A 43,677-nucleotide genomic window follows, 5' to 3' on the forward strand; every position below is an offset into this window, starting at 1 on the left:
ATTAATTTCATAGAAACAAGTAATCTGTGTTTTATTATGGTCTTTGAATAAAAAAACTCTTCATTTAAAAATGAACTACGCCTATAAATTCAATATCAATAGTAAGTAATACTGAAATTAATATAGTAGTTTATTTAAAAGAAGAGTAATTTAAAATGGTAGTCCGTGTAATAGAGTGAACGGAAATGATTATTTATTATTTTTAACGGTATCTTTTTGTTTAATTGCTTCTAACATTAATTTTGTCATACTCGCTAAATCATATTTTGGATCAAAGCCCCATTCGCCACGTGAACAACTTGTATCGATAGAATCTGGCCAGCTATCAGCAATACTTTGTCTAATAGGATCAACATCATATTCTAATTTAAATTCTGGATAATATTCTTGAATTGCTTCTTTTACCATTTCAGGATCAAAGCTCATTGCACTTAAATTATAACCATTCCTTGTTTCCAGTTTAGCATCGTCAGCTTCCATAAGTTTAATAATTGCATCAATCGCATCATCCATATACATCATATCCATATATGTTCCTTTATCAATGAAACTTGTATAGTGGCCATCTCTAACTGCTTTAAAGTAAATTTCAACTGCATAGTCAGTTGTACCGCCTCCTGGTTCTTTAACATGGGAAATTAAACCTGGAAATCTTACACTTCTTGTATCGACACCAAAACGTTTAAAGTAATATTGGCATAGCAATTCTCCAGCCACTTTATTAACTCCATACATAGTTGTAGGTTGCTGAATTGTAACTTGTGGCGTATTTACTTTAGGAGTTGATTCTCCAAATGCACCAATTGAGCTTGGCGTAAAGAAATGTAAGTCATATGTTCTTGCAGCTTCTAATGCATTCATCAAGCCACCCATGTTTAAATCCCATGCAAGAATTGGATTTTTTTCTGCAGTCGCGGATAATAACGCTGCCATATGCATTAAACTATCAGCTTCAAAGTCCCTAACCAACTCAAACATGCGGTCGCGATCTGTAACATCTAATATTTCAAATGGTCCATTTTGAACTGGTGAATCTGCTTCAGGTTCTCTAATATCCGTAGCAAGAACATTGTCTGTACCATAAATTTCTCTACATTTAACAACTAATTCTGTACCAATTTGTCCTAACGCACCAGTTATCATAATTTTTTTCATAGAAATATCTCCTTTGTCTCTTCTATATAGCCTTAGTCCATCACAAACGGACATAACATTCATTTTCACTATAATTATAATATAAAAGCGCTTACTTGTATATATGGCATGTACATATAGATTAGTTCGCATATATTAAAATTAATATTGATTTACAAATCATAAAAGCTCTTATTTGCAACTTCATGACAGATTCTTTTATTATTACGCTATACTTTATTAAACATGTGTTCACATATTTCTTAGCTGTTGAACTTCTTTTATGATATGTGCTTTTTTATAACCATGGATATCATGTAATGATTTATATGCTTTGAATAATTTTTCATATCGTTGTACTTTCTCAGCTTCCGGCTCAATTTCATATAGTATTGGCTCTTTCATCGCATCAATAGCCTCGTGTATAGAGTTGTGTGCTCCACCGCATACAGCTCCTAGTATAGCAGCACCTATTGCTGGTGCATATTCACTATCCATTACGACTAATTTTTTATTTAAAACATTGGCATATATATCCATCATAATTGCATTCTTTTTAGGTATCCCACCACAAGCGAATACTTTCTCTACTTCCATATGCCAATCTTGATATTGTTGCATAATCATCTTTGTTCCAAATGCAGTTGCTTCCAAATAAGCTCTATAAACTTCCTCATGTTTAGTTTGTAAAGTTAATCCAAAGAGACATCCTGTTAAATTGGTATCGCTTAATACACTTCTATTTCCATTATGCCAATCAAGAGCAACGAGTCCACTTTCTCCAGGAAGCTGATGTTCTATTTTCTCATTCATCAATTCAAAAACTGTGATGCCTCTTTTTTCAGCTTCATCAACATATGATTTTGGTGATTGTTTAGCAACATATTCAAACAAGTCACCTACTGCTGATTGACCAGCTTCATATGCATATAATTCAGGGATAATAGCTCCTTTAACAGAGCCTGAAATACCAGGAACTTGATGTTGTTTTTCATTTAACATCAGATGACATGTACTCGTACCAATTACCATTGTCATTTCTTTGTCTTTTTCGGATCCTATACCTAATAAGCTAGCATGTGCATCGATGATAAATGGACTTACCCTAGTTTCTTTTGACAGTCCTAATTTTCGAGCCATATTTTCAGATATTTTACCTACTGATTCCCCAATATTTACAATAGGTGCAGATACTTTTTCTTTAATAACTTCAGACAATTTAGGGTCAATTTTATCAAATAAATCATAATGAAATCCTGCAGTTTCTTCCCAAAATGATTTATATCCTAGCCCACAATTTGAGCGTATATTTTTATTAGTTAACTTATTAACAATCCAATCTCCTGCTTCCATGATATAAGCTGTTTTCTCTATAATTTCCGGTGCTTGGTTCATAACTTCCATAATTTTGGGAATCATCCATTCACTACTCACATTATACCCATAATGTCCTAACCACTCATTTTTGTTTTCTAAAGCTGTTTGATATAATTTTTCTGCTTCTTTATGTGCGCCATGGTGTTTCCATAATTTTACATAAGCATGTGGATTATTTTTAAATTGCTTTAAATTATGAATAGGATTAAGATATTTATCAGTAAATATAACAGTAGATGAGGTGAAATCTATACCAATACCAACAATCATAGCTGGATCTATTTTGGAATCAGTTATTAAGTGTGCTATACCTTCATCTATGATTTCTAGATAATCATTACTATTTTGCAATGCATATGTATGTGGTATTTTTAAACCATTGAGTTCATTTTCAATCACACCATGTGTATAATCTTTTACAAATTTTGAAACAACTTGACCGTTTGCTGTATTAATTAAAAATACACGCCCTGATGCAGTTCCAAAATCTATTCCAATACTATAAGACATTTTCTTTCCCCCGAATCTCTTTTAACTGCTTCTACTCTAGTAAGCGTTTTCTTAAATCATACTCGTAATAGACACTATTTTACAAGTCTTGCCTTAAAAATCGTTATAAAAAAGATCCCTCATAAAAATGAGAGACCCTTTTAGTTGATAATCAATTATTAGTCTTGAATAACCTTTAACATTTCATTAACTGCTAATTTACCTAACTCATTTGAAGCAAGTGGACTATCACCTGTAAGTAGCTTGCGATCTTTTAAAGTTTTACCTGTCATATCGTCATTAACAACTTTTAATCCTTGTTTAGTTAATAAATCAGCAACTAACCATTTCAAACGACCAGGTAAATATCCTATTTCAATATTAGCACCTTCATCTAGTGAATCAGGGAATACACAAACAGAGTATCCTTCTAATGGAGATTTATCTCTGTTAAGTCCTGCTGAAAGTAGTGCGGCTGGTCCATGACATAATGTAATTATAAATCGTTCATTTTCCAATGCCCAATCTAATGTTTGTTGAACATCTTCACTTTCTGAAATACCGACAACTGCAGCATGTCCACCTGGAATAAATACTGATAAATAGTCTGAATCTGGCCCTAGTTCATTTTTGATTACGTCAGATAATTTTTTAGGTTGCTTTAATTTTTCTTTTAATTTGTTATAAGTGCTCAGTACTACTTCGTCTTCAGTCGGCATAGCCCATAGTTCCAATTTAGCAGGGTAACCTGATAAAGTTGCAACATCAACATCAAAACCAGCTTCCATCAAATGATGTAAAGGTAATAACATTTCAACTGGATGATTACCAGTTGAGAACATTTTGCCGTTTTCTAACAATACATATCTTTCTTCTGCAGCAATCATCAATACTTTCCATTTACCTTCTTTATATGCATCTTTATGTTCTACACCATCAAAATCAGTTTTAGGTGCAGTATATTGACTTAATGAATATGGTGAGGGGAAAAACGCGTTATCTTCAGCTTTATCTGGAGTTGGTTGCTTACTTAAATTATTTACATCTTGTGACATAGCTAATTCCTACTTTCTCTCTATATTTAATATAACTATAGACAAATAATACGCTCATTAAACATTTATGGCAATGAATTAGCTGTCAGCCAAAAACATGTGTTTACTTAAACTTTCGCTATAAATTCTCGATTTTTTATCTTCTAACGATTTATTTTAAGTGGTAAAAGTCTTTTGAAAATTAAATTAGTTTCCAAATTTCTATTCAATATAATAAAAAGAAACCCACGCTATATTTTATCGTGAGTTTCTTAAGATATAACATTAAATTAAATTCATTTGTTTTCCAACTTTTTCATAAGCTGCAATTGCTTCATCTAACATTTCTTTTGAATGTGCAGCTGTAGGCATATTTCTAACGCGTCCAGTACCTCTTGGTACAGTTGGAAATACGATAGACTTAACATAGACGCCTTCATCTTTTAATCGTTTACTAAATTCTTGTGTTGTTTTTTCATCGCCAATAATCACTGGTGTAATAGGTGTTTCAGACTCACCGGTATTATATCCTAATTTCGACAAGCCATTTTTTAAATACTTGGCATTTTCCCATAACTTGTCATGTAATTCAGTTGAAGCCATTAACTTTTTAACTGCTTCTGTAATTGCTTTAGTATCTCCAGGTGCTAATGATGTTGAAAATAAAAATGGTCGAGACTGAACTTTCAACCAATCGATTAATTCTTTTGTACCTGCAACATAACCACCAACGACTCCAATCGCTTTAGATAAAGTACCTATTTGGAAATCAATTTTATCTTGTAAGCCAAAATGTTTAACTGTTCCAGCACCTTTACCCATTACACCTGAACCATGAGCATCATCAACATAAGTTAATAAACCATACTCTTCAGCAATTTCAACAATTTCGGGTAATTTAGCCACATCACCATCCATACTAAATACGCCATCAGTGATATACATCACTTTATTGTATTGACCTGATTCAACAGCTTCCTTTGCTTTAGCACGTAAATCATCCATATCTGAATGGTTAACTCGAATAATTTTAGCTTTAGATAAACGACAACCATCGATAATCGATGCATGATTAAGTTCATCTGATAAAATTGCATCATTTTTATTCATTACAGCAGAAATAGCAGCCATATTACAATTAAAACCTGATTGATACGCAATTGCTGCCTCAGTACCTTTAAATTTTGCTAATGTTTCTTCTAATTCATCGTGTAAATCCAAAGTACCATTGATTGTGCGCACAGCACCGGCACCTACACCATGTGAATCGATTGCAGCTTTAGCAGCATTTTTTAAATCTTCATTTGTTGCTAGTCCTAAATAATTGTTTGAAGATAAGTTAATATATAATTTCCCATTGATTTTAATTTTTGGTCCGTTCGCACCTTCAATTGTATCAATTTCATTGTACAAACCATTATCTTTTAGATAATTTATATTTTCTTCTAAAAATTCATGTAATGATTGAACCACAGTATATAATCCCCCTTTAGTATTGTTATGTAATACCCTAATCATACAGGAATTTTAAAAAACTTGAAAGCCTTATCAATTAATATGAAATATACTAAAGCAATCATTTGGAATGATAAATTCATTAAATGTTATACTATAATCAATATTTCAAGAAAGTAGTGATTAAGGTGTTAGATTGGTTTCAATTAGCTAATAGTAAAGAAAATAAAACAATTCAACTTAGAAGGTATTTACACCAATATCCTGAATTGTCATTTGAAGAATTCCAAACACATGATTATATTGTTAACCAATTAAGCCAACTATCATGTGATATTGAAACACCTATAGGCAGAAACGGTATTAAGGCAACATTTAAAGGTAATGGAAATGGTCCTACAATTGCATTGAGAGCAGATTTTGATGCATTGCCTGTCGAAGAATTAAACGATGTTCCTTATAAATCTAAAAATCCTGGATGTATGCATGCTTGTGGTCATGATGGTCATACAGCAATTTTATTGACTGTCGCTGAAATATTAGATGAACATAAACAATTATTGAATGGTAATGTAGTATTAATATTCCAATATGGAGAAGAAATAATGCCGGGTGGTTCACAAGAAATGATTGATTCTGGATGTTTAGAAAATGTAGACAAAATATACGGGACACATCTATGGAGCGGTTATCCTACGGGTACAATTCATTCACGTGCTGGCGCTATTATGGCATCACCTGATGAATTTAGTGTCACAATTAAAGGTCGTGGTGGACATGGCGCTAAACCGCACGAAACAATTGATCCGATTGTAATCATGGCTGAATTCATCTTGAGTGCACAAAAAATCATATCTCGTACCATTGATCCAGTAAAACAAGCAGTACTCTCATTTGGAATGATTCAATCTGGTACATCAGATAGTGTTATTCCAGATCAAGCATATTGCAAAGGGACCGTTCGTACATTTGATTCAAATATTCAAGACCATGTGATGCATAAAATAGATAAATTACTTCAAGGTTTAGCAATTGCAAATGATATTGAATATGACTTGAATTACATTAAAGGTTATTTACCAGTACATAATAATGAAATGGCGTATCAAGTTATTAAATCAGCAACAAATGACTTGCACTTAAGGTTTAATGAATCAGATTTAATGATGATTGGTGAGGACTTTTCACATTATTTAAAGGTTAGACCTGGTGCTTTCTTTTTAACTGGCTGTGGCAATGAAAATAAAGGTATTACTGCACCACATCATAATCCAAAATTTGATATCGATGAAAAGTCATTGAAATATGGTGTTTCAGTTTTCTTAAAAATATTAGAACTAGAACGCGTATTTAAAAGTTAACCAAATATAAATGATTATAAAGGTTTGGTAAATAAATCAATGAAATGCACCCTTCAAAGTAGACATTGAAAAAATGAAAACTTTGAAGGGTGCATTTCACAATGTCCTATGTTCTACAATGTTATATTGGCAATAGTTGACTGAATGAAAATGCGCTTGTAACAAGCTTTTTTCAACTCTAGTCAACCTTGCCGGCGGGGCCCCAACACAGAGAATTTCGAAATGAAATTCTACAGGCAATGCAAGTTGGGGTGCGAGGCCACAACAATGAGAAATTGGATTTCCAATTTCTACAGGCACTGTAAGTTGGGGTGACGGGGCCCAACAAAGAAGGTGATGGAAAGTCAGCTTACAATAATGTGCAAGTTCGGAGGGACAACATAATAAATACTTTTTCTTTAGAAATTAGTATTTATTATGTATGAGTTTTACTCATGTATTCCTTTTTTAAGTACACTTAGATGAGCTAATGTGTACGAACCACTAATGCTTTATTTTGAAGTGGTTCTTTATCATTTCGTTACCCCGCCTCTTATTTTTATTTAGTTAATTAATTTATCAGTTACATTTAAAAAGGCACTATGCCTTGCACTTGATCATGTACACATATTCTAAAAAGCAAAAAAAGATCCCTCAATCGAGGGATCTTCTTTTATATAAATTCTAAGAAATTAGAAATTATTTAATGATTTCAGTAACAACGCCTGATCCAACAGTACGTCCACCTTCACGGATTGAGAAACGAGTACCGTCTTCAATCGCGATAGGAGCGATTAATTCTACTTTCATTTCAACGTTATCACCAGGCATTACCATTTCAGTACCTTCTGGTAAGTGTACAACACCAGTTACGTCAGTAGTACGGAAATAGAATTGTGGACGATAGTTTGAGAAGAATGGAGTGTGACGTCCACCTTCGTCTTTTGATAATACATAAACTTCTGCTTTGAATTCAGTATGTGGTGTAATTGAACCAGGAGCAGCTAATACTTGACCACGTTGTACGTCTTCACGAGCAACACCACGTAATAATGCACCGATGTTGTCACCAGCTTCAGCGTAGTCTAATAATTTACGGAACATTTCAACACCTGTAACAGTTGTTTTAGATGTGTCATGTAAACCGATGATTTCAACTTCTTCACCAACTTTGATTTGACCACGTTCAACACGGCCTGTAGCAACAGTACCACGACCAGTGATTGAGAATACGTCCTCAACTGGCATCATGAATGGTTTGTCAGAATCACGTTCTGGAGTTGGAATGTAAGTATCTACAGCTTCCATTAATTCTAAGATTTTTTCTTCGTATTTAGCATCGCCTTCTAAAGCTTTTAAAGCTGAACCAGCGATTACAGGTACGTCGTCACCTGGGAAGTCATATTCGCTTAATAAGTCACGAACTTCCATTTCTACTAATTCTAATAATTCTTCATCGTCAACCATGTCAACTTTGTTTAAGAATACTACTAATGCTGGTACACCAACGTTACGTGATAAAAGAATGTGTTCACGAGTTTGTGGCATTGGACCGTCAGCAGCAGATACTACTAAGATACCACCGTCCATTTGAGCAGCACCAGTGATCATGTTTTTAACGTAGTCAGCGTGTCCTGGGCAGTCAACGTGAGCATAGTGACGTTTGTCAGTTTGGTACTCAATGTGAGAAGTATTGATTGTGATACCACGTTCTTTTTCTTCTGGAGCATTGTCAATCATGTCGTATGATTGTGCAACTGAGTCACCATTTTTAGCTAATACAGTAGCGATAGCTGCTGTTAAAGTAGTTTTACCATGGTCAACGTGACCGATAGTACCGATATTGGCATGTTCTTTAGAACGATCGAATTTTTCTTTTGCCATTATAAAATCTCTCCTATTCTGATTAAAAATAATATTTAAATTTATCTCTCATGATAGTTTCTCACCATCATGAGAAGATTATTTATAGCGATTGCAAAAAGAATTTTACAATTCTTTTATAATGCATTCATCCCAAAAAATCAAACTATAAAGATGATAGCTTAGAATTAAGCTCATCTAGTATTTTAACCTAGGCTAGCTAGTCAAAACAAGTTATATTATTCACCTTTATTTTTCTTGATAATATCTTCAGCGATTGATTTTGGAACTTCAGCGTAGTGATCGAAGTACATAGTGTAAGTACCACGACCTTGAGTGTTAGAACGTAATGATGTTGCATAACCGAACATTTCTGAAAGTGGTACATAAGCGTTAACAACTTGTGCATTACCACGTGGTTCCATACCATCAACACGTCCACGACGAGATGTTACGTCACCCATGATGTCACCCATGTATTCTTCAGGCATTTCGATTGTCACTTTCATCATTGGTTCTAAGATAACAGGATCACATTTTTTAGCAGCTTCTTTAAGTGCTAATGATGCAGCAACTTTGAAGGCCATTTCAGATGAATCGACATCATGGTATGAACCATCATATAATTTAGCTTTAACATCAATTAATGGATAACCTGCTAAGACACCATTTTCCATAGCATCTTTAAGACCAGCTTCAACTGATGGGATGTATTCACGAGGAACTACACCACCAACGATAGCGTTTTCGAATTCGAATCCTGCGCCAGTTTCATTTGGTGTGAATTCAATATGAACATCACCGTATTGACCACGACCACCTGATTGACGAGAGAATTTACCTTGAACTTGCGCAGATGATTTGAAAGTTTCACGATATGAAACCATTGGTGCACCTACGTTACATTCAACGTTGAATTCTTTCTTCATACGGTCTACTAAGATATCTAAGTGAAGCTCACCCATACCACCGATGATAACTTGTCCAGTTTCTTCGTCAGTGTGTGCATGGAATGTTGGGTCTTCTTCTTGTAATTTAACTAAAGCTTGAGTCATTTTATCTTGGTCAGCTTTAGATTTTGGTTCTACTGATAAGTGAATAACTGGCTCTGGGAATTCCATTGATTCCAAGATAATGTCATTTTTCTCACCACATAAAGTATCACCAGTACCTGTATCTTTAAGACCTACCGCAGCAGCGATATCTCCTGAGTATACAGTATCGATTTCTTGACGTGAGTTAGCGTGCATTTGTAATAAACGACCTACACGTTCACGTTTATCTTTAGTTGAGTTCTTAACGTATGAACCAGATGTCATTGTACCTGAGTACACACGGAAGAATGTTAACTTACCAACATAAGGGTCAGTCATAACTTTGAACGCTAACGCAGCGAATTCAGCTGAATCGTCTGCTTTTGCGATTACTTCTTCTTCAGGGTTGCTAGCACGGTGACCAATGATTGGTTTAACGTCTAGTGGTGAAGGTAAGTAATCAATTACAGCGTCAAGCATTAATTGAACACCTTTATTTTTGAAAGCTGTTCCACAAAGTACTGGGTAGAATTCTACGTTAGTAGTAGCTTGGCGGATAGCTTCTTTTAATTCAGCAACTGAAATTTCTTCGTCACCTAGATATTTTTCCATTAATTCGTCGCTAGTTTCTGCAACTGCTTCGATTAAGCTAGCACGAGCTTCTTCAGCTCTATCTAAGTGTTCTTCAGGAATTTCAATTTCTTCAATTTCAGTACCTAAATCATTTGTATATTTGAAACATTTCATTTCAACTAAGTCAATGATTGCTTCGAATTCGTCTTCTGCACCAATTGGTAATTGGATTGGCGCTGCATTTGCTTGTAAACGATCGTGTAATGTACTTACAGAATATTCGAAGTTAGCACCTAATTTGTCCATTTTGTTTACAAATACGATACGTGGAACACCGTAAGTTGTAGCCTGACGCCAAACTGTTTCAGTTTGAGGTTCAACACCTGATTGTGCATCAAGTACTGTAACTGCTCCGTCAAGTACACGTAATGAACGTTCAACTTCTACAGTGAAGTCTACGTGTCCAGGTGTATCGATAATGTTTACACGGTGACCTTCCCAAGCTGCTGTCGTTGCAGCAGATGTGATAGTAATACCACGGTCTTGTTCTTGTTCCATCCAGTCCATTTGTGAAGCACCTTCATGTGTTTCACCAATTTTGTGGATACGGCCAGTGTAATAAAGAATACGTTCAGTCGTAGTCGTTTTACCAGCATCGATGTGAGCCATGATACCGATATTACGAGTTTTTTCTAATGAAAATTCTCTAGCCATGTATTTTTTCTCCTTCCAGTTTATATTACTGAATAAATACGATAGATATGGCGATGCCCTAAGCATGAACGCTTAATGAAAAATCATTAATATAGAACACACTCAGGGTAAAAGCTTTTATCTTACCAACGGTAGTGAGCAAATGCTTTGTTTGCTTCAGCCATTTTGTGAGTATCCTCACGTTTCTTAACGGCACCACCTGTATTATTTGCTGCATCTAAAATTTCGTTAGCTAAACGATCTTCCATCGTTTTTTCACCACGAAGACGTGCATAGTTAACTAACCAACGTAATCCTAAAGTAGTACGACGTTCTGGACGAACTTCTACAGGTACTTGATAGTTAGAACCACCTACACGACGAGCTTTAACTTCTAATACTGGCATAATGTTGTTGATTGCTTCTTCGAAAACTTCTAATGCATCACGACCACTGCGTTGTTCAACTAAGTCGAATGCTGAATAAAGAATTCTTTGTGCTGTTCCACGTTTACCATCTAACATAATTTTGTTAATTAATTTAGTTACTAACTTTGAGTTATGAATTGGATCTGGTAATACGTCTCTTTTAGGTACTGATCCTTTACGAGGCATAATGTAAATCCTCCCTTCCTTATATTAAATATTTTAATTTTAAGATTTAGCTATGAACTAAATGCTTAGTTTTTAGGTTTTTTAGTTCCGTATAATGAACGACCTTGTCTACGTCCGTCAACACCTGAAGTATCAAGTGCACCACGTACGATATGGTAACGCACACCTGGTAAGTCTTTTACACGTCCACCACGTACAAGTACAACACTGTGTTCTTGTAAGTTATGTCCGATACCAGGAATGTACGCGTTGATTTCAATGTTATTTGATAAACGCACACGTGCATATTTACGTAACGCTGAGTTAGGTTTTTTAGGTGTCATTGTACCTACACGAGTACAAACACCACGTTTTTGTGGTGAGTTCAAGTCAGTAAATTTCTTCTTTTTACTATTGAAACCTTTATTTAAAGCTGGAGAATCTGATTTTTTGATTTTGCTTTGTCTTGGTTTACGTACTAATTGGTTAATAGTTGGCATGTGATATGTCCTCCTCTCTTCACTTTTTAATCCCACACATCCAGGTGGTTCATTTTTAAGTTAAATAAAATTTAGTAAGTACAAATACTTACTAATTCTCATTTAAGCAATGCTACAATTGTCGCATTGACATTAATACCTACATATTTACCTAAAGCATACTTGCTCTCGAAAAATGATACAGGTATATTTTTCTGATTGATTTGGCTTAACACGCGAGTCATTAAATATACTTCTACGTCTTTAGCAATAATCAAAGATGTAACTTGATCTTTCTTTAACGCTTTGAGCGTTTCTTTAAGACCAACTACAAAATGTTGTTTGTTAAAGCGTGCAACTTTTTCCTTAGACAATAATTTATCCTCCAAAGTTCTGCTTGCATCAACCTTTAATATATTAACATTGAACAACAGAATTCGTCAACATCAAATCAAATAATTTACATAAAAATAACAAGAGGCTAACGAATTAGCCTCTGTTATATAAATGTTATTCAGTCACTTCTGTTTGAGCTTCTACTTCAGCAACTGGTTTAGCAGTCTTTTCGTATTTAACGTCACTATAACGTCTCATACCTGTACCTGCTGGAATTAATTTACCAATAATTACGTTTTCTTTAAGTCCTAGTAAGTCATCACGTTTACCTTTTATTGCTGCATCTGTAAGTACTCTTGTTGTTTCTTGGAATGATGCTGCAGATAAGAAACTTTCTGTTTCAAGTGATGCTTTCGTAATACCTAGTAATACTGGTTTAGCTGTTGCAGGACGTTTACGGTGTTTAAATGCTTCTCTGTTCGCATCTGTAAAGTTATGAATATCAACTAATGAACCTGGTAATAACTTCGTATCACCTGCTTCAATAATTCTTACTTTACGTAACATTTGTCTAACCATAACCTCAACGTGTTTATCGTCGATTTCTACCCCTTGCATACGGTAAACTTTTTGTACTTCTTTTAGTAAGTAGCTTTCTGTCGCATTTAATCCAGCAACTGACAAGTAATTCTTAGGCTCAATAGAACCTTCAGTTAACACTTCACCACGTTGTACTGGTTGACCGATTTCTACAATAATTCTTGAAGTACCTGAAGCAAGGTATGATCTTGTTTCATTAGCGCCTTTTACAACAATTTCTTGTTGTCTATCTTTCGCTAATTTAATATCTTCAACAACACCTTCGATTTCCGTAATCACTGCTTGACCTTTAGGGTTACGTGCTTCGAAAATCTCTTGGATACGAGGAAGACCTTGTGTGATATCGCTACCGGCTACCCCACCTGTATGGAATGTACGCATTGTAAGCTGCGTACCTGGTTCACCAATTGATTGAGCAGCGATTGTACCAACTGCTTCACCAACTTCAACTTTTTCACCAGTCGCAAGGTTTTTACCGTAACATTTTTCACAAACACCGTGTCTCGCATTACATGTGAAGGCTGAACGAATATACATTTGTTCGATACCAGCGTCTGTAATTTTCTTAGCGATTTCAGGCGTAATTAATTCATCAGGGCGAATGATTACTTCATCTGTTTCAGGATGACGAATTGTTTCTTTAGAATAACGACCTTCAATACGTTCGATAAATGGTTCAATCATTTCTGTACCTTCTTTAATATCAGAAACTAATAAACCTCTATCAGTACCACAGTCTTCTTCACGAACAATAACATCTTGTGCCACGTCAACAAGACGACGAGTAAGATATCCTGAGTCAGCTGTTTTAAGTGCTGTATCGGCAAGACCTTTACGTGCACCGTGAGTTGAGATGAAGTATTCAAGTACTGTTAAACCTTCACGGAATGAAGATGTGATTGGTAATTCGATAATCTTACCAGATGGTGCGGCCATCAATCCACGCATACCTGCTAACTGTGTAAAGTTAGATGCGTTACCACGGGCACCTGAATCACTCATCATGAAGATTGGGTTAGTTTTATCAAGTGATTGCATCAATTCACCTTGAATTTGATCTTTTGCATCTGTCCAAATTTCAACAACTGCATTATATCTTTCTTCTTCAGTGATTAAACCACGATTGAATTGTTTTGTAATTCTGTCGACTAATTTTTCATGCTCATCAAGTATTTGTTGCTTATCTGGTAATACTACGATATCAGCAACACCTACTGTAATACCAGCTTTAGATGAGAATTTGAATCCTAAGTCTTTCATACGGTCTAACATCATTGATGTATCAGTGATGCTAAATCTGTTAAATACTTCTGCAATAATATTACCTAAGAATTTTTTATTGAATGGTTCAATTAATTCTTCATTTTCAAAGTATTCTTTTAAGCCACCTTCACCTAAAGTTGTAGGATCGATGAAATATCTGTTTGGTGTCTTTCTTTCTAAGTTTTCTTGCGTAGGTTCATTAATATAAGCAAATGAATCTGGAATGATTTCATTGAATATAATTTTACCTACTGACGTAGCAAGAATCTTTTTGTTTTGTTCTTCAGTAAATGTTGGATTGTTGAATGAACTTGCATGTACACCAATTCTTGTGTGTAAATGTACAAAGCCATTTGCATATGCTTTTAATACTTCATTTGTATTATTAAAGATTGCGCCTGTATTTACTGCATCTTTTCTTTCTAAAGTTAGGTAATAGTTACCCAGTACCATATCTTGTGATGGTGTAACTACTGGTTTACCATCTTTAGGGTTCAAGATGTTTTGTGCTGCTAACATCAACATTCTTGCTTCAGCTTGTGCCTCTTTTGATAAAGGAACGTGAACCGCCATTTGGTCACCATCAAAGTCAGCGTTATAAGCTGTTGTTACAAGTGGATGTAGACGAATCGCACGACCTTCAACTAAAGTTGGTTCAAATGCTTGAATACCAAGTCTATGAAGTGTTGGTGCACGGTTAAGTAATACAGGATGTTCTCTAATTACTTCTTCCAATACATCCCAAACTTCATCATCCATGCGTTCGATTTTACTTTTCGCATTTTTAATGTTAGTTGCAATTTCACGTTGAACTAATTCTTTCATTACGAATGGTTTAAATAGTTCAAGTGCCATTTCTTTTGGTAAACCACATTGGTACATTTTCAAGCTTGGACCTACCGCGATAACTGAACGTCCTGAATAGTCAACACGTTTACCAAGTAAGTTTTGACGGAAACGACCTTGTTTACCTTTTAACATATGAGATAAAGATTTTAATGGACGGTTACCTGGACCAGTAACTGGACGACCACGACGACCATTATCAATTAAAGCGTCAACGGCTTCTTGTAACATACGTTTTTCATTTTGAACAATAATACCAGGTGCACCTAAATCTAATAAACGTTTCAAACGATTATTACGGTTTATTACACGACGGTATAAATCATTCAAGTCACTTGTTGCGAAACGTCCACCATCTAATTGAACCATTGGACGAATTTCAGGTGGGATAATTGGAAGTACGTCTAGAATCATCCATGAAGGTTTATTACCTGAGTTACGGAATGATTCAACAACTTCTAAACGTTTAATTGCACGTGTAAGTCTTTGTCCAGTAGCTGATTCTAACTCATCACGCAATAATTTAAGCTCTTCGTCTAAATCAATCTCTTCAAGTAAATCTTTGATACCTTCTGCACCCATTTTAGCAACGAATTGACCAGGGTATTTATCATAATATTCTCTGAATTCAGCTTCAGATAGTAATGTTTTCTTTTCTAAGCCAGTTGGACCTGGATCTACAACAACATAAGAAGCAAAGTAAATAACTTCTTCTAATGCTCTTGGTGACATATCAAGTAATAATCCCATACGACTTGGAATTCCTTTGAAATACCAAATATGTGAAACTGGAGCAGCAAGTTCAATGTGTCCCATTCTTTCACGACGTACTTTAGATTTAGTTACTTCAACACCACATCTGTCACAGACCATGCCTTTGTAGCGAACACGTTTGTATTTACCACAACTACATTCCCAGTCTTTTGTAGGTCCAAAAATTCTTTCACAGAATAGACCATCTTTTTCAGGTTTTAATGTACGGTAGTTGATTGTTTCAGGTTTTTTAACTTCACCAAATGACCATGAGCGGATTTTTTCAGGTGAAGCTAAGCCTATTTTCATATAATGGAAATTATTTACATCAATCAAGGAGCCTACCTCCTTCAATTTAGATTAGCTGTGCTATTTGATTGATTTGCATTTATTTAAAATGGCTTAAAGTACTAAACTGAATAATTTAAATGATTCAGTTTAGTATCTTTATTGCCTAATTTTGTAAATTGCGTATTAATCAGTAACTTCTTTTTGTGTTTCAGGAGCATCGTTTTGTTGTAAATCTACTTTACGTTCTACAACATCATCGTCGTCAACGTCTGTCATTTCGATTTCATTATCTTGCTCATCCATAACTTTTACATCTAATCCTAAACTTTGTAATTCTTTCATCAATACTCGGAATGACTCTGGAACACTTGGTCTAGAAATGTTTTCACCTTTAACAATAGCTTCGTATGTTTTCACACGTCCTACTGTATCATCGGATTTATAAGTTAAGATTTCTTGTAATGTGTACGCAGCACCATATGCTTCAAGTGCCCATACCTCCATCTCGCCAAAACGTTGTCCACCAAATTGTGCTTTACCACCAAGTGGTTGTTGTGTAACAAGTGAGTATGGCCCTGTTGAACGTGCGTGTAGTTTATCATCAACCATGTGCGCAAGTTTCAACATGTACATTACACCAACTGAAATACGGTTATCGAAAGGTTCACCTGTACGTCCATCGTAAAGTACAGTCTTACCATCACGAGCCATACCAGCTTCTTCAATTGTTGACCATACATCGTCGTCATTTGCACCATCAAATACAGGTGATGCAACGTGAATACCAAGATTCTTAGCAGCCATACCTAAGTGTAACTCTAATACTTGTCCGATATTCATACGAGATGGTACACCAAGTGGGTTTAACATGATATCAATCGGACGCCCATCTGGTAAGTAAGGCATATCTTCTTCAGGAACAATCTTAGAGATTACACCTTTGTTACCATGTCGACCACACATTTTGTCACCAACATGAATTTTACGTTTTTGAACGATGTATACACGTACTAATTGGTTTACACCAGGTGATAACGTATCATCACCCTCTTCACGATTAAACACTTTTACATCAAGAACGATACCACCAGCACCGTGAGGAACACGTAATGAAGTATCTCTAACTTCACGTGCTTTTTCACCAAAGATTGCATGTAGTAATCTTTCTTCAGCAGTTAATTCAGTCACACCTTTTGGCGTTACTTTACCAACTAAAATATCTCCATCTTTAACTTCTGCACCAACATAAACGATACCACGATCATCTAAATTTTTAAGTGCACTTTCAGAAACATTAGGAATATCTCTTGTAATTTCTTCAGGTCCTAACTTAGTGTCACGAGCTTCTGATTCATATTCTTCAATATGAATTGATGTATAAACATCATCTTTTACAAGTCTTTCACTCATGATTACGGCATCCTCATAGTTATAACCATCCCAAGTCATGAATCCGACAACAACGTTTCTACCTAATGCCATTTCACCTAATTCCATAGATGGACCATCTGCCAAGATTTCGTTGTACTCAACAACATCCCCAACCGCAACGATTGGTCGTTGGTTGTAACATGTACCTGAGTTTGAACGTTTAAATTTAGCTAATGGATAACGATCTAATTCTCCTTCATGTTCAACGCCATTTTCTTCAACAAGACGACGTACAAGGATTTCATTAGATTCAACATGTTCAACACGGCCTCTATGCTTAGCTGTAATAGCTGCACCAGAGTCACGTGCTGCAACGTGTTCCATACCAGTACCAACAAATGGTGCTTCTGGATTCATTAAAGGTACTGCTTGACGTTGCATGTTCGCACCCATCAATGCACGGTTAGAGTCATCGTTTTCTAAGAATGGAATACATGCAGTCGCAGCTGAAACTACCTGTTTAGGTGATACATCCATGTAATCCATTTTTTCTTTGGCCATAACTGTATTGTTACCACGGAAACGACATACTACTTCATCATCCATGAAACGACCATTTTCATCTAATTTAGAGTTTGCTTGTGCTACTACATAACTATCCTCTTCATCAGCTGTTAAATAGTCAATTTGATCTGTGATTGCATGTGTATCTAGGTCTACTTTACGGTAAGGTGTTTCAATGAATCCAAATTCATTTACTCGTGCATAACTAGACAATGAGTTAATTAAACCGATGTTTGGTCCCTCAGGTGTTTCGATTGGACACATACGACCATAGTGAGAGTAGTGAACGTCACGTACTTCCATTTGAGCACGTTCACGTGTTAATCCACCCGGTCCTAAAGCTGATAGACGACGTTTATGCGTTAACTCAGCTAATGGGTTAGCTTGGTCCATGAATTGTGATAATTGTGAGCTACCAAAGAACTCTTTAATAGATGCAATTACAGGACGAATATTAATTAATTGTTGAGGTGTGATAGACTCTGTGTCTTGAATTGACATTCTCTCACGTACAACTCTTTCCATTCTTGATAAACCGATACGGAATTGGTTTTGCAATAATTCACCAACCGAACGTAATCTACGGTTACCTAAATGGTCGATATCATCTGTATATCCAATACCACTTAATAAGTTAAAGAAATAACTCATTGAAGCAATAATATCTGCTGGCGTAATACATTTAACTTCCGAATCAGGGAATGCATTACCAATTACTGTTGTAGTGCGCTCTTCATCATCATTAGGTACATAAACTTTGATAGATTGAATTTCAACTGGTTCATCAATAACACTACCATGTAATTCAAACACTTCACTGTTAGCGTTTGTTTCAAGAACGTCCATGATTTCATCAAGTTTGCGACGATCAAGTACCGTACCTTCTTCAACAACGATTTCTCCAGTTTCAGTATTAACGATTGGCTCAGCTAATTTTTGATTGAACAAACGATGTTTTAAATGTAATTTTTTGTTTGTTTTATAACGACCTACACTTGCTAGATCATAACGTTTTGGATCGAAGAAACGTGAATACAATAGACTCTTAGCATTTTCAACCGTTGGTGGTTCACCTGGACGCAAACGTTCATAGATTTCTAGTAACGCTTGTTCTGTGTTTTCAGTGCTATCTTTCTCTAAAGTATTACGTAAATATTCATTGTCACCTAAAAGGTCAACAATTTCTTGATCACTTGAAAAACCTAATGCACGTAATAATACTGTTAAAGGTAATTTACGTGTTCTATCGATACGAACATAAACCACATCTTTTGCGTCTGTTTCATATTCTAACCATGCACCACGGTTAGGAATAATTGTTGCATCATAGTTTTCGCGACCATTTTTGTCGATTTTTTCATTAAAATAAACGGATGGTGAACGAACTAATTGAGATACGATTACACGTTCAGCACCATTGATTACGAACGTACCAGTATCAGTCATTAATGGGAAATCACCCATGAAAACTTCTTGTTCTTTAACTTCACCAGTTTCTTTAATTATTAGACGCACTTTTACACGAAGAGGTGCAGCATAAGTAGCGTCACGGTTTTTAGATTCTTCTAAATCATATTTTGGTTCTCCTAAACGGTAATCCACAAATTCTAATGATAAATTACCAGTAAAGTCTTCAATTGGCGAAATGTCTCTAAACATTTCGATTAAACCTTCTCTAAGGAACCACTCGTAAGATTTAGTTTGAATTTCTATTAAGTTTGGTAATTCTAATACTTCTGAAATTCTCGCGTAGTTTCTACGTTTACGATGTCTTCCATATTGGACAACTTGACCTGCCAAACAGATTCACCCCTCAAAAATTATGTGATCCGCTTTTAGCTAAATAATATAAGCATATTAATAAAAAGACAAAAAGAAAACGGCAACACTAATGATGACACCATTTTCGATTCTATATTTATTCCTAATTAACTTATCTATTTAACGTAAAAGTACACACTTATTGAACATAAATTTTTACATTATATAACTATAACAGAATATCGGATTCTTTTCAAGCTTTTATGCTTCTTAGAATATAATATCCTTTATCTTTATTCAGTACCTCTACATTTCCAAAAAGTGCTTCCATTTTTTTCTTTGCAGATGGCATTCCTTGCTTTTTCTGTATAACAACAAATAGTTCTCCCTTTGCATCCAATTTATCAAACGCTTGTTCGAAAATACGATGTACGGTTTCTTTACCTGCCCTTATAGGTGGATTAGTCAATACAAAGTCTAAACTTTCATTTTCTACTGCAGTTAAAGCATTGCTTTCTTTTACAATCACATTGTCGACATCATTTAATTTTTTGTTTTTTTCAACTAAAGTAAGTGCTCTGTGATTTACATCAAGCATAGTAATCGTATGATGTGGAGATACTTTTGCAATCATCAAACCTATAGGACCATATCCACATCCAACATCAGCTATTCTTTTACTTGGTCCAGGAGGATGTGCTTTTAAAAAAGTTTTAATGAGAACGTCTGATCCGTAATCCACTCTATCTTTTGAAAAAACGCCATTGTCTGTAATTAAATGGATAAGATGCTGATTCACTTGATATTGGATTCGTTGTTCATCGCTACTTACACTTGGATCTTCATCATAGTAATGACTCACTATTCCACCTCATCTTCATTTTGTAACTCGTCATTATTATAACATTACATTATGTGTTTACATGAATAAAACCCCGTTATCAAAATAACGGGGTTTTAACTTCTCAAAGAATCATTTCATTATGAGCCTGAGACATAAATCAATGTTCTATGCTCTAAAAAGTTATATTGGCAGTAGTTGACTGAACGAAAATGCGCTTGTAACAAGCTTTTTTCAATTCTAGTCAACCTTGCCGGGGTGGGACGACGAAATAAATTTTGCGAAAATATCATTTCTGTCCCACTCCCATAAAACTTTGACTATTAAGTTTAAGATACTAGAATTATTTTAATTCTACAGTAGCTCCAACTTCTTCTAATTGTTCTTTAAGTTTTTCAGCTTCTTCTTTAGGTAAAGCTTCTTTGATTACTTTAGGAGCTCCGTCTACTAATTCTTTAGCATCTTTTAATCCTAAACCAGTTGCTTCTTTTACAGCTTTAACAACTTTGATTTTAGATGAACCAGCTGAAGTTAACTCAACGTCAAATTCAGTTTTTTCTGCTGCAGCGTCAGCGCCACCAGCTGCACCTGCTACTGCTACTGGAGCAGCTGCAGTTACACCAAATTCTTCTTCAATTGCTTTTACTAAGTCGTTTAATTCTAATACTGACATTTCTTTAATCGCTTCAATGATTTGTTCATGATTAGCCATTTATAATTCCTCCATTAATTTTAAGTTTTTTACGCTAAAAATTATTCAGCGTTTTCTTCTTTTTGTTCTCCAATAGCTTTAACCGCATAAGCGAAGTTGCGTACAGGAGCTTGTAATACTGATAAAAGCATAGATACAAGACCATCGTGTGAAGGTAATGAACCAACAGTTTTAACTTCTTCTGCTGTAATAACATTGCCTTCCATAACGCCTGATTTAATTTCTAATGCTTCATGATCTTTAGCAAATCCAGAAATTACTTTCGCTGCAGCTACAGCATCTTCATTAGAAGTTGCAATAGCAGTAGGACCTGTTAAGAATTCATCTAAGCCTTCGATACCAGCTTTTTCAGCTGCACGACGTACCATAGTGTTTTTGTATACTTTATACTCAACACCGGCTTCACGTAATTGTGAACGTAAGTCAGTAACTTCAGCTACTGTTAACCCACGATAGTCAACGATTACTGTTGAAACTGAATTTGATAGTACCTCAGCAATTTCATCAACTAATTGTTTTTTAGCTTCAATGATAGCAGACATTCAGACACCTCCATTTAAATTTTTGGTGCTTTTTTTAAAATTAATAAAAAAAGCACTTTCTACCCACGGCAAAAAGTGCTTGAAAGATCATTAATCATCACGTTCAAGTCAATTTTAGCCTCGGTAGGATAAATTTTAAGTTATAAATAACTCCTACTGTCTTAGGTAAAATAATCACAATAAGTAATATAACTTGTAAACCACTCATTGTCAATATATTTTTACAGACTGAAAGTAAATTCTTTCAGCCTGTAATCATTTATCTCATTTATTATTTAAAACTTGCAGTATCAATTTTAACTCCAGGACCCATTGTTGTAGTTACAGCAACAGATTTGAAGTAAGTACCTTTAGCAGATGATGGTTTAGCTTTAGCTAATACATCTTGTAAAGTATTGAAGTTTTCGATTAATTGTTCATCAGTGAATGAAACTTTACCGATAGATGCGTGTACGATACCAGCTTTTTCAGCACGGTATTCTACTTTACCAGCTTTGATTTCTTCAACAGCTTTTTTAACATCCATTGTTACAGTTCCAGTCTTAGGGTTTGGCATTAAACCTTTAGGTCCTAATACACGACCTAATTTACCAACTTCACCCATCATGTCTGGTGTAGCAACTACTACATCGAAGTCAAACCAACCTTGTTGGATTTTTTGAACGTATTCTGCTTCACCTACATAGTCAGCACCTGCTGCCTCAGCTTCAGCAATTTTATCGCCTTTAGCGAATACTAATACACTTTGTGATTTACCAGTTCCGTTTGGTAATACTACTGCGCCACGGATTTGTTGGTCATTTTTACGTGTATCAATTCCTAAACGGAATGCAACTTCAACTGAAGCGTCAAAGTTAGCAATACTTGTTTCTTTAGCTAATTTAATTGCTTCTTCAACACTGTAGTGCTGAGTACGATCAACTTTACTAGCTGCTTCTTGATACTTTTTACCTTTTTTAGCCATTTATAGTTCCTCCTTTAGTGGTTTTAGCGGAATTTCCTCCCACATTACTTGCTTGATGCAAGTTAAGAGCAGACAACAGAAGAACTAATCTTATGAATAAATCAATCATTAATCTAGTCATACAGATTATATTTATAATTCATCATTATTATCTCTGTTATCTGCTTCATCGTTTAAATCTTTTAATCAAATTTAATATTCGAATTATTATTCTACAACGATACCCATACTACGTGCAGTACCTTCGATAATACGCATAGCCGCTTCTTCGTCTGCAGCGTTTAAGTCTTGCATTTTGCTGTTAGCAATTTCGCGTACTTGATCTTTAGTTACTGTAGCAACTTTAGTTTTGTTTGGTTCACCAGAACCTTTTTCAATACCAGCTGCTTTTTTAAGTAATACTGGAGCCGGTGGAGTTTTTGTAATGAATGTAAATGAACGATCTTCATAAACACTGATTTCTACCGGAATAATTAAACCTGCTTGATCTTGAGTACGTGCATTGAACTCTTTACAGAATCCCATGATATTCACACCTGCTTGACCTAATGCTGGACCAACTGGTGGTGCTGGATTCGCTTTACCTGCAGGAATTTGTAATTTAACAACTTTATCTACTTTTTTAGCCACGATGTGCACCTCCTTGATATCGTGATGTGGTCACAGGGCTCAGTTTTGCCCTCCCACTCTTAACATTTCGTGACGAAATGGGCGCTCTAAAAGCGCGACCACATAATTTTAACACTTTTCTAATTAAAAAATCAATACTCTTTTTTATCTTTTGGTTAGTTTAATTGCTTTAATATAAAATTAAAGCTTTTCAATTTGGTCAAATTCAACTTCAACTGGTGTTTCACGTCCAAACATATCTACTAAAACAGTTAACTTAAACTTATCTGTTTCAATTTCTTGAACTTCACCAACTTGATTTGCAAATGGACCAGATTTAATGCGGACTTGTTCACCAATTTCTAGTTCTACATCGATTGTTTTTTCTTTAAGTCCCATTTGTTTTAGGATAAAGCGGACTTCATCCGGCAATAATGGATTGGGCTTTGATCCTGCACCAGCAGATCCAACAAATCCAGTTACACCTGGCGTATTTCTAACTACATACCAAGATTCGTCCGTCATAATTAATTCCACTAAAACATAGCCAGGAAATGTTTTCTTAACAGTTGTTTTAGCTTTACCATCTTTTACTTGAGTTTCTTCTTCTTCCGGTATGACTACTCTAAAGATTTGTTCAGTCATATTCATAGATTCTACTCTTTTTTCTAAATTCTTTTTAACTTTGTTTTCATATCCAGAATATGTATGCACTGCATACCAACGCTTTGCGCCAACTTCTTCAGACATGTCTTCACTCCTCTAACCAAATAATAAATTTTTCAATGCTGTAATTCCTAAATCTAAGGCATAGAAAAAGACTAAGAAGAATATAACAGTAGAGACTACAATTACAGTATATTTAAATAGCTCTTCTTTCGTCGGCCAACTTGTTTTTTCCATTTCAGACTTAACGCCTTTAAAGAAACTTTCTTTTTTAGCCATCTGTTCAACCTCCAAATCCTTTGAACATATTTTCAAAGTATTATTTTGAATGTATTTATTTCGATTCTTTATGAATTGTGTGCGCGTTACATTTTGGACAATATTTCTTTAAAGTTAATCTTGTTGCCGAGCCTTCTTGCTTTGGAACATTGTAATTTCTATTGCCACAAACCTCACAATTTAAAGGTATTTTCCTCACAATACTTCACCTTTATTCATTATAATACCAGTATACTATACATAAAATTTATAACAAATGTCAAACTATCCAAGAAGTATCACGTGCTCATTTAACCCTTTTACTGTACTGAATCTTAATTCATTTTAAAATGCTGTCTTATTTTACTTTTACAACGTTGAATTGCATTATAAATAGTTTTTTCTTTAACATTCATCAATCGAGCAATCTCTCTTGGCTTATATTGTTCACATATAAAATACATTACTTCCTTTTCAAATGCACTTAAACGTTTAAACTGACAAATTAACTCTGTGACAGTTAGTTTATTTAAATAGTTTCTTTCAATGTCATGATGCTTTAATGCACATGGATATATAACTTTATATTCATTTACTAAATTATCCATTCTTTTAGAAGATGCTAAACACTTCCTTAAATAATCGTATTTAACAGAAGTGATTAAACATTGAACATAATTAACAAATGGTTGTTCCCCATTAAAATCAAATGTTTTAGTTGCCCTATATATCTTTATAAGTATCTCTTGATATAAGTCTTCCAAATCATGAAATTTAAAGCCAAACCTTTTCATACGTCGAACAATTAATGGTTTCAAATCCGTTATTAACTTTTCAAATTCATTCTCGTCAACTATATTGCTGACTTTTTTAACATTATTGTGCGGTGATATATATCTTTCCAAAAATTAAACTAACCCCTTCTACCTAAGATTATGGTTAGTTTAATACTGTTACATTTAGATTTTCAAGGTGGCAATAAGCTTACTTTTTATGATGTCCTCGTCTAATTTTTTCGAATTCTGCAAGTGTCTCAGAAGAAAGCGGAATTCTAGTTCTTGGTTTATTTTCACTAATATCATCTAACGATTTACTTACGTCAATTTCATTTTCTTTCAAATCTCTCCACATTTCTCTTGAAGAAATCCGATATGCCCCTGATCCAAAAATTGCATGTTGCTCACTCATATCACTAGTAACTACTGTAATATGTTTTGTATGCTTGTCGTAGAGTTCATATACATATCGTTCAATAAAACTATCTGCAGTCTCTTTCTCTTTTGTAAAAATCGTTTTAACACCATGGTACATATATTCTCTCTCAATACCAGATTGCTCATAAGCATCGAAAACACAAATAATTTCATCTGAAATAACTGCATTATAGTTTGCAATTGCATCAATTAATTGTAACCGTGCTTCTTCCAAATTTTCTTTCGCTATGGCGCTCAACGTTGGTGATTGACCAATCATATTGTACCCATCAATGATTAAGTAACGTTCCTTCATTATAATTCTCCAACGTCATGTCTTTTACGAAATACTTCGTACATCATTAAACTGGCTGCAACTGATGCGTTCAAGCTGTTTACATGTCCTACCATTGGTATTTTAATGTAGAAGTCGCATTTATCACTTACTAAGCGACTCAAGCCTTGCCCTTCGCTTCCAATGACAATTGCTAATGACATATCCGCTTCAAGATTTCTATAGTCCGTAGCATTATTTGCTTCTGTACCTGCTACCCAAAAACCATTTTCTTTAAGTTCATCAATTGTCTTAGCTAAATTTGTTACCCGTATTACAGGAATATGTTCTATCGCGCCAGTTGATGCTTTAGCAACAGTTTGCGTTAAAGTAACTGATCGTCGTTTAGGAATAATCACACCATCAACACCCGTTGCATCTGCAGTCCTTAAAATTGATCCTAAATTGTGCGGATCTTCTAATCCATCTAATATAAGTACTGTCGATAAAGCACCTTTCTCTTTTTGCTGTTTTAAAAATTGTCCGAAATCTGTATATTCATATGGTGCAATGAGCGCTGCTACACCTTGATGAGGCGCATTTGCTAAAAAATCTAATTTAGATTTTGGTACTGTTTGAACAATGATTTTTTGATCTTTTGCATTTTTTAAAATTTCATTGATTTGTTGTTTCTTTATACCTTCTTGAATCAATATTTTATTTATAGGATGCCCAGTAATAATTGCTTCTCTGACAGCATGCCTACCAACAATAACTGTATCTTCCATGTCGCCACTACCTTTCATTAACTATGGTTATAATTTTATTTAATAATACCTCTAATCGTTCTTCTCTCTTATCCAAATAAAGGAAGCCGATAACAGCTTCCAATGCAGAACTTTTACGATAAGTTTGAACATCGGTATTTTTTGCTTTAGTATGACTTTTTGCATTACGTCCTCGCTTCAAAATTGCCATTTCTTCTTCAGTAAACCATTCATATTCAATTAGATATTCTAGCGTTTGAGCTTGGCTTTTTGCAGATACATATTTTTTTGACATTTGATGTAATTTATTTGGCTTACTTTTAAGTTTCATAACAATATAATTACGTACATATTGATCTAAAACTGCGTCACCCATATATGCTAAAGTTAATGGATTTAATAACTTTATTTGATAATCTTGTTGGTTATCCACGTTTAAATCTAACCCCTTGAGGTGTGTCTTCTAAAATAATATTTTGCTCTTTCAACATGTCTCTAATCTCATCAGCTCTTGCAAAATCTTTGTTTCTTCTAGCTTCATTACGTTCTTCGATTAATTTTTCAACATCTTCATCTAATAATTCATCTGCATTCTTAGATTTTAAAGGTACACCTAACACATCACTAAAAATTTGATAAACCTCTTTGAATTTATCGATGACTGCTGTGGAAGTCGTATTCTCAAGTACATATTTATTAGCTAATTTTGCTAAATCGTACCATGCTGTAATTGCATTAGCTGTATTAAAATCATCATTCATAACTGTTTCAAAACGATTTAAAATTGTATCAATTTGTTCAATATATGATTGTTGATTTTCAATATTAGTAGCAATTTCGGCACGCTCTTCGATTAACTGATAACTATTTCGAATGCGCTCAAGTCCGCTACGAGCTGATTCTACTAATTCTAAATTGTAATTAATTGGACTTCTATAATGTACACTTATCATAAAGAATCTTAGTACGTCTGGATCTACTTCTTTAATAATGTCGTGTACTAAAATAAAGTTACCTAATGATTTACTCATTTTTTCATTATCAATATTTATAAAACCATTATGCATCCAATAATTAGCAAATGGTGCATGATTGTGTGCTTCAGATTGTGCAATTTCATTTTCATGATGGGGAAACTGTAAATCCGAACCACCTGCATGAATATCTATCGTTGCACCTAATTCATGAAATGCCATAACTGAACATTCAATGTGCCACCCTGGGCGACCTTCACCGAATGGGCTATCCCAGCTTATTTCCCCTGGCTTCGCTTTTTTCCATAATGTAAAATCTAATGCATCTTCTTTATACTCACCTGCATCTATACGCGCACCAACTTTTAAATCATCAATTGATTGATGACTTAATTTGCCATACCCTTCAAACTTACGTGTTCTAAAGTAAACATCGCCACCGCTTTCATATGCATACCTTTGATCAACTAGTTCTTTAATAAACTTAATAATATCGTCCATGTGATCCATTACGCGTGGATTTGATGTTGCCTTCTTTACATTTAAAGCACCAACATCCTCGTGAAATGCGGCAATATATTTTTCCGCTATTTCTGGAACTGATTGGTTTAATTCTTGAGAACGTTTAATTAATTTATCGTCTACATCAGTAAAGTTAGATACATATTCTACATCGTAACCTTGATATTCAAAATAGCGTCTTACTACGTCATAGTTAATAGCTGGTCTCGCATTCCCTATGTGAATATAGTTATATACGGTTGGACCACATACATACATTTTTACTTTCCCTGGTTCTATTGGCTTGAACACTTCCTTTTGACGTGTAAGTGTATTATATAATGTAATCATCTTGAATCTCTCCATTCCTAGTCTTTTCAAGTTGTCGTTCTAAATGCTTAATTTGTTCATAAATTGGATCTGGTAAGTTACGGTGGTCGAATGTTTTGCCAACTCTGACACCATCTTGCTTAACAATATGTCCAGGTATGCCAACGACTGTTGAATAACTTGGTACCGATTGTAAAACAACTGAATTTGCACCAATATTTACATTTGAATTTATTTTTATATTACCTAAAACTTTAGCACCTGCTGCGATTAAAACGTTATCTCCGATATCCGGATGTCTTTTTCCTTTTTCTTTCCCTGTACCACCAAGTGTAACGCCTTGATAAATTGTCACATTATCACCGATTGTGCACGTTTCACCAATTACTACGCCCATACCGTGATCAATAAATAGACGCTTACCAATTTTAGCACCTGGATGAATTTCTATACCTGTAAAAAATCTTGAAATTTGAGATATTGCACGTGCTGCAACATATTTTTTTTGATTGTATAATTTATGTGCAATCAAATGACTCCATACTGCATGTAACCCGGCATATGTTGTAATGATTTCTAATGTTGAACGTGCCGCTGGATCCTGCTCAAATACCATTTTTATGTCGTCTCTCATTCTTTTTAACAAGATCATTTCCTCCTCAACGATTGAACTACATAAATATATAACTAAAGTACCCTTAATTTAATGTAAAAAAGCACCACTAACATTTAATTTGTAATGTTAGAGGCGCTTCCGCACGGTTCCACTCTGAATTCAGTATAGAGTATCTAAAAAGGTTATCATTGTTGTAATGTTTACAAACGACCTCTTTTTAATCCCTACTACTCTCATTATATATTTAATTAAGTATACGAAGGTGCATTCATTAATTTTTACGTTGTACTTACAGCAACCGTACACTCTCTGAATCGTATAAATTTAATTACTAATCCTTCGACTTTATAAATTTTAATTCGTTATATTTTAATTTAATAATACAACTTTATCATAGGCGCTTACGTCTTAAAATTCAAGTATATACTTCAATAATTTAAGTTAATCATTAAATGTACTGTTTTAGGCGACTTAACACTTTATCTTTACCAAGGACTTCAATAGTATTTGGTAATTCAGGTCCATGCATTTGACCTGTTACAGCAACTCGAATTGGCATAAATAGTTGTTTACCTTTAATACCTGTTTCTTTTTGTACTTCTTTAATTGTCTTTTTAATTTCTGTTGCCTCAAATGGTTCAAGTGCTTCTAGTTTACTATATAAATGAGTCATTAATTCTGGTACTTGTTCACCATCAATCACTTGCTGCTCTTCTTCACCTAAGGCTGGCATCTCTTTAAAGAACATTTCTGATAAAGGAACGATTTCACCTGCATAACTCATTTCTTTTTGATAAAGTCCAATAAGTTTACGTCCCCATTCCAAATCTTCTTCCGACGGATTCTCAGGTATTAAATTCGCTTTAACTAAATGTGGTAATGCTAATTGGAATACTGTTTCAGTATCTTTTTGCTTCATATATTGGTTATTAACCCAAGCTAATTTTTGCTTATCGAAAAATGCCGGTGATTTTGATAAACGCTTTTCATCAAATATTTTGATAAATTCATCTTTTGAAAAGATTTCTTCTTCACCTTCAGGAGACCATCCTAATAACGCAATAAAATTGAACAATGCTTCTGGTAAGTAGCCTAAATCACGATATTGCTCAATAAATTGTAAGATTTGTCCATCACGCTTACTTAACTTTTTACGTTCTTCATTTACAATCAGTGACATATGACCAAAACGGGGTGGTTCCCAGCCAAACGCTTCATAAATCATGATTTGTTTAGGCGTATTTGAAATATGATCATCACCGCGAATAACATCTGAAATTTCCATGTAGTGATCATCAATAGCTACTGCAAAGTTATATGTTGGAATACCATCTTTTTTAACGATTACCCAGTCTCCAATACCGTTTGAATCAAATGAGATATTTCCTTTTACCATATCATCAAATGTGTATGTTTGATTTTGAGGTACTCGGAAGCGTATAGCTGGCTGACGTCCTTCAGCTTCAAATTGTTGACGTTGTTCTTCAGTCAAATGCGCATGTTGACCACCATAGCGAGGCATTTCACCACGTGCAATTTGAGCTTCACGTTCAGCTTCCAACTCCTCTTCAGTCATATAGCATTTATAAGCTTTGTCTTCCGCCAATAATTGATCTATTAGTGGTTGATAGATATGTTGACGCTCAGATTGACGGTATGGTCCGAATCCTTTATCTTTATCTACCGACTCATCCCAATCTAAACCCAACCATTTTAAATTATCAAATTGTGATGCTTCACCATCTTCAAGGTTACGTTTTTTATCCGTATCTTCAATACGGATGACGAAATCTCCATTGTAATGTTTTGCAAACAAGTAATTAAATAACGCAGTTCTTGCGTTACCAATATGAAGGTATCCAGTTGGACTTGGTGCATATCTTACTCTTATGCGGTCGCTCATTATATTCACTCCTATATTCATTATCATGCATTTAATTTGTTCATTTGTTAGCTTCGACCGTTTTAACAAATGTTCTTATAGTCTTATTGCTAAAATTTGAAACCACGCTTTTTAACACGACTTTTAAAATAATTTTATTGTTATATCATAACATAATTTCCTAGGTAATATGCTTAAATTTTAAATAGATTAATGTTGTTTTTCAACACTTTAAAAAAGCTATTCTTAAGAAACAAGACTGCTGAACTTGTACATTTTAATTATCTAAAATGTATATTGTACTGCATAATCAATTTAAGACTCAACTGTTAAATCATGTCATCATTGATTCTGCTATTCAATGTCTTAATTTCTATAAGAATAACTTTGATATTTTTTAAACATACAAATCACCAAATGAATGTTTTCAGTGATATTTTAGCACTATTTATAAAATTTGATAATTCATTTGCTTTAAGGTTATTTATACATTTGGCAGCACCCTTTATTATAAAGAGACTGTATCATCTAATTTTTTAGCAAAGACAATTCTTCCTGACGATGTTTGCAAAAGACTTACTACTTCTAAATGAACGTGACTTCCAATTAAATTCTTAGCATTATCAACAACGACCATCGTTCCATCATCCAAATATCCAACAGCTTGACCAGGTTCTTTGCCCATCTTTGTTAATAAAATATGTAGCTGATCTCCTTGATGAACATTTGGTTTAATTGCTTCTGATAAATCATTAACATTTAATGCTTTTATGCCATGTACATGACAAACTTTATTCAAATTAAAATCTGTTGTAATAATGCTTGCATGATATTGTTTGGCCAATTTTAATAACATCGTATCGATATCACTATGTGATTTAGTTGGATGTATAACTTTTGTTGGATAATCTAAATCATACAATTCATTCAAAATGTCCAACCCTCGTTTACCTTTTTCACGTTTTACACTATCGTTCGAATCTGCAACTATTTGCAATTCATTAATCACACCTTGTGGAATTAATATATTGCCATCGATAAAGCCGCAACGAATAACTTCTAAAATTCGCCCGTCTATAATTGCACTTGTGTCGATAATTTTTGGTGTTGCACTTTTAGTGTGTTGAGACATAGAGCGTGCGATATTTTCAGGTAAAAACATTAGCATTTCATCTCGTTTTTTAAGTCCGAATTGAAAACCAAAATAGCATAATAATATTGTAATTATAACTGGAATGAAATGATTGAAAATGGAATTACCAATTGATTCTAAAATAAATGAAACCATGACAGATATAAGTAATCCAATGATTAATCCTATTGTAGCAAATAATATTTCGACAGCGCTTCTACGCATTATAAAATGTTCTAATCCTCTTATAGCATTTGCAAATCGTCTAATAAATATACCCAAGACTAAGAAAATAAAAATGCTTCCAATTATGCCGTCAACATAATGATTTTTTAATAAATTTGAGTCTTGCAAACCAAGGTCATTGGCAATTTCGGGAATAATAATGATTCCTAATGCACTTCCAATAATTAAGTAAATAATAATAACAATTAGTTTAACGATATTCACACAATGTCCTCCTTTCTAGATGTTTTATGAATGAAGAGCGAATGATAGTGCTTCATGTACAGAAGTTACGCCAATTACTTGAATCCCTTCTGGATATGTCCATCCGCCAATATTATTTTTAGGAATAATTGCACGTTTGAAGCCTAACTTTGCAGCTTCTTGTACGCGTTGTTCTATACGAGATACACGACGTACCTCTCCCGTTAAACCAACTTCTCCAATGTAACAATCTAAACCATCAACTGCTTTATCTTTAAAGCTTGATGCGGTAGCCACGATTACACTTAAATCAACAGCTGGCTCTGTCAATTTCACTCCACCTGCGACTTTGATATAAGCATCTTGTTGCTGCAATAGATAATTTTCTTTCTTTTCTAAAACAGCCATCAGTAAACTTAGTCGATTATGATCAATTCCCGTTGCCATTCTTCTTGGATTATTAAATGTTGTCGGTGTTACAAGCGCTTGTACTTCTATTAAAAGTGGTCTTGTGCCTTCCATTGTTGCAACAATTGTAGACCCAGGTACATTTGTAGAACGTTCTTCTAAAAACATTTCAGACGGATTATTAACACCCTTTAACCCGCTTTGTTTCATTTCAAAAATACCCATTTCATTGGTAGAACCAAAACGATTTTTAACAGCACGTAAAATTCGATATGCATGATGTTCATCACCTTCAAAATAAAGCACTGTATCTACCATATGTTCCAATAACCTAGGACCTGCAATTTGACCTTCTTTCGTTACATGTCCAACAATAAAAGTTGCAATATTCATTTGTTTTGCAATGTTCATTAAACTTTGTGTACTTTCACGAACTTGTGAAACAGAACCCGGTGCCGAACTAATTTCAGGGTGATAAATCGTTTGAATAGAATCAACTACTAACAGGTCTGGTTGTTCTTCTTTAACTGTTTGATATATAACTTCTAAATCTGTTTCTGCTAATACTTGCAATTCACTAGAGTCTTCATCTAAACGCTCTGCTCGAAGTTTCGTTTGATTAAGAGATTCTTCTCCAGTAATATATAACACTTTTTTCTTTTGTGATAAAGAAGCACAAATTTGTAAAAGCAATGTTGACTTACCAATACCTGGATCTCCACCTATCAGAACAAGTGATCCGCTAACAATACCGCCACCTAATACACGATTGAATTCTGCAGAATCTGTCAACACTCTAGGTGTCGTTTCATGTTTAATGCTATTTAATTTTTGTACTTTACCAGCTAATTCTTTCGTTTTTACTCCATGCTTTGGATTGGCAGCTTTTTCAACAATTTCCTCCATTTGATTCCAAGCACCACAATTGGGACATTTCCCCATCCATTTAGGAGATTGATAACCACAAGCCATACATTCAAAAATCACTTTTTTCTTGGCCAAAATTGCACCTCCACTTTCCTTTGAACAAATCTATTTTAAACGCACAACCTCATTATGACAAATTAAATGTGAGTTACATTTGTTTGTATTTTAACATGAGTACTAAGGCAAACTGTTTTATTAGATTTATTTTTTACGAATATTATAAAATAAACTTGTATAATATTGATAGAAGTTGACTTTCTAAACTAAAATCTTAATACTTTCTTATTAAATTAATCCAACTCAACTTGTCACAATATTGTAGAAAATAATTTTAATTTGATATGTCTTAATATTACATCAAGTAGCAATATTTTTATAACCTGTAAATTCCAACTATTTAACATAGTTCGGTTTATATAAACAGCAGTCAACAAGCATCGATAGTATATCCAAACTTCAAATACTATTTTAACTTAATGAATATAGTTATTTAATTAATATGCATACAAAAAGACAGTCCAAACAAATTAATGTTTCAGACCGTCTTTATTGTTATGCTTGTGAAGTTTCTATAGTTTCAGAAGATTCTTCATCGATGTCGTATTTGAATTTTTCACCATCATGGTCCACTGTAACTTTTTTACCTTCGATTTTATTGCCATCTAAAATTAATTCACTTAAATTATCCTCGATAGTTTTTTGAATTGCTCTAATTAATGGTCGTGCACCATATTCAGGATCATAGCCTTCTTCAGCGATTTTATCTTTTGCTTTATCTGTAACTATAATATTAATATTTTGTTCTGACAATCGATTAGTTAATTTATTAACCATCATTGTAACGATTTCTTTTAATTCTTCTTTTGTTAATTTGTGGAATACAATAATATCATCAACACGGTTTAAAAATTCTGGGCGGAATGAGTTTTTCAATTCTTTCAACATTGTTTTACGAATAGTTTCATAATCTTGTCCATCACTTGATCCACCGAACCCTGCAAAGCGTTGATCTTGTAATTCTTGAGCACCCACATTTGAAGTCATAATTATAATTGTATTTCTAAAATCAACTGTACGACCTTTCGTATCCGTTAAATGCCCATCATCAAGAACTTGTAATAAAATATTAAATACATCAGGATGTGCTTTTTCAATTTCATCGAATAAGATTACAGAATATGGTTTACGTCTAACTTTTTCAGTTAACTGTCCACCGTCATCATGTCCAACATATCCTGGAGGCGCACCAACTAAACGGCTCACAGCGTGTTTTTCCATAAATTCACTCATATCTACACGAATCATTGCATCATCATCGCCAAACATTGATTCTGCTAATGCTCGAGCTAATTCTGTTTTACCGACACCAGTTGGACCAAGGAAAATAAAACTACCAATTGGACGTTTCGGATCTTTCAATCCTGCACGAGCACGTCTTACTGCCTTACTAATAGAATTAACAGCATCTTTTTGGCCGATAACTCTTTCATGTAACGTATCTTCAAGACTAAGCAGTTTTTCAGATTCTGTTTCATTGATTTTAGTTAATGGGATGCCTGTCCAACCAGCAATAACTTCAGCAATATCTTCTTCTGATAGAGACGTTGACATGCCATTTTGAGTATTTTTCCATTCATTTTTAGCTTCTTCGTATTGTTTCTCAAGTTTTGTTTGTTTATCACGTAAATTAGCAGCATTTTCAAACTCTTGCGCATGTACTGCTGCATCTTTTTCATTTTTCACTTTCTCAATTTCTTGTTCAATTTCTTTCAAATTGTTAGGAGTCGTATGACTTTTAAGCCTAACTTTAGAACTTGCTTCATCAATTAAATCGATTGCTTTGTCTGGTAAGAAGCGATCAGAAACATATCTATTACTTAATTTAACAGCCGCTTCGATAGCCTCATCTGAAATATTGATACGGTGATGTGCTTCATATCGGTCTCTTAAACCTTTTAAAATAGCTACTGTATCAATAACAGAAGGTTCATCAACTTGTACTGGTTGGAATCGACGTTCTAAGGCTGCATCTTTTTCAATATTTTTACGATATTCATCTAAAGTTGTAGCACCAATACATTGCAATTCGCCACGTGCTAATGCTGGTTTTAGAATGTTAGATGCATCTATTGCACCTTCTGCACCACCAGCACCAACTAGTGTATGCAATTCATCAATAAATAGAATTACATTACCTGCTTGTTGAATTTCTTCCATTACTTTTTTCAAACGTTCTTCAAACTCACCACGATATTTAGTACCTGCAACAACTGTCCCCATATCTAATGACATTACTCTTTTATCTTTTAATGTCTCAGGAACTTCGTTATTCACAATTGCTTGTGCTAATCCTTCAGCGATAGCAGTTTTACCAACACCTGGTTCTCCAATAAGTACTGGATTGTTTTTAGTACGTCTACTTAACACTTCGATAACACGTGTAATTTCTTTATCACGTCCAATAACTGGATCTAATGTGCCATCTTTAGCAATGACAGTTAAATCACGCGCTAAACTATCTAATGTAGGCGTGTTATTGGCTTTAGTTGCTTGTGCATTTTTATTACTCATTTCCGGATTTCCTAAAGCTTTTACAACTTGTGCACGTGCTTTTGTAATATTTAAATCAAGATTTGCAAATACTCTTGCAGCAATTCCTTCATTTTCACGGATTAAACCTAATAAAATATGTTCTGTTCCGACAAAATTATGATGTAACTTTCTAGCCTCATCCATAGATAATTCAATAACTTTTTTAGCTCTAGGTGTATAATGCAAAGTTCCAACATGATCTTGTCCATGTCCAATTAACTTTTCAACTTCTTCTACTACTTTATCTTCAGTAATGTTAAAACTTTCTAATACTTTTGCAGCAATTCCTTCAGGTTCTTTCATTAAACCTAACAGTAAATGTTCTGTACCTATATTTGAATGATTTAAACGAATTGCTTCTTCTTGAGCATGTGCTAACACTCGCTGCGCACGTTCAGTTAATCTACCAAATAACATATATAATGACCTCCTACTTTATGTGTTCTCTTAGTATATCTGCTCGTTTTTCTTTCACAAATTTGTCATCTTCATCATCTAATAAAAATGGTGATTGTATACCAACCATTAATTCATTAAACTTAAAGTTTTGTAATTTAATATAATCTAAATCTATACCAAGTTTAACTTCGCTTAATCTATAAGAAGCCTCTTCCATAGTTATCATTCTACAATTTTGTAAAATGCCTAGCGAGCGAAAAACACGGTCTTGAGTTTCTAATTGATTATAAGTGTCTAATTTTTGTCTTATCTGTTTTTCTTCATGAATAATTTGATTAACAACTTCAGTTAATGTTTCAATAATTTCTTGTTCTGATTTTCCAAGTGTAAGTTGATTAGAAACTTGATAAGTGTGTCCATAAACTTGTGAACCCTCACCATATATACCTCTAATTGTATATCCGAATCTATTAATTGTTTGAGCTATTCGAGTCATTCTTTTCATAATAGATAAACCAGGTAAATGTAGCATCACACTAGCTCGCATCCCAGTACCTATATTTGTGGGGCATGTCGTTAAATATCCAAGTTTTTCATCATAACTAATATCAAGGTTACGATCTAATTCATCATCAATTGCTGAAGCCTGATCATATAAAGCTTGCAATGTCGTATTAGTACCCATCGCTTGAATACGAATATGATCTTCTTCGTTTATCATTACACTTAAAGATTCATCATTATTTACTAATACTGCTGCTGCAGGTTGTTTTATTAATTCTGGACTAATTAAATGTTTAGCAACCATCTTCATTTTACTTTGCTGATCCATTTGATCTAGTCGCATTAATTGAAAATGTAGTAAAGCATCTTGTACTTCATTAATTACCCTAAACCCATCATTTTCAGAAGCATACATTAACGGATGCACATGATTTTCTAAATTGCGTGCTAATCGTATTCGTGAAGACATCACAATCGGCGCTTCTTCATCGTTTTTCATCCATTCGCTGATATTATCGTGAATGTTATGCGTCATCATGTTGCACCTCACCTTCAGACTTTAGCGCCTTTATTTCATCTCTGACAATAGCCGCTTGCTCAAAATCTTGAACTTCTATAAGTTGCTTTAAATATATATTTTTCTCTTCAATTTTTTTCTTTAATGCAATTTTTTTATGTGAAGAATGTGGTGTCTTCCCTACGTGTTCAAATTGTCCACCTTGAACTCTGCGGACGATATCGATGATGTCATCTTTAAATGTTGCATAACAGTTAGCACAACCAAATTTACCAACATGTGCGATATCTTTTAATGTCATATCACATGTTGGACAACGTTTTTCCTCTTTAAATGCCACATCCTGAAAATTAATACCATGCTTCGTCGCCAAATGTTGTAAAATTTGTTTAACAACGAATGCTTCTTCAATATCGTCTTGATGTTCTTGATAATCAGGTTGTTCATATGCTTGATTCCATGGATAATGACCTTCTGCACAAGTTTGACACACCATTTTTTCTTCTGTCTTATTTTTACTTGTAACTTTGATTTTTAATTCCGCTTCATTAAGTTGACAATTTTCACAGAGCACTTCAACACCTCATTTCATTTAGTAATAGTTTATAACTGGTAACAATCGTTTTAAAATATTTGCTCTAATAATGTCTCTAGAAACCATATCCATTGAAAGTGTTTCCCTATCAATAACTGCTTGAATCATTTTAGCTTCTCGCTCATTTATTAGTAATTTATCTAAAAGCCCATCAATAATATAGTAGGCTTGTTGTTGAGAAATAGAAGGTCCTATCAACTGAAGCAAATGATTAATATAACCTGTTGCATCTTTGTTTTCAATTTTAGTGATGCGAATGTATCCACCGCCACCACGTTTACTTTCAATCTCATAACCATGTTCATTAGTAAATCGAGTTTTGATAACATAGTTCAATTGTGAAGGTACGCAATCAAATCGCTGCGCAATGTTCGCTCTTTGAATTTCAACTACATCTTCGTTTGACTCTTCAAATAATCGCTTGATGTATTGTTCTATGATGTCCGACATATTGTGCATAAATATCACCCCTTTTTTGACCTTCTTTGACTATATTATATGACCTATTTTGACCTTTTTCAATTAATTTGTTTTTATATTTTCAAAAATTTATGATGTTAGCCCTTCCATTTTATTGTATGATAGATGGTAGAAAAAACTAAAGGAATGAAAAAATATATGCATATTCTAATTGGGATTATCGGAATTATCTTCTTTTTAGCACTTGCGTTTTTATTTAGCTCAGATAAGAAAAATATACGCTGGCAATATGTAGGAATTTTGCTTGCTATTCAACTTGTCTTTGCCTTTATTTTACTTAAAACTACAATGGGTATCACAGTTATAGGTGGTATATCAAACGGTTTTAATTACTTATTATTAAAAGCAGCAGACGGTGTTAACTTTGTTTTTGGTGGAATTCAATATATCAACCCTAAGCAACCTCCATTCTTCTTCAGTGTATTATTACCTATCGTGTTTATTTCAGCGATTATTGGTATCTTACAATACACAAAGATTTTACCTTTAATCATTAACGTTTTAGGTTTCTTGATTTCTAAAATTAATGGTATGGGACGTTTGGAGTCATATAATGCTGTTGCGGCGGCCATTTTGGGACAATCTGAAGTATTTATTTCAATTAAAAAACAATTGCCATACATACCTAAGCAACGTCTTTATACATTAACAGCTTCAGCAATGTCAACGGTATCAGCTTCAATTATTGGTGCATACTTTACCTTAATTGAACCTAAATATGTTGTAACTGCAGTTGTCTTAAACTTATTTGGTGGATTCATTATTGCTTCAATTATTAATCCATATAAAGTTAATGAAGAAGATGACAAATTACTCGTTGAAGAAACTGAAGAAAAGCAACAATCATTTTTTGAAATGTTAGGCGAATACATTTTAGATGGATTCAAAGTAGCTGTCATAGTAGGTGCAATGTTAATTGGATATATTGCAATCATTGCATTATTAAATGGTATTGTAAGTAATATCTTTAATACTGTATCTGGCGGCGCAATATCATGGGATTTCCAAACATTAATTGGATTTGTATTTGCACCATTTGCATTCTTGGTTGGTGTACCATGGCAAGATGCTGTACAAGCTGGATCAGTTATGGCTACAAAATTATTATCAAATGAATTTGTTGCTATGCAAGCACTAGGAAAACTTGGTGATTTATCTGAACATGCCAAAGGTGTTACTTCAGTATTCTTAGTATCATTTGCAAACTTTAGTTCTATTGGCATTATTTCAGGTGCTATTAAATCACTTAATGATAAAAAAGGTGATACAGTTGCCCGTTTTGGATTAAAACTATTATTCGGTGCCACACTAGTATCATTCATTTCAGCTGCAATTGCTGGATTCTTTATTTAATAACTAAATCAACTTTAAATTACTTATCCCTTCAAAGTAGACTCTTTTAAGTCATTACTTTGAAGGGATATTATTATGCTTTCTATTTTAAAATAACATAATAACCCCCTCCAAATAAGTTTTGAAGGGAGTCTATATTGCATAATTAATTCAATTAATAGTTATTTTAAAACCTATCTAGTTGATATAGAACTACTCTTTACCTACAATTTGATTAATAAAGTAAGCAGTTACTCTATAATCATCAGTTAATTCTGGATGGAATGAGACACCTAAATATTTGCCTTGTTGTACAGCGACAATTTTATCATTAACTTTACATAAGATATCAACATCTTGCCCTACTTTTTCAATATGAGGTGCCCTTATAAAAACACCCTCAATATCAGTAGCAATACCTTTAATATCTAATTCTGTTTCAAAACTGTCAACTTGTCTACCAAATGAATTACGTTGAACTGTAATATTCAATTTATTAAGATATCCTTCTTCACCGATAATATCTTGAGCAAGTACAATTAAACCTGCACACGTGCCAAACATCGGCAATGAAGAATTTTGTAACGCCTTTTTAAAACCATATAAATTCATTAAGCGACGTAATGTAGTTGATTCACCACCAGGCAATATCAAACCATCTATATCTTGTAATTGTTCTACTTTTTTTACCGCCACACCTTCGTGACCACTTAATTCAATATGTCGAATATGTTCACGAACTGCACCTTGTAATGCTAATACACCTATTTTCATATCTTACCAACCACGCTCTTGCATACGTTCTTCTAAAGATAATTGGTTTATATCTAGACCTTTCATAGCAGTACCTAATTCACTTGCTAATCTACCAATTAATTCATAATCTTGATAATGTGTTGTTGCTTGAACAATTGCTTTTGCGAATTTTTCTGGATCTTCAGATTTGAAAATACCTGATCCTACGAATACACCATCGGCACCTAGTTCCATCATTAATGCTGCATCTTGAGGTGTCGCAACACCACCTGCTGCAAAATTAACAACTGGTAAACGACCATTGTCTTTAATTTGCTTTAAAATTTCATAAGGAGCTCCGATATCTTTTGCAAAAGTCATAATTTCATCATCGTTCATAACAGTTAATCGACTTACTTCTGAATTTACTTGTCTCATATGTCTTACAGCTTCGACAATATTACCTGTACCAGGTTCACCTTTAGTACGTAACATAGCTGCACCTTCACCAATTCTACGCGCTGCCTCACCTAAATTACGGCAACCACATACAAATGGTACTGTAAATTGATCTTTTCTTAAATGATACTCTTCATCGGCAGGAGTCAAAACTTCTGATTCATCAATGTAGTCTACACCCATCGCTTCTAAGACTCTTGCTTCCGTAATATGTCCAATACGTGCTTTTGCCATAACTGGGATAGAAACTGCATTCATAACTTCTTCTACAATTTTAGGGTTTGCCATACGTGCAACACCACCAGCTGCTCTGATATCCGAAGGTACACGTTCTAATGCCATTACTGCTACTGCACCAGCTTCTTCCGCTATTCTTGCTTGTTCAGCATTGACAACGTCCATAATAACGCCGCCTTTTTGCATTTCTGCCATACCTCTTTTAACTCTATCTGATCCTAAGATTTTACTCATTATAAAATAACCCCTTTTCAATTTGATTAAGTTCATTGTAAAATATAAACTGATATTTAAAAAGGTTCAAAATAAGATGAATTTAGGGGGTCAGTTTTTTATTGAAAAATACTTTATATCACCAGCTTTACGAAAAATTAAAAAAACAAATTATTGAAGGTCAATTTAAAAAAGATGATAAATTTTATTCTAAAAGACAATTGAGTAAACATTTATCAATCAGTCAAACTACTGTAGAGCATGCATACCAACTTCTATTAGATGAAGGCTATATATATTCAAAACCACGTTCTGGCTATTATGTGTCAGAAATTGAATCTTTATCAATTTTACATACACATGCTACACCAGTGCTAGATGATATATTAACACCCCAAAGAGATAATGAAACATATCAATTTGCCTTTAATTTAGATGAAATTGACACGAAGCATTTTCCAATAGATTTATTTAGAAAATATTCTAAAGAATTATATGATCAAGATTATTTAAATATGTTACTTAGAGGACATAATCAAGGAGAATTTCAATTAAGGTTTCAACTTGCACATTATTTATTCAATAATCGTGGTGTTATTTGCAATCCTGACCAAATTATCATAGGTTCTTCAACTGAACAATTAGTAAATTTGCTAGTAGATTTACTTTCAAGTTCAACATTTATTATTGAGAAACCTAGCTATCCACCTATTAAACACATTTTAGATAAAAAAAATGTAACTTATGATCAAATTAAGGTAGAACATAATGGTATAAACGTAGATGAAGTAATCAAATCCAAAAAAAATCTAGTATATATTACACCTTCACATCAATTTCCTACAGGTTATGTAATGGACTTAAAAAAGAGAATCCAATTAATTCAATGGGCTAAAGAAAAAGAAGAACGTTATATTATAGAAGATGATTATGATTCTGAATTTAGATATTTTGGTAAGCCTATACCATCAATTCAAGGACTATATTCAAGAGATAAAGTCATTTATATAAGTACATTCTCAAAGTCAATTTTTCCAAGTTGTCGTGTAGCATATATGGTATTGCCTACTACATTATTGGAAAAATATCATTTACAAAATCACATTGAAGGTAATACTGTACCCGTTCATATTCAAAATCTTATTGCAAAATTTATGTCTACAGGTAGTTTCGAAAGACATTTAAATAAAATGAGAAGAATATATCGAAGAAAAATTGCGTATATTATACAGAGATTAAAGCCTTACGAAAATCAAATTGATATACAAGGTGCTGAAACAGGTATGCATTTTACCATTACGGTATTGAATGGCTTATCATTACAAGAATGCATTAATAGAGCAAAATCAATGAATTTAAAGTTACAAGCTTATGATTTTGATGATGATTTAAAACAAAATAGATCACCAAAATTTATCCTAGGATTTGGTGGAATAGATGATGATGACTTAAAATCACATGTCGATGTACTTATAAAATCATTAATTATATAGTAACACTTCTTTGACAAAAGTTAGTGTTACTTATGCAATAGCTTGTCTATTGTATAATAATTAATTGCCTTTTTGTATTTCAATTTAAAATATATTAGACATAAAAACTAAAAAACAGTAGGAAGATGATTTATGATTAAAAACTATCTTCCTGCTATTCACTTTTTTATAATACTTGATATTGTATGTCTTCGTTGTAAATGTCAATATAAAAATGTACATAAATGATTGTATAAGAATGTACAAA

Annotated in this window: 37 protein-coding genes and 1 other annotated feature; of the genes, 3 read left to right on the top strand and 34 right to left on the bottom strand. The window is 33.8% G+C overall.

Features of this window, described 5'->3' with window-relative positions; translation table 11 throughout:
- Nucleotides 1-189: 189 nt before the first annotated feature.
- The 4 genes from CD116_RS12270 to CD116_RS12285 form a co-directional block, all read right to left on the bottom strand.
- Nucleotides 190-1,155 carry an NAD-dependent epimerase/dehydratase family protein gene (locus CD116_RS12270; RefSeq protein WP_047530140.1) on the bottom strand — a complete coding sequence of 322 codons (966 nt, stop codon included), beginning with the start codon at nt 1,153-1,155 and terminating at the stop codon, nt 190-192.
- A 231-nt stretch (nt 1,156-1,386) separates the two neighbouring features.
- Nucleotides 1,387-3,021: a ribulokinase gene (locus CD116_RS12275; RefSeq protein ID WP_047530138.1), complete on the bottom strand. Its 1,635-nt coding sequence runs from the start codon at nt 3,019-3,021 to the stop codon at nt 1,387-1,389.
- A gap of 158 nt (nt 3,022-3,179) precedes the next feature.
- A complete protein-coding gene (gene hchA, locus CD116_RS12280; RefSeq protein ID WP_047550178.1) occupies nt 3,180-4,055 on the bottom strand; it encodes a glyoxalase III HchA in 876 nt (291 codons plus the stop codon).
- Nucleotides 4,056-4,319: 264 nt separating this feature from the next.
- Nucleotides 4,320-5,507 (bottom strand): glycine C-acetyltransferase, encoded by a 1,188-nt coding sequence (locus CD116_RS12285; protein WP_047550180.1) that lies wholly within the window; start codon nt 5,505-5,507, stop codon nt 4,320-4,322.
- Nucleotides 5,508-5,677: 170 nt separating this feature from the next.
- On the opposite strand from CD116_RS12285, the gene CD116_RS12290 reads away from it, so the two are divergent.
- On the top strand, nt 5,678-6,850 hold the full coding sequence (locus CD116_RS12290) for a M20 family metallopeptidase (protein ID WP_047530134.1): 1,173 nt from the start codon (nt 5,678-5,680) through the stop codon (nt 6,848-6,850).
- 678 nt (nt 6,851-7,528) lie between these two features.
- Here the strand turns inward: CD116_RS12290 and tuf are convergent.
- The 28 genes from tuf to CD116_RS12445 form a co-directional block, all read right to left on the bottom strand.
- Nucleotides 7,529-8,713: an elongation factor Tu gene (gene tuf, locus CD116_RS12300; RefSeq protein ID WP_047428308.1), complete on the bottom strand. Its 1,185-nt coding sequence runs from the start codon at nt 8,711-8,713 to the stop codon at nt 7,529-7,531.
- A 218-nt stretch (nt 8,714-8,931) separates the two neighbouring features.
- On the bottom strand, nt 8,932-11,013 hold the full coding sequence (gene fusA / locus CD116_RS12305; RefSeq protein ID WP_047428304.1) for an elongation factor G: 2,082 nt from the start codon (nt 11,011-11,013) through the stop codon (nt 8,932-8,934).
- Between the two features lie 122 nt (nt 11,014-11,135).
- On the bottom strand, nt 11,136-11,606 hold the full coding sequence (rpsG, locus tag CD116_RS12310; protein ID WP_001137495.1) for a 30S ribosomal protein S7: 471 nt from the start codon (nt 11,604-11,606) through the stop codon (nt 11,136-11,138).
- Between the two features lie 65 nt (nt 11,607-11,671).
- A complete protein-coding gene (gene rpsL, locus CD116_RS12315; RefSeq protein ID WP_001142337.1) occupies nt 11,672-12,085 on the bottom strand; it encodes a 30S ribosomal protein S12 in 414 nt (137 codons plus the stop codon).
- Nucleotides 12,086-12,183: 98 nt separating this feature from the next.
- Entirely contained in the window at nt 12,184-12,438 is a 255-nt protein-coding gene (locus CD116_RS12320) for a ribosomal L7Ae/L30e/S12e/Gadd45 family protein (protein WP_047449898.1), read from the bottom strand.
- A 136-nt stretch (nt 12,439-12,574) separates the two neighbouring features.
- Entirely contained in the window at nt 12,575-16,171 is a 3,597-nt protein-coding gene (gene rpoC / locus CD116_RS12325) for a DNA-directed RNA polymerase subunit beta' (protein ID WP_078101741.1), read from the bottom strand.
- Between the two features lie 165 nt (nt 16,172-16,336).
- Complete coding sequence (gene rpoB / locus CD116_RS12330) at nt 16,337-19,888, bottom strand: DNA-directed RNA polymerase subunit beta (RefSeq protein ID WP_047428292.1); 3,552 nt, start codon at nt 19,886-19,888, stop codon at nt 16,337-16,339.
- A gap of 214 nt (nt 19,889-20,102) precedes the next feature.
- Nucleotides 20,103-20,711 (bottom strand): class I SAM-dependent methyltransferase, encoded by a 609-nt coding sequence (locus CD116_RS12335; RefSeq protein WP_047532201.1) that lies wholly within the window; start codon nt 20,709-20,711, stop codon nt 20,103-20,105.
- 322 nt (nt 20,712-21,033) lie between these two features.
- Nucleotides 21,034-21,402, bottom strand: coding sequence for a 50S ribosomal protein L7/L12 (rplL, locus tag CD116_RS12340; RefSeq protein ID WP_001273586.1), 369 nt, complete (start codon nt 21,400-21,402; stop codon nt 21,034-21,036).
- 41 nt (nt 21,403-21,443) lie between these two features.
- Entirely contained in the window at nt 21,444-21,944 is a 501-nt protein-coding gene (rplJ, locus tag CD116_RS12345; protein ID WP_047428285.1) for a 50S ribosomal protein L10, read from the bottom strand.
- A 37-nt stretch (nt 21,945-21,981) separates the two neighbouring features.
- Nucleotides 21,982-22,128: a sequence feature (ribosomal protein L10 leader region), on the bottom strand.
- 87 nt (nt 22,129-22,215) lie between these two features.
- Nucleotides 22,216-22,908, bottom strand: a complete 693-nt coding sequence (gene rplA / locus CD116_RS12355) for a 50S ribosomal protein L1 (RefSeq protein ID WP_001074619.1) — start codon at nt 22,906-22,908, stop codon at nt 22,216-22,218.
- Nucleotides 22,909-23,115: 207 nt separating this feature from the next.
- Complete coding sequence (gene rplK, locus CD116_RS12360; protein WP_001085792.1) at nt 23,116-23,538, bottom strand: 50S ribosomal protein L11; 423 nt, start codon at nt 23,536-23,538, stop codon at nt 23,116-23,118.
- Between the two features lie 180 nt (nt 23,539-23,718).
- Nucleotides 23,719-24,267: a transcription termination/antitermination protein NusG gene (gene nusG / locus CD116_RS12365; RefSeq protein WP_047428277.1), complete on the bottom strand. Its 549-nt coding sequence runs from the start codon at nt 24,265-24,267 to the stop codon at nt 23,719-23,721.
- A gap of 12 nt (nt 24,268-24,279) precedes the next feature.
- Complete coding sequence (gene secE / locus CD116_RS12370) at nt 24,280-24,462, bottom strand: preprotein translocase subunit SecE (RefSeq protein WP_001074473.1); 183 nt, start codon at nt 24,460-24,462, stop codon at nt 24,280-24,282.
- 55 nt (nt 24,463-24,517) lie between these two features.
- Entirely contained in the window at nt 24,518-24,661 is a 144-nt protein-coding gene (rpmG, locus tag CD116_RS12375; RefSeq protein WP_014373786.1) for a 50S ribosomal protein L33, read from the bottom strand.
- A gap of 115 nt (nt 24,662-24,776) precedes the next feature.
- The gene (locus CD116_RS12380) at nt 24,777-25,334 is read right to left on the bottom strand and encodes a sigma-70 family RNA polymerase sigma factor (RefSeq protein ID WP_398572883.1); all 558 of its coding nucleotides are present in this window, start codon (nt 25,332-25,334) and stop codon (nt 24,777-24,779) included.
- A 91-nt stretch (nt 25,335-25,425) separates the two neighbouring features.
- Entirely contained in the window at nt 25,426-25,950 is a 525-nt protein-coding gene (locus CD116_RS12385; protein ID WP_047550186.1) for an NYN domain-containing protein, read from the bottom strand.
- The gene (gene rlmB, locus CD116_RS12390; protein ID WP_047550219.1) at nt 25,950-26,696 is read right to left on the bottom strand and encodes a 23S rRNA (guanosine(2251)-2'-O)-methyltransferase RlmB; all 747 of its coding nucleotides are present in this window, start codon (nt 26,694-26,696) and stop codon (nt 25,950-25,952) included. The genes CD116_RS12385 and rlmB overlap by 1 nt, the downstream gene beginning before the upstream one ends.
- Before the next feature lie 7 nt (nt 26,697-26,703).
- Nucleotides 26,704-27,108: a Mini-ribonuclease 3 gene (locus CD116_RS12395; protein ID WP_047550189.1), complete on the bottom strand. Its 405-nt coding sequence runs from the start codon at nt 27,106-27,108 to the stop codon at nt 26,704-26,706.
- The gene (gene cysS, locus CD116_RS12400) at nt 27,101-28,501 is read right to left on the bottom strand and encodes a cysteine--tRNA ligase (RefSeq protein WP_047550195.1); all 1,401 of its coding nucleotides are present in this window, start codon (nt 28,499-28,501) and stop codon (nt 27,101-27,103) included. Before cysS ends, CD116_RS12395 begins: the two co-directional genes overlap by 8 nt.
- Nucleotides 28,485-29,132 (bottom strand): serine O-acetyltransferase, encoded by a 648-nt coding sequence (cysE, locus tag CD116_RS12405; protein ID WP_072291959.1) that lies wholly within the window; start codon nt 29,130-29,132, stop codon nt 28,485-28,487. The genes cysS and cysE overlap by 17 nt, the downstream gene beginning before the upstream one ends.
- 412 nt (nt 29,133-29,544) lie before the next feature.
- The gene (gene gltX, locus CD116_RS12415) at nt 29,545-30,999 is read right to left on the bottom strand and encodes a glutamate--tRNA ligase (protein ID WP_047550204.1); all 1,455 of its coding nucleotides are present in this window, start codon (nt 30,997-30,999) and stop codon (nt 29,545-29,547) included.
- Nucleotides 31,000-31,486: 487 nt separating this feature from the next.
- Entirely contained in the window at nt 31,487-32,560 is a 1,074-nt protein-coding gene (locus CD116_RS12420; protein WP_047550206.1) for a PIN/TRAM domain-containing protein, read from the bottom strand.
- Nucleotides 32,561-32,584: 24 nt separating this feature from the next.
- Nucleotides 32,585-33,949, bottom strand: coding sequence for a DNA repair protein RadA (gene radA / locus CD116_RS12425; protein ID WP_047428255.1), 1,365 nt, complete (start codon nt 33,947-33,949; stop codon nt 32,585-32,587).
- A 477-nt stretch (nt 33,950-34,426) separates the two neighbouring features.
- On the bottom strand, nt 34,427-36,883 hold the full coding sequence (locus CD116_RS12430) for an ATP-dependent Clp protease ATP-binding subunit (RefSeq protein ID WP_047550209.1): 2,457 nt from the start codon (nt 36,881-36,883) through the stop codon (nt 34,427-34,429).
- Nucleotides 36,884-36,896: 13 nt separating this feature from the next.
- Nucleotides 36,897-37,904: a protein arginine kinase gene (locus tag CD116_RS12435; protein ID WP_047428353.1), complete on the bottom strand. Its 1,008-nt coding sequence runs from the start codon at nt 37,902-37,904 to the stop codon at nt 36,897-36,899.
- The gene (locus tag CD116_RS12440; protein ID WP_047449911.1) at nt 37,894-38,460 is read right to left on the bottom strand and encodes a UvrB/UvrC motif-containing protein; all 567 of its coding nucleotides are present in this window, start codon (nt 38,458-38,460) and stop codon (nt 37,894-37,896) included. The genes CD116_RS12435 and CD116_RS12440 overlap by 11 nt, the downstream gene beginning before the upstream one ends.
- 18 nt (nt 38,461-38,478) lie before the next feature.
- On the bottom strand, nt 38,479-38,940 hold the full coding sequence (locus CD116_RS12445; RefSeq protein WP_000551760.1) for a CtsR family transcriptional regulator: 462 nt from the start codon (nt 38,938-38,940) through the stop codon (nt 38,479-38,481).
- Nucleotides 38,941-39,099: 159 nt separating this feature from the next.
- Here CD116_RS12445 and CD116_RS12450 point away from each other — a divergent pair, with 159 nt between their 5' ends.
- On the top strand, nt 39,100-40,314 hold the full coding sequence (locus tag CD116_RS12450; protein ID WP_047550212.1) for a NupC/NupG family nucleoside CNT transporter: 1,215 nt from the start codon (nt 39,100-39,102) through the stop codon (nt 40,312-40,314).
- Between the two features lie 192 nt (nt 40,315-40,506).
- On the opposite strand, the gene pdxT is transcribed toward CD116_RS12450, so the two are convergent.
- The gene (gene pdxT / locus CD116_RS12455; protein WP_047449914.1) at nt 40,507-41,067 is read right to left on the bottom strand and encodes a pyridoxal 5'-phosphate synthase glutaminase subunit PdxT; all 561 of its coding nucleotides are present in this window, start codon (nt 41,065-41,067) and stop codon (nt 40,507-40,509) included.
- A 3-nt stretch (nt 41,068-41,070) separates the two neighbouring features.
- Nucleotides 41,071-41,958, bottom strand: coding sequence for a pyridoxal 5'-phosphate synthase lyase subunit PdxS (pdxS, locus tag CD116_RS12460; protein WP_047532324.1), 888 nt, complete (start codon nt 41,956-41,958; stop codon nt 41,071-41,073).
- A 101-nt stretch (nt 41,959-42,059) separates the two neighbouring features.
- On the opposite strand from pdxS, the gene pdxR reads away from it, so the two are divergent.
- The gene (gene pdxR / locus CD116_RS12465; protein WP_047532323.1) at nt 42,060-43,430 is read left to right on the top strand and encodes a MocR-like pyridoxine biosynthesis transcription factor PdxR; all 1,371 of its coding nucleotides are present in this window, start codon (nt 42,060-42,062) and stop codon (nt 43,428-43,430) included.
- Nucleotides 43,431-43,677 lie beyond the last annotated feature (247 nt).

This window comes from Staphylococcus schweitzeri (assembly GCF_002902405.1).
GTDB lineage: Bacteria > Bacillota > Bacilli > Staphylococcales > Staphylococcaceae > Staphylococcus > Staphylococcus schweitzeri.

What these genes read in the sequence shown, in the direction of transcription:
- rpoC (WP_078101741.1), bottom strand. Translation starts at nt 16,171, where the DNA reads ATGAAAATAGGCTTAGCTTCACCTGAAAAAATCCGCTCATGGTCATTT.
- CD116_RS12385 (WP_047550186.1), bottom strand. Translation starts at nt 25,950, where the DNA reads ATGAAGGAACGTTACTTAATCATTGATGGGTACAATATGATTGGTCAA.
- CD116_RS12435 (WP_047428353.1), bottom strand. Translation starts at nt 37,904, where the DNA reads ATGACGCATAACATTCACGATAATATCAGCGAATGGATGAAAAACGAT.
- rplA (WP_001074619.1), bottom strand. Translation starts at nt 22,908, where the DNA reads ATGGCTAAAAAAGGTAAAAAGTATCAAGAAGCAGCTAGTAAAGTTGAT.
- pdxT (WP_047449914.1), bottom strand. Translation starts at nt 41,067, where the DNA reads ATGAAAATAGGTGTATTAGCATTACAAGGTGCAGTTCGTGAACATATT.
- nusG (WP_047428277.1), bottom strand. Translation starts at nt 24,267, where the DNA reads ATGTCTGAAGAAGTTGGCGCAAAGCGTTGGTATGCAGTGCATACATAT.
- CD116_RS12430 (WP_047550209.1), bottom strand. Translation starts at nt 36,883, where the DNA reads ATGTTATTTGGTAGATTAACTGAACGTGCGCAGCGAGTGTTAGCACAT.
- rlmB (WP_047550219.1), bottom strand. Translation starts at nt 26,696, where the DNA reads ATGGAAGATACAGTTATTGTTGGTAGGCATGCTGTCAGAGAAGCAATT.
- CD116_RS12270 (WP_047530140.1), bottom strand. Translation starts at nt 1,155, where the DNA reads ATGAAAAAAATTATGATAACTGGTGCGTTAGGACAAATTGGTACAGAA.
- secE (WP_001074473.1), bottom strand. Translation starts at nt 24,462, where the DNA reads ATGGCTAAAAAAGAAAGTTTCTTTAAAGGCGTTAAGTCTGAAATGGAA.
- CD116_RS12445 (WP_000551760.1), bottom strand. Translation starts at nt 38,940, where the DNA reads ATGCACAATATGTCGGACATCATAGAACAATACATCAAGCGATTATTT.
- rpsL (WP_001142337.1), bottom strand. Translation starts at nt 12,085, where the DNA reads ATGCCAACTATTAACCAATTAGTACGTAAACCAAGACAAAGCAAAATC.
- CD116_RS12450 (WP_047550212.1), top strand. Translation starts at nt 39,100, where the DNA reads ATGCATATTCTAATTGGGATTATCGGAATTATCTTCTTTTTAGCACTT.
- fusA (WP_047428304.1), bottom strand. Translation starts at nt 11,013, where the DNA reads ATGGCTAGAGAATTTTCATTAGAAAAAACTCGTAATATCGGTATCATG.
- tuf (WP_047428308.1), bottom strand. Translation starts at nt 8,713, where the DNA reads ATGGCAAAAGAAAAATTCGATCGTTCTAAAGAACATGCCAATATCGGT.
- rplJ (WP_047428285.1), bottom strand. Translation starts at nt 21,944, where the DNA reads ATGTCTGCTATCATTGAAGCTAAAAAACAATTAGTTGATGAAATTGCT.
- rpsG (WP_001137495.1), bottom strand. Translation starts at nt 11,606, where the DNA reads ATGCCTCGTAAAGGATCAGTACCTAAAAGAGACGTATTACCAGATCCA.
- cysS (WP_047550195.1), bottom strand. Translation starts at nt 28,501, where the DNA reads ATGATTACATTATATAATACACTTACACGTCAAAAGGAAGTGTTCAAG.
- cysE (WP_072291959.1), bottom strand. Translation starts at nt 29,132, where the DNA reads ATGATCTTGTTAAAAAGAATGAGAGACGACATAAAAATGGTATTTGAG.
- rplL (WP_001273586.1), bottom strand. Translation starts at nt 21,402, where the DNA reads ATGGCTAATCATGAACAAATCATTGAAGCGATTAAAGAAATGTCAGTA.
- hchA (WP_047550178.1), bottom strand. Translation starts at nt 4,055, where the DNA reads ATGTCACAAGATGTAAATAATTTAAGTAAGCAACCAACTCCAGATAAA.
- pdxS (WP_047532324.1), bottom strand. Translation starts at nt 41,958, where the DNA reads ATGAGTAAAATCTTAGGATCAGATAGAGTTAAAAGAGGTATGGCAGAA.
- gltX (WP_047550204.1), bottom strand. Translation starts at nt 30,999, where the DNA reads ATGAGCGACCGCATAAGAGTAAGATATGCACCAAGTCCAACTGGATAC.
- CD116_RS12275 (WP_047530138.1), bottom strand. Translation starts at nt 3,021, where the DNA reads ATGTCTTATAGTATTGGAATAGATTTTGGAACTGCATCAGGGCGTGTA.